Raw genomic sequence first — 57,671 nt, 5'->3', positions numbered from 1 at the left:
AGGCTCTAAATTTATAAATGACGCATTAAGGGCTGAAATTAATGAAATACTAGAATCTTATGATATTATTCATATATGTGGCAAAGATAATATAGATAAAACTTTAAAAAATAAAAAAGGATATAAACAGTTTGAATTTTTAAGTGAAGAACTACCTGATTTGCTAAAAATATCTGATGTAGTAGTTTCAAGGGCTGGTGCAAATGTTATATATGAACTTTTGGCCCTTAAAAAGCCTAATATATTAATACCTCTTTCAAAAAGATCTAGTAGAGGTGACCAAATTTTAAATGCAGGGTCATTTCTTAAAAGTGGATACAGTATGGTTATTGAAGAGGAAGAAATAAAAAAAGGAACAATATCGGAAAAAATTAATGAGGTATATAAAAATAAGGCAAAATACATTAAAGCAATGGAACAAAGTCCAGTAAAAGATGCAGTAGATAATATAATTAATGTTATAACTGAGAATACTAAAGGGTGGAAGAGCAAATAAACAAAGTCTCCTGGGATTTAATCTAGGAGACTTTGTTTATTTAGCGAATTATAAATTAAAGTAAATATAATTACATAATTACTTTTCTTTCTTATTGTATATATTTAAACTTGAAAAAAGTCATCTTTAGTATATAATGGAGATGTAGATAAATATTAATTGTTAAAATTAAAATCTACTAATTTTGCCTAAAATAATTATAAGAGGGTGAATTTATGAAAAAAGTATCAATAATATATTGGAGCAATGGGGGCAATGTGGAAGTATTAGCTGATCGTATATTTAAGGGAGCTAAAGAAGCAGGAGCAACTGTAGTTGTTAAACATGTACATGAAGCAACCCTAGAAGATGTAACTTCGGCAGATGCAGTAGCATTTGGAAGCCCTTCTATGGATAATAATAGAATTGAGCAAGAAGAAATGGAACCTTTTATAAAACAATTTGAATTGATATCTAACGAAAATAAAGACCTTGTGCTTTTTGGTTCTTTCGGCTGGGATAACGGTGAATTTATGAAAGAATGGTCAACTAGAATGCAAGGTTATGGATTCAATTTAATAGATACCATTTCAGTAAAAGAAGCACCAAGTCAAAAAGAATTAGAAGAGGCAATAAACTTAGGCAAAATTTTAGCAAAATAAATTATTGCTAGGTAAATATATAACGATTTCTATGCTTTTGTAAAATATAAATTTACTAAAAGAAAGATTTTGTTTATATTTATATTGATATTATGTATAAACATATTAAAGCTTGGTAAATCTATTATTTAGTAGAGTTAAGACATTGTTTGTTAGCTTTAAAAGTAACCTTTTAGAGCTAATTGTTCTGGAAAAACCCTATATTTTATTAAGTTTCCAAGGTATACCATATAAAAATCGAAAGAGAGGTCAGAAGCAATGAGAAAAATGAAAACAATGGATGGTAACACTGCAGCAGCTCATGTGGCATATGCATTTACTGATGTAACTGCAATTTACCCTATTACACCTTCTTCACCTATGGCAGAGAGTGTTGATGAATGGTCAGCACAAGGAAGAAAAAATATATTTGGTCAACCTGTAAAGGTTATGGAAATGCAATCTGAAGGAGGAGCAGCAGGTGCAGTTCATGGTTCACTTCAAGCGGGAGCCTTAACAACTACATTTACAGCATCCCAAGGGTTATTACTTATGATTCCTAATATGTACAAAATGGCCGGTGAATTATTGCCTGCAGTATTTCATGTATCAGCGAGAGCACTTGCAACTAGTTCACTAAGTATATTTGGTGATCATCAAGACGTTATGGCTGCTAGACAAACAGGATTTGCCATGCTGGCTGAAGGTTCAGTGCAAGAAATCATGGACTTATCTGCAATATCTCATTTAGTAGCAATTAAATCAAGAATACCTTTCTTAAACTTCTTTGATGGATTTAGAACATCACATGAAGTTCAAAAGATAGAAGTTTTAGAATATGATGAACTTGCAAAATTAGTAGATATGGATGCAGTGGATGCTTTTAGAAAAAGAGCGCTAAATCCAAATAATCCTGTTACTAGAGGAACAGCTCAAAATCCAGACATTTACTTCCAAGAAAGAGAAGCTGTAAACAAATTCTATGATTCAATTCCAGAACTTGTTGAAAGCCACATGGAAGAAATAACAAAACTTACAGGAAGAGAATATCATTGCTTCGATTATTATGGAGCACCAGATGCAGAGAGAGTAATAATTGCTATGGGTTCTGTAACAGAAGTTATTGAAGAAACTATAGACTATTTAAATGCAACTGGGGAAAAAGTTGGTTTGGTTAAAGTTAGATTATTTAGACCATTCTCAATGGAAAGATTAATTAAGGCTATGCCAAGCACAGTTAAGAAAATAGCAGTTTTAGATAGAACTAAAGAACCAGGTGCTCCAGGAGAACCTTTATTCTTAGATGTTAAAAATACATTCTACGGAAGAGCAAATTTCCCAGTTATAGTTGGTGGAAGATATGGTCTTGGATCAAAAGATACAACACCTACACATATAGCAAGTGTATATGAAAACTTAAATAAAGAAACACCAAAAGATGGATTTACTATAGGAATAATAGATGATGTAACAAATACATCACTTGAATCTTTAAAAGCAGATATAGATACAACACCAAAAGGAACAAAAGGTTGTAAGTTCTGGGGACTTGGATCAGATGGTACTGTTGGAGCTAATAAGAGTGCTATAAAAATTATTGGAGACCATACAGACATGTATGCTCAAGGATATTTTTCTTATGACTCTAAAAAATCAGGTGGAGTTACTGTATCACACTTAAGATTTGGTAAGACACCTATTAAATCTCCATACTTAATAAATAAAGCAGACTTTATTGCCTGTCACAACCAAGCTTATGTATATAAGTATTTTGTATTAGAAGGATTAAAAAAAGGTGGTACTTTCTTCTTAAATACAATTTGGACACCAGAAGAATTAGATACTCATCTTCCAGCTGAATATAAGAGATATATAGCAGAAAATGATATACATGTATATACATTAAATGCTGTTAAAATAGCACAAGAAATAGGTCTTGGTGGAAGAATAAACATGATAATGCAATCAGCATTCTTTAAGCTTGCTAACATAATTCCAGTAGAAGATGCAGTTAAATACTTAAAAGATGCAGTTATAAAGTCTTACGGTAAAAAAGGACAAAAAGTTATAGACATGAATAACGCTGCTATAGATAAAGGTATAGAATCAATAATTAAAATAGATGTACCGTCTTCATGGAAAAATGCTAAGAGCGAAGAAGCTAAGATACAAAAAGAAGTTCCAGCATTTATAGAAAAGATAGTTTACCCTATGAATAGATTAGAGGGAGATAGCCTTCCTGTTAGTACATTTGTTGGAATGGAAGATGGAACATTTGAAAGTGGAACATCAGCATTTGAAAAGAGAGGAATAGCTATAAATGTTCCTGAATGGCAAATAGATAAATGTATACAATGTAACCAATGTGCATACGTTTGTCCACATGCTGTAATAAGACCATTCTTATTAAATGAAGAAGAAACTAAAAATGCTCCAGAAGGTTTTGAAACTAAGAAAGCAGTTGGAGGAAAAACTTTTGAAGGATTAAACTTCAAAATACAAATAAGTCCTCTTGATTGTACTGGGTGTGGAAATTGTGCTCAAGTATGTCCAGCACCTGAAAAAGCTTTAATAATGAAACCAATTGACGAGCAGTTACATCAAACAGAAAATTGGGATTATGCAATGACACTTTCACCAAAAGATAACCCAATGACTAAGTCAACTGTTAAAGGAAGCCAATTTGAACAACCACTTCTAGAGTTCTCAGGAGCTTGTGCTGGTTGTGGAGAAACTCCTTATGCAAAACTTGTAACTCAATTATTTGGAGATAGAATGATGATAGCAAATGCTACAGGATGTTCATCTATATGGGCAGCTTCAGCACCAACTACAGCATATACTACTAATCATAATGGGCATGGTCCATCATGGGCTAATTCATTATTTGAGGATAACGCTGAATTTGGAATGGGAATGTTCCTTGGAGTTAAAGCTATGAGAGAAAAGTTAGCTTCAACTGTTAAGGCATTAATAGAAGAGAGTATTAGTGAAAACACAAAATCAATACTTAAAGATTGGTTAGAAAATATCGATAATGGTGAAGGAACAAGAGATAGGGCTGATAGAGTAATTGTAGCTGTATCAAATGAAAAACAAAATAATCTAACTAAAGATATTATATCTAATGAGGATTATTTGGTTAAGAGATCACATTGGATATTTGGAGGAGATGGCTGGGCTTATGATATAGGATTTGGCGGAGTTGACCACGTACTTGCATCAGGCGAGAATGTAAATATACTTGTATTTGATACAGAAGTATATTCAAATACAGGCGGACAATCTTCAAAGGCTACTCCAACAGCTGCTATAGCTAAGTTTGCTGCTTCAGGTAAGAGAACTAAGAAAAAAGATCTTGGAATGATAGCTATGACTTATGGATATGTATATGTAGCTCAAATATCCATGGGAGCAGATAAAAATCAAACATTAAAAGCTATTGCAGAAGCAGAAGCTTATGATGGACCATCCCTAATAATAGCATATGCACCATGTATAAATCATGGTATTAAAGCTGGAATGGGAAATAGTCAGTTAGAATCTAAATTAGCAGTAGATAGTGGATACTGGGCTTTATACAGATATAATCCAACTTTAAGAGGTGGAGAAAAGAATGCATTTAGCTTAGATTCAAAGGAACCAAAAATGCCATTTAGAGACTTCTTACTAGGAGAAGTTAGATATGCTTCATTACAAAAAGCATATCCAGACTTTGCAGAAGAATTATTTGCAAAGACTGAACAAGATGCTAAAGAAAGATTAGATGGTTACAAAAAACTTGCAAATCAACAATAGTTTATAAAAAAAGGCTGTCCTTAGGGCAGCCTTTTTAATTAATTAGCCATAATAATAAACTTTTAATAAGCAAAATAAATAATTTTTCAAAAAAACCTTTTATTATTTATAGTTTAAGGTTAAAATGGATACATAAGAGTTAAGGAGGTGAAAATCTGAAATTTTATTAGACTATAGGTTTAATTTAAAATCAGAGATTATATGAATAACGAAGAACAAGAAAAATGTGGTTGTGGCTGCGGAGAAAACAATGAAGAACAATCAGGTTGCGGTTGTGGCTGTGGAGATAATAACGAAAAACAAGAAGGTTGTGGATGCGGATCAGAAGGACACGGACATAATCATGATCACGAAGGATGCGATTGTGGAGAAAATGAATTTGAATCTTTCGTAGTTGATTTAGAAGATGAAGATGGAAATGTTACACCATGTGAAGTGGTAGATGGCTTTGAATACAAAGAAGGACAATATGTCCTAGTTCAAAATCCAACTGACGGATCCGTATACTTATTTAAATCAGTAGGTGAAGATGGAGAACTTGTTATACCAGAAGATACAGAATTTGAAGAGGTTTCAAGATATTATGAAACAATTTTAGAAGAAGAAGACCAAGAAGAAGAAGAATAATAAAATAGAATATTAAACTGCTGCTTTTGCAGCAGTTTTTTTCTATCAAGTTATTTCTAAAGGTAGGTGATATATTTAATTATGGTTAAGCTCGCGATATTTGATATAGATTATACATTAACTAAAAAAGAAACATTAATGGAATTTTTTAAATTTATGATAAAAAAAGATTTGAAAAATATTAGATATATTCCAAGAGCCTTGCTTTCAGGCATTATGTTTATTACTAGAGCCTTTGATGAAAAACAGACAAAGGAAACCTTCTTAAAATTTATTGAAGGTATGGAAGAAGAGCAGGTAGATGAACTTGTGAAAGAATTTTATAATAAAAGACTTAGTAGCATTCTATATAAAGATGCTATGGATATGATATATAAGATGAAATCTAAAGGCTATCTTATTTATTTAATATCTGCTTCACCAGAATTTTATTTAAATGAATTTTATAATATAAAAGAAGTAGATAAAATAATAGGAACTAAGTATATAACTAATGACGGGAGACATACTAGAAGGATGGATGGATTAAATTGCAAGGGTGAAGAAAAGGTAAAAAGATTAAAACAAGAGCTTAGTAAAGAAAATATAGAGGTAGATTATGAAGCTTCTTATATGTTTTCAGATTCTCTCTCAGATAAGCCTTTATTTGATTTAGTAGGAAACCCATATCTTATAAACTTTAAAAAAGACGGTAAAGGAATAAAGATATTAAATTGGAAGTAGATATAAAAAGAGCTTATTATAAAATTTTAAAAAGTTATAAAGCGGTAATGCATATTGTCTAGTGATAATTTTTGCATTCTTAAGAGTTATTTAAATATTTTTTAGACTAAAAAAATCATAATATAAAAAATAAGAAAGGAGAGGCTATGTTTTAATATGATTTTCATAACCTGTATATATTTTATGGTGGATTGTATAAATAAGTTTTTGATTAAAAATGGAAAAATTAAAAAGTGTGCTGATTTTAATAATGACTTTATATATAGTGGTATAAATGTATATGAAGTTATAAGAGTTGTAAATGGAGTGCCTTTATTTTTTGAAAAACATATAAAAAGAATGGAAAAGTCAATGAAATTAATTGATATGAAGCTACCTTATAGCTATGAAACATGTAAGGGCTATGTAAAGGAGCTTATAGAACTTAATGGTAAACTTGATGGTAATATAAAAATTGTTATTAATGCTGACAAACCTAAAAAGGATTTTATTATGTTTTATATAAATCATGCATATCCTACAGAATCAGACTATAAAGAAGGGGTAAGAACTATTCTTTATCACGGAGAAAGAGATAACCCTAATGCTAAGATTGTAAACGATGACTTTCGAGAAAAGATTAATGAAAAAATAAATGATAAACAGGTTTACGAAGCTATATTGGTAGATAAAAATGGAAAAGTAACAGAAGGTAGTAAGTCTAATATATTTTTTATAAAAGAAGACTGTGTGATAACATCTCCTATTTCAGAAGTTCTACCTGGAATAACAAGAGATGAGATTTTAGAAATATGCTTAGAAAATAAAATAAATGTCAAAGAAGAAGGATATAAGTATGAGGAATTAATGAATTTAGATGGCGCCTTTATATCAGGAACATCTCCAAGTGTTCTACCTATAAAATATATAGATGAAAACTTATTAAATTCTACACAAAATGGTATAATAAAAATAATAACTGATAAATATCGTGAAAAAGTGAAAGACTATATAAATTATTGGGTGTAACCTACGATAATTATATAGACATATTATATATTTAGGTATAAAAACTAAAAATATATATAACTTATCCAAGATACATTAAATAAATCATATATAATATTTTCAATGTGATAAAATTTAGAACATAAAAATAATATATTGGGGAGATTAAGATGAATGAAAAAATTTATTCCGCATCTACCATAGAAAAGTGTATTTTAAAAGCAACTAAAGATTTAGGTATAGCTAAGGAAGATTTAATTTACAAAATAATTGAAGAAAAAAAAGGTACCTTTATAAAAAAGGCTGTGATCAATGTTATTTTGCAAAAGGAAGATGAAGAATCAAATGCTATTAAACAAAAGCAAGGGACAATTAGCATAAATGATGGAAAAATTTACGTTTCAGATCCTGAAGATGGGGGATTACCTGCAAAAATAAATCCTTCTAAAAATTTAATTATTAAAGTTAATGGAGAAGAGATACAAGAGGAAGTTGAAGTATTTAGTAGCACTAATATTGAAACTAGTGTACGAGAAGATGATACTATACCTAAAAGGACTTTAGATATAAACGTATTTCCAGATAAGATGAAAGTTTATATAAGTACAAAGTTTACACCAAAAAAGATTTTTAAAATAAAGGACTGCAAAGACGCTCACAACTTGCATATTGAAATTGAAGAAAAACAGTTATACTCACCACTTTATAATGAAGAAGAGGTAATAGAAGCTTTAACGAAGGTTGGAGTTGTTTTTGGTATAATTGATGAGCAAATAAAGAAGTTAATAAAGATAAAAAATCAAAATCACATTCTTGTGGCTGAAGGACTACTTCCTATAGATAAAGAAGAAGATTACATAAGCTTTAAGTTTGGAAAAGATACAAATAAATTTAAAGAAGATAAAAGTGGAACCATAGATTATAAGAGTATAGGTTCTGTAGAGGCTATTAAAAAAGGTGATATTATTGCAGAAAAGAAAGCTGGAAAAGAAGGTAGAGTAGGTAAAAATGTTAGAGGCGTAGATTTGCCTTATAAACCAGCTAAAGCTATTATATTTAAAGCTGTAGAAGGCTGTTATATTTCAGAAGAAGGGGATAAAATAATATCTTCAATAGATGGAAAACCTTCTTTTAGAAATGGAGCATTTTTTGTAAAGCCTATACATGAAGTGCCCTCGGATGTAAACTTAAAGACTGGAAACATAAAATTTTCTGGAGAAATAGTTGTAAAGGGAAATGTCACTGAAGGCATGAAAGTTGAAGGCGGAAGTACTGTAGTTATTCAGGGGGCTGTAGAGTCTTCAGAGGTAGTAAGCAAAGGGGATATAAATATTAATGGTAATATTATTTTATCTAAGATATATGGTGGAGGTAAGGACGTATTGAAGATAGAATATATTCAAAATCTTACTGTACTTTTAACAACATTTGAAGCAATGGTAAAAAACATATTAGAAATTAAAAAATTTAACTTAGTAGGTAGAGCTACTGGTGATGGAGAACTAATTAAAGCTTTAATAGATAGTAAATTTAAAAACATACCGCGGCTATGTATGAATGTTATAAAAGATGCTAGATTAGATGAAGACTATGATACAGAGCTCATAGATATACTTAAAAAAAGCATCATGGGATTTGGACCTTTAAATATAAAACATTTTAGTGAAATAGATGATATAATTTCTATGATTAAAGATAAAATAGAAATATTAAATAATAATTTAAATTTACCATCAAATATTTCAATAAACTACTGCCAAGATTCTGATGTAAGTAGTTCGGGAAATATTGTTTTTAAGGGGAAAGGTGAGTATATATCTAATATTTCATCCAATAATAACATATATTTTGAGCAACCAGGAGCTATTGCAAGAGGAGGAAAGATAAAAGCTAAAAATGAGATAAGAGCTAGGGTGGTAGGAAGCCCTGGATCTGTTTTTACGACACTTTCAGTAGAACCTAGTGGTCATATATATGTAGATGTAGCTTATGAAAATACAATTTTTGCATTTGGAGAAAAAGAAAGTATATTAGAAATAGCAAGTAAAGATGTACATGCTTATATGGATTCCGAGGGAGAGATAATAATAGATAGATTAAAGTTATAGGAGGATTTAATTAGATGAATGAAAATGAGATTAAAGTTTTAATCTTTAACCTAAATGGCGAAAATTATGCCACAGATATAATAGAAGTAGAAAGAATATTAGGATATGAAGTGCCTACAGTACTTCCAGATACTCCAGACTTTGTGGAGGGAGTAATAAATTATGAGGGACATATATTACCTATAGTAAGCCTTGCTAAAAGATTCAACTTAATTCAAGGTGAAAAAGGCGCAGAAACTAAGATCATAGTAGTAAAACAAGATATGCAAAAAGTAGGTATGATAGTAGATGTAGTATCAGAAGTTAAAGATATTAAGTCTGAAGATATAGAAAGTCCTCCGGATATAGCAACACCTATTTCCAAAAGATATATTAAGGGACTTATAAAAGTAAATCAAAAGATTGTTATATTTTTAAATCTAGGAAATATTCTCACTGATAAAGAGAAAAAGAGCATAATATAAGGGTGAATTATGGAAAGTAATGAAGTAAGAATAGGAATTGCGGATCTTAATATAGTGAGTTCTCCAGGTAAAATAATTACAGTAGGGCTTGGGTCTTGTATAGGAATAGCATTATATGATAATAAAATATCATTAGGAGGACTTGCACATATAATGTTGCCAGATAGTACACAGTTTAATAACTTAAGTAAGCCTCTTAAATTTGCTGATTTAGCTATACCACTGTTATTAGAAAAGATGGAAAGGTCCGGAGCTAAGAAAAGAAATATAAAAGCTAAAATAGCTGGTGGGGCCTCTATGTTTAATTTTTCAGATAAAGGCATGATAAATGATATAGGTAATAGAAATGGGCTAGCAGTAAAGGCGAGCCTAGAAAAGTTATGTATACCCTTGATATCAATAGATATAGGTGGAAATAAAGGTAGGACCATGATATTAGATGCTGAAAGTGGAATTGTATACATAAGGACTGTTGGAATGGGTACAAAAGAATTATAGTGGAGTTGATGAAGCTTGAATAAAATCAAAGTTATTGTAGTAGATGATTCCGCTTTAATGAGAAAAATTATATCAGATATGTTAAATGCGGAAGAGGATATAGAAGTTATAGGTATAGCTAAAAATGGTGAAGAACTCCTATTAAAACTTGAAACACTTAATCCGGATATTATAACATTAGACGTTGAAATGCCTAAGATGAATGGAATCATAGCTTTGAAAGAACTTAAAAAAAGAGGAATAACTGTACCGGTTATAATGTTAAGTAGTATATCTATAAAAGGAACTGAACTAACCATTGAGTGTCTTGAGTCAGGAGCTTTTGATTTTATACCAAAACCTTCTGGTGAAATTTCTTTAGATATTAATAAGGTTAGGGAAGATTTGACAGAAAAGATAAGAGGAGCATATAATAAAATATCTCCAGACAATAATTCTAGAGAATTTAAAAGGATGAGGATAACTTTAAAAGAACAAAGAGAAATAAGAAGAGAGTCCCTAAAAAAGGGTAAAGAAGCAGAAGTTAATGCCATAGGTAGAATAAAAGCAGTAGCTATTGGAGCCTCCACAGGAGGACCTAAGGCACTTTATAGCGTAATTACAGCCCTCCCAAAAGATATTGGAGTACCGGTGCTTGTTGTACAGCATATGCCTGCAGGATTTACCAAAGCTTTTGCTGAAAGACTTAATGCTAATAGTGATATAAGGGTTAAGGAAGCAGCAGAAGGTGACGATATAGAAAAGGACACAGTATACATAGCACCAGGAGGATTCCATATGGAAGTGTGGGAAGACAAGAAGATACATCTTAACACAGAACCTTCAATTTGGGGGGTGAGACCTGCAGTTGATAAGTTATTTATATCGGCCTCAAAGGTCTACGGAACTAATCTTATGAGTGTTGTTTTGACTGGCATGGGTAAAGATGGTGCGGGAGGCACTGTTGAAGTTAAAAAAAGAGGTGGACTTACAATATCAGAAGATAAATCTACTTGTATAATATATGGTATGCCTAAAGCTACTTATGAAACAGGTATGGTTGATATAGTACTACCATTGCAAGATATACCAGTACATATTGTAAAGACTGTTATGGGGGTTAGAAGATAGTATGGATTTTATAGAATTCGAAAAGTGGGTTTTAAAGGATTTTGGTATTGATTTATCCGCCTATAAGTCAAATCAACTTCATAGAAGAATTAAAAGCTTAATGTCTAGGGTTGGTGCAAACAATCTTGATGAATACGTAATTTTATTAAAAAAGGATCAAGAACAAAGACAAAAGTTTCTTGATTTTATAACTATAAATGTTACGGAATTTTTTAGAAATCCAGAGATTTTTAATGAATTCAAATTAAAGCTTAAAGAAGAAATAACGAGAAGTAAAAGACCTCTTAAAATTTGGAGTGCTGCCTGCTCTATTGGAGCTGAGCCGTACTCTATAGCTATGATACTAGATGATATATCTAAGGGCGTAAAACACAATATTATAGCTACAGATATAGATAATACAATTTTAGAAAAGGCAAAGAAAGGTGAATATTCAGCTTCAGATATTAAAAATATGCCAAAAGACTATGCAAATAAGTATTTTAATATATCAGAAGGTAAATATATTTTAGATAGTAAGATAAAAAACATGGTAAGCTTTAAAAAACATGATCTTATTATGGATAGATATAGCAATGGTTTTGATGTAATAATATGTAGAAACGTAGTTATATATTTTAATCAAGATATAAAAGATAATATATATAAAAAATTTAGCAGCGCTTTAAACCCAGGTGGTATACTTTTTGTAGGTGCCACTGAAAGTATATATAATTATAAAGAATTTGGATTTGAAAAGGCTTCTACTTTTATATATAAGAAGCTATAAGGAGGTAAGTAGATGGATACACAACAATATTTATCCATGTTTTTAGAAGAGTCTATGGATAATCTTCAAACATTAAATGAGTCCTTATTAGAACTTGAACAAAGACCAGAGGATATAGATAAATTAAATGAAATATTCAGGGTAGCACATACAATAAAAGGAATGGCAGCCACCATGGGATATAATGATATGGCAGAACTTACTCATAAAATGGAAGATGTGTTATCTAGATTTAGAGAAGGAGAACTTAAAGTTACACAAAAGGTTGTAACAGTACTTTTTGAATGCCTTGATACTCTTGAGAAAATGGTGGATAATGTATCAGAGGGTGTGGAATCAGAAGAAAATATAGCAGGTATAATAAGTCAGTTAGAATCTATAGCTGAAGAGCATCATGAAGAAAAGGTAGAAATAAAAGAAATTGAAAAAGAACAATTAGTAGAAGATGGTATAGAACTTAATGAATATGATATTAACGTAATTAAGCAAGCTGTAGAAAAAGATTTTTATGTTAAAGAAATATACATAACATTAGATGAAAATACTTTATTAAAGTCAGCGAGAGCTTTTTTAATATTTAAATCATTAGAGGAAAGCGGAGAAATAATAAAATCTATTCCTAGTGCAGAAGATATAGAAAATGAAATATTTGATTTTCAAATTTCTTTAGTATATATAACAACTAAAAATGATGAAGAGGTATTTAACATTATATCCAATATTTCTGAGGTAAGAGATGTTAAAGTTAGCGAAATAGATTTAGAACAAAATAAATCAAAAGAAATAAAGGATGTTAATACTAAAGTTAATAAGGAAAAACAGATAAATGAAGTAAAGAAGGTAAAAATTCAACCAAAAGATGAACATAAAGAAAATGATAATACTAATCATAAAAAGACACACCAATCTGTAAGGGTTGACTTAGAAAGATTAGATAAGTTTATGAATATGGTGTCTGAGCTTGTTATTCATAGAACCAGACTAGAACAGATAAGTACAAGCTATAAATTATTAGAATTAAATGAGACTTTAGAACAAGTAGCTAGAACTACATCTGATCTTCAAGATTTAGTTATGAAAATAAGAATGCTTCCACTAGATATTGTCTTCAATAGATTTCCAAGAATGATAAGAGATCTTTCAGTAGAACTTGATAAGGAAATAGAATTTAAGATAGAGGGTCAAAATACAGAACTAGATAGGACAGTAATAGATGAAATAGGAGAACCTCTAATACATCTTATACGTAATGCTGCAGATCATGGAATAGAAAGCAAAGAAGAAAGACTTAAAAAAGGGAAAAGCGAAGCTGGAACAATTACATTAAGTGCCTATCAAGAAGGTACAAAGGCTGTTATAAAGGTGGAGGATGATGGTAAGGGAATAGAGGTAGAAAAAGTTAAAAACAAGGCAGAAAAAATGGGAATAAGCACAGAAGGCATGAATGATAATGACATAAGAAATTTAGTTTTTCTTCAAGGATTTAGTACTAATGAAAAGGTTACTGATATTTCAGGACGTGGAGTTGGTATGGATGTTGTCAAAACAAAGATAGGTGCTTTAGGTGGAACTGTAGATGTTATAAGTGAAATAGATAAAGGTTCTACATTTATAATTAAGCTTCCGTTAACTTTGCAAATAATACAAGCCCTTCTTGTAAAAGTAGGCAATGAAACTATGGCTATATCCTTAGGATATATAGATAGGGTAATAGATTACAGCGAAGACTTAATAAAAAGAACTGATGGTAAAGAAGTTATAATATATAGAGATACCATAATACCACTAGTTAGGGTAAATGAAAAAATAAATTTAGAAATAGATAAGGAAAATAAAAAAAGATTTATAGTAATAATAAATGTGGGTGAAAAGACGGTAGGCCTCTTAGTAGATGGTCTTTTAGGACAACAAGAAATAGTAATAAAACCCCTTGGTAAAACTCTTCAAGCATCAAAGGAATATATTGGAGCAACTATTCTTGGAGATGGGTTAGTTACATTAATTCTTGATGTTGGAGCCTTAATATGATAAAGATTATCTCTATAAGTTTAGGTGGAGGTATAATGAATAATGAGCTATTTAAAGTTTAGTGATATGCAACTTGATGCACTAAAGGAACTTGGAAACATTGGTGCAGGAAATGCTGCTACAGCTCTTTCGCAATTATTAAATAGAAAAATTGATATGACAGTGCCTTATGTAAATATAGTAAAGTTTGATGAGGTATTTTCACGAATAAGTGGAGAAGAGCCTGTAGTAGGTGTTATCGTTAGGGTACTTGGTAGTGCTCCTGGAAATATATTATTTATATTTGAAAGAATTGTAGCTTTAAATATAATAGAACTTATGACAGGGAAAAGGGAAGAAGAAGAGATAAGCGAAATGGGGTATTCAGTGCTTTGTGAAATAGGTAATATAATAGCAGGATCTTATATGAATGCTATTGCAAAATTCACAAATTTACTTATAACTCCATCTGTACCAGCGGTAACTTATGATATGCTAGGAGCAATACTTAGCACTACATTTATTGAATCAGGTCAATATGATGACTACGTATTAGATATTGAAACCATGTTTTTAAATAGTGATTTAAACCAGGATATTAGTGGACATTTTTATTATGTCCCAATGCCGGGATCTTTAGAGAAAATGTTAAATGCACTAGGAGTAATTTAATGTTGGAGGTAGAAAAAATGACAAGAGTATTAATAGTTGATGATGCTGCTTTTATGAGAATGATGATTAAAGACATTCTTGAGAAAAATGGATTTGAAGTAGTAGGTGAAGCAAGTAATGGTATAAAAGCTGTAGAAATGTATAAAAAAGAAAAGCCAGAGGTTGTAACAATGGATATTACAATGCCAGATATGGATGGTATTGAAGCTGTGAAACAAATAAAAGAATTTGATCCAGCAGCTAAGGTAATAATGTGTAGTGCCATGGGACAACAAAGCATGGTAATGGAAGCTATAAGAGCTGGGGCAAGAGATTTTATTGTAAAGCCATTTCAAGCAGATAGAGTTTTAGAAGCTATAAAAAAGACTATAGGTTAAAGGAGGCTTTTTAATATGCAAATAGTAATATTTAAATTAAATGACGAACAATTTGCTGTAGAGACCTCAAAAGTACAGGGTATAAGTGACATTATGGAAATAACTAAGGTGCCAAAGGCTCCCATATACATAAAAGGGCTTATAAATTTAAGGGGTACTATAATATCTTTATTAGATATTAATATGATTTTAGATATGGGAATATCTAAAGAAGATCAGAATAATATCATAATCTTAAATATGGAAGAAGAACAAGTGGCTATAACCGTAGATCAAGTAGACGAGGTTTTAGAAATAAAAGAAGAAATTATTGAAAGAGTTGAAGAACAAAGCATGAATTCATACGTTAAAGGGGTTATAAATTTTAGAGATAGAGTCGTAACTTTAATAGATATAAATAAACTCTTAGCAAATTAAGAAGGAAATGAGGGAATATAATGGCAGAGGTATTATCCCAAAGCGAAATTGATGCATTGCTGTCTGCCTTGTCTTCAGGAGAAATTGAGCCAGACGAGCTTCCAAAAGAAGAAGAAAAACAAAAGGTAAAGCCTTATGATTTTAGAAGTCCACAAAAGTTTTCAAAAGACCATATAAGGACTTTAGAACTCATTCATGATAATTATGCAAGAATTATATCAAATTATCTGTCAGCCCAAGTAAGAACTAATGTTAAGGTAAAAATAGAATCGGTAGAACAGATAACTTATGAAGAATTTATACATTCTATACCTAACCCTACAATACTAACTATATTTAAAATGCCACCTTTAAATGGATCCATATTATTTGAAACTAATCCTCAATTTGTGTTTCAAATAATAGACATTTTACTTGGAGGAAAAGGTGATAATAAATATAAGTTAAGAGAATTTACAGATATAGATAAAAATATAATAACCCAAGTGAATAAGGGACTTATAGGTAATTTAAAACTAGCTTGGGAAGATATTTTAAGTGTTCAAACAGAAATAGAGGGTATAGAAACAAACCCAGCATTAAATCAAACATTAGCACCTAATGAGCCAGTAGCACTAGTTACATTTTCTGTGGAGATGGGGAAAAATAATACCTTTATAAATATATGTATTCCTTATTTAAGTATAGAAAAGGTTCTAGATAAATTAGTAGTTCAATATTGGTTCCAACAAAATGATGAAGGAGTGCTAAAAGAGTCTAGAGAAAGATTAAGAACTAGGTTAGATATTGTAGATGTATCCCTAGGAGCTATATTAGGTAAGGCATCCTTAACTGTAGATGACTTTTTAAAGTTAACAGTTGGAGATGTAATTACACTAGATAGTAAGTGCAACAAGCCTATAAAACTTATAGTAGAAGATGAGGAATGCTTCTATATTAAGCCAGGTCTCATCGGTAAAAATAAGGGTGCACAAATTTTGGATATTATAGATAAGGATGTGGAAAACTATGAGTAATGGATTCCTTTCCCAAGAGGAAATAGATGCTTTATTAAAGGTAGACGGGGGGAATAGTGAGGATTCTAGTGAAAATACAAATATAGAGGAAGAAGTACTATCCGATATAGATAAAGATTTACTTGGAGAGATAGGTAATATATCCATGGGTTCTGCCTCTACTACTCTTTCTCAAATAATAAATCAACAGGTTAATATTACAACACCTGTAGTTACTTTGACTACATTAAGAGAACTTAAAAATTCTTTTGAGATACCTAACATAGCGCTACAGGTTAAATTCACTAGTGGAATAATAGGACAAAATCTTTTGGTAATGAAAACTCCAGATGCATCTGTCATATCTAGTCTTATGATGGGAGGAGATGGTCTAAACGCCACACCGGAACTCTCGGAAATAGAGATTAGCGCAGTATCAGAGGCAATGAATCAAATGATAGCTTCAGCAGCTACCTCCATGGCAACTATGTTTTCAAGGGAGGTCAACATATCTCCACCTGTATCAAAGATATGGACGGATAACACGGAACCTTTAGCAGATGATATAAGCGAAGATGAGCCTATAATAAAAGTTTCCTTTAGTATGACTATTGGGAATTTAATAGATAGCACTATAATGCAAATATTACCAGTTGCTACAGGCAAAAAAATCGTTAAAATAATGATGGGGGAAGAAGAAAAGTTTACACAAGAAGAACTGTCAGATAATAACAATAAGTATGTAACTGAAGAAGCAAAAGAGACTACAAAAGTTAATACAAATACTAATAGCGAAAGGAATGGATCTTATGATACACCTAGTAATAGTGAGATTTATGAGAAATCCATCGAAGAGTCAGCTATAACAATGAAACAAGAAGAGGTAGATGTACAAAAAGCTTCTTTCCAACCATTAGAAGAACAAAGAGTTCAAGGAAATGTGAAAAATATCGATCTTATTTTAGATGTTCCTTTAGAAATATCCGTAGTACTTGGAAGAACTAAAAAGTCTATAAAGGATATTTTAAGTTTAGGTACAGGATCTTTAGTGGAACTAGACAAACTTGCAGAAGAACCAGTAGAAATTTTAGTAAATGGAAAAAGAGTCGCTTATGGCGAAGTAGTTGTGGTAGATGAAAACTTTGGAGTTAGAATTACGAGTATAGTTAATAATACAGAACGAGTTAAAACTCTTGGAAGATAAATCATTAAAGTATATAAATAAAACACGTTAAAACCATAAAATAGTGCTATAAAGATTTTAAGTAAAATGAGGATCTTATTAGCACTATTTTATACTTTACACTTTAAATTTATAGGCTTTTACTAAACCTTTTAAAGAATCATACGATAATTAATATATGAAAAGAATGTATTAGGTGAACTTAAACCGGAGGTGGTTATATGAATATTAAGCCAATAAATCATAATGTAAGTTTTATAAAAGCTTATGGAGATAATAAGAAGGTAAATGAAAGTAATAAATCAATAAGTAAGAAGGACTCTATAGAGATATCATCTACAGCTAGAAGCTTAAGGGATATGTCCTTTGATAATATAGATATGATAAAGGACGAAAAAAAGGTTGAAAGCATAAAGCTTAGTGTGGAAAATGGAACCTATAAAGTTCACTCTAAAGATTTAGCAGATAAGATGCTAAAGATTATGAAAGGAAGAGAATTTTTATAAATGAGAGAAGAACTAAAGGATATAATGGATGAAGAAGCTAAGTGCTTAGGAAAATTATTAGAACTTTTAAATCTTCAACATGATTATATATTAAAAAAAGATGTGTTTAAATTAGAAGCTATAATAGAAGATATTGAAAAGTGCAATAAAACCATTGCAAAAGCAGAAGTGAAAAGGCGAGCAATTACAAAGGGAAGAGCTATGAGTGAAGTTATTAAAGAACTTCACAGTGATGATTTAGAGGATAGTTATATTAATGTTAAAAACATTCTTAGTAGCTTAACTATTCAAAAAGATACTAATGAAATGATACTAAAGCAAGGTATTGCCTATACAGGTAAGATATTAAATATAATAAACCCTAATAGACCAAATACAACCTATAATTCCTTGGGGAAGATAGGAAAATAATTGAGGTGGAAGTATGTCAGGATTATTCGGAACTTTTAATATAGCAAAAAGAGGAATGTTTACACAACAAAAGGCATTAGATGTAACAGCACACAACATAGCAAATGTAAATACTGATGGATACTCAAGGCAAAGAGCGAAAATCACTACTACAAGGCCCTTTGCAACACCAAGTATACACAACACAGCAGAACCAGGACAGCTTGGTACAGGATCACAGATTGCGGCAATAGAAAGGATCAGAGATTCCTTTATAGACTTTCAAGTTAGGGCAGAAACTAGTATATTAGGTCAATACAGTACAAGAGAAAAGTTTCTTTCGGAAGTAGAGGGAATATTAAATGAACCTACAGATACTGGAATATCTAATTTGATGGGAGAATTTTATAAAGCATGGCAGGATCTTTCAAAACATCCTGAAGGATCAAATACTAGGGTAGTAGCAGCGGAAAAGTCAGCATCCTTAGCAAATTCTATAAACCATACCTATGGACAGCTTGAAAAGTTAAAAGAAAACTCAAAAGAACTTACAAGATCAGCAGTAGCAGAGGTAAGTGCTCTTTTAAATCAAATCGACAAGCTAAACCAAGAGATAATGACAGTAAATGTATCTGGAAAAATGCCAAATGATCTTATGGATCAAAGGGATATGTTATTAGATGAAATAAGTTCAAAGTTCAATATAAAAATAGAAAAAAGCAATTATGAAGGCATAAACCTTAAAGCAGAAGACTCAAATCTAAATATGATAAAAGCAGTTAATAACAAGACAGAAGTTAATAGATTATCTTATGTAGATAGTATAGATGCTAAAAAGGATCCAGCAACAGGACAGTATACAGGAGATATTGAAGTAACTTATTATAAGCTTGGTAATAAGCTTAGTGCTGAAAATAAAGTTACGGTTACACTAAAAATGGATCCGGCAGATCAAAATGAAATTTCTAGGGTTAAAAAAGAATTAGAAGATTCAAGAGTGATTTGGACTAATGTTAATGGAGAGCCTGTAGATGATAACGGAGTATCCTTAGGCACTATAGATAGTGTTACAGGGGAACTTACACTAAAGCCCGGTAAATCCTTCAATGCAGCTTTGTTTAAACCTTCTAAAGGTGAACTAAAAGGTCTTATGTCTATAAATGATGATATTCAAAAGTACGAAAATGATTTAAATAGACTAGCAAAGTCCCTAGCTTGGTCAGTAAACGCTATACACACCAAAAATATTGATGAAAAGGATCAGACTTTATTTTTTGTAAATAAAGATGGTGGTAGCGAAGATGATATAAATGCAAGTAATATAGCTGTAAATCCAGAAATAATGAAAGATGTAATGAAGATACTTGTAGGAGCAAGTAAGGACTCAGGGGAATCTGATAATGAGAGAGCTCTTGCAATAGCAGGATTAAAAGATACAATTTTAATGATACAAGATATAGGAGACGATATAAAAGGTAGAAAAGATTTAATAGGGGCAAAAGGTTCTAACGGATTTGATACTTCACCTAATGAATTTTTTATAAAAAACAACGTTAAAGGTATGAAGATGGATGCTTATTTTAAAAATATGGTAAATAAATTAGGCGTAGATGCCCAAGAAGCTAATCAAACAGCAAAGAACCAAAGAAAGCTTTTAGCAAGCTTTGAAGAGTCAAGGCTTAGTATATCTGGAGTATCAGAGGATGAAGAAATGACTAATCTTATACAATTTCAACATGCATATCAGGCAAATGCTAAAGTTATAGCTACAATAGATGAGCTACTAGATGTAGTGATTAATGGACTTAAAAGATAAAATTATAAAAATGGTGGTGTAATTATGAGAGTTACAAATAAGATGCTTTCACATAACTTTTTAAGCGATATGAGAAATAATCTTAATAATATGAAAAGAATACAAGAACAAGGAACCTCAGGAAAACAAGTAAGAAGACCTTCAGATAATCCCTTTAAAGTTTCAAGAATAATGCAAATTAATTCAGATATAGTTGCAAATAAGCAATATAATGAAAATATAAAAGATACAATAAACTGGCTTGATTCAGCGGATACATCATTAGGACAATCTGGAGAAGTGTTTAAAAGAGTAAGAGATCTTTTGGTATCAGCTGGAAATGCAGCCTACGGATCTTCTGAAAGAAAGGCAATTAAAGATGAAGTAAACGAAAAGATAGAAGAGTTTTCGCAAATACTAAATACAAACTTTGATGGGAAGTATATATTCGGAGGAACAAGAGGAACATCAAAGCCTATGGACATAGTAAACACAGGGGGAAATAGTAAACTTATTTATAGAGGCCGCCAAGGACAAGAAATTGATATTGGTAATGACGAATATAATATGATAAATTCAAAGCTTAGTGTAGAGGTATCTCAAGGAGTTTATATTGAATATAATGTAACAGCAACTGAAATAACCAAGTTTCAAAACTCTAAAAAAGAGGATTTAGATATTAGAAAAATATTAAGTGATATAACAGAGCATTTAGATAGTGCTAAACCAGAGGATAGAGATAAACTAATAGCGGAAGACCTTCAAGGAGTAAGCGATATATTAGATAACATACTAAAACTAAGGTCTGGTGTTGGAGCAAAGCAAAATAGGATGGAGTCTGCAAAGGAAAGAAATATAGAAGAAAACTTTAATATGACAGAAATACTTTCAAAGGTAGAGGATATAGACTTTACAGAAAACAGTATGGAAGCTTATGAAATGCAGACAGTTTATATGGCATCACTTCAAGCAAGTGCAAGGATAATACAACCAACATTAATGGATTATATAAGATAAAATTAAGAAGGTGTTTATAAAATGAATTTTGAAACTAAATATCATGGGACTATAGGCTTTGAAGAAAAAGATATTATAAGGTTTAATAAAGGTATTCCAGGCTTTGAAGATTTAAGAGAATTTGTGATATTCTCAGTGGAGGGTAATGAAGTTTTTAAAATTTTACACTCTATAGAAGATAAAGACGTAGGCATTATAGTTATTAATCCTTTTGATTTTGCAGTGGATTATGAAGTAGCCTTACCAGAAAACACATTAAAAACATTAAAGATAGAAGAAGAAAGTGATGTATTAATGCTTAATACTGTTACTTTAAGTTCCAATATAAATAGTATAACAGTAAATCTTAGAGCACCTATAATTATAAATATAAAAAAAGATTTAGGGGAACAAATAATACTACAGGATGAAAAGTATCCTATAAAATACCCTTTGATTAAGGAGTGATAAGATGCTAGTTATAACCAGAAAAAAAGGTGAATCTTTGCTCATAGGGGATGATATTGAAATTACAGTAGTGAAGACAGAAGATGGTAGTGTAAAACTAGCCATTTCAGCACCAAAGGAAATAAAGATTTTAAGAAAAGAACTTTATGATGAGGTAAGAGAAGAAAACAAAAAGTCTACAAATTTTAGTATAGATATGTTAAAAAACTTTAAGAAATAATATGAAGTAGAAGGAGTATTAATATGGAAGTTACAAGGATAAGTCAAGGAAGACAAAACTCCACAGATTATAACTTAAATACAGTAGTGAAAGACACAAATGTAGATACACCTATGTTACCACCGATAGAGCCTATAAAGTCACAAAACAAAGACTTTTCTAAAGAAGATATAAAAGTTTCTGTAGAAAAGTTAAATAAATTTTTACAAGGTGAAAATGTGCATGCAGAATATGAGATGCATGAAAAATTGAATCAGATTATGATAAAGATAGTAAATACTGACACTAAAGAAGTGATAATGGAAATACCACCAAGGAAGATAATAGACATGGTAGCTAAAATGTGTGAAATGGTAGGACTTTTAGTAGACAAGAAAGCTTAATTTAAAAATACACCAAATATATACTATTATTGGGGTGATACCATGGAATTTAGGTTAAATAAAGTTGATAATGACCTAAGAGATAGGATTAATGCAGAAACAAGAGAAGGTAAGGTTCATTCTAAAAGAACACTGCTCATAAATAAAGAAGAAAATGAATCTGGAAGAAGAAACGGACGATGGAGTAATAAAAAAGATTCCAAAGAAAAGTTTAACTTATCTAAATATGCAAAAAACCATAAAGATATATCTATAAATGCTATAAAGACTGAAGACGTAGAGGTAGAGGCTACCATAGAACATAAAAATACTACGAAAGAAACTTACAAGGGAAGGTTCCTTGATATAAGGAAATAGGGGGAATAGATAAAATGCAAGGGAATAATGCTTATAATGTGTATAAAAATAATAGCGTTAACTTTGCCTCTAAAGAGCAACTTTTGCTTATGCTTTTAGATGGTGCTGTAAAATTTTCAAAAATAGGGAGACAAGCTATAGAAGATAAAGATATAAAAAAGGCTCATGAAAATATAGTTAAAACTCAAGATATATTTTATGAATTAATAAATAGTTTAGATGTACCAAAAGGTGGACAGTGGGCAGAAGGACTTTTAAAAGTATATGAATTTATAATAGATAGATTAGTTAATTCTAATATAAAAAAGGACATAAACATAATGGATGAAGTGATACCACTAATAGAAGATGTACGAAACACCTGGGAAGAGGCTTATAATATTTCTAAAACAAATAGCTAAAAAGATAAATTGTTTAATGAATAATTAGTGATTTTCAAAAGAATTAGGAGGGATTTTATGAATATAAGTCCAAATAGAATTACAGGTCTTGCCACTGGTATGGATACAGATACCATGGTTAAAAACATGATGAAACCTTATCAAATGAGAATGGATAAGATGAAGCAAGATAGGCAAATAACACAGTGGAGACAAGAAATTTATAGAGATACTCTATCAGATATAAATAGTTTTAATAAAAATTATTTTGATAAGCTTAAAACAGATACTTATCTTTTATCCCCTAGTACATTTACAGGATACAAGGCTACAGTATCAAACAAGATAACTGGTGAAAATCCCAGTGTGGATATAGAAGCTTTAGCTGGAGCAGAGGCAGGTAATTACGAAATAGAGGTAGTAAAACTTGCAAAGGGTGCAGGATTTGAAAGTCAAAAGGATGCATTCAAGTCCAAAGGAATATTAAAAAGAGATACAAAAATTTCAGAAATTGGGATTGGGAGTAGTGAGTTTAAAATATCCTATGGTAAAGAAGGTATTGCGTTAGATAGAACTACTATTAATAATCCAGCAAATTATGATATAAAAGTTAATGAAAATATGACCATAGAGCAACTTATGGACTTAGTAAAAAGCGAAACAAAAGGAAATATTAAGCTATCCTTTAGCGAGCTTAATCAAAGTTTTAAGTTCGAAACAGTAAAAACAGGAGAAAATTCAGTTTTAAAAATTGATGATGACTTAAAGAACTTACTTGGAATGGATAAAAAGTCTGATGGTACAGTCTATGATGATATAGTTAAGGGGGAAAATTCAGAGTCCAAGATTAAGGCTCCGGGTATGGAGGATTTTGTAGAAGTTAGTAAAGAAACGAATTTTTTTGTTATAGATAATATGGCATACTCATTAGTTTCAAAAGGCTCCAATAATATTTCTATAAAAAAAGATGTAGAGAAGCCCCTAGGACATATAAAAGACTTTGTAGAAAAGTATAATGAAGTTATAGAAAAAATAAATAATCAGATTTCAGAGAAAAAACAATATAAATTTTTACCGCTTACAGAAGAACAAAAAAGTGGAATGAAAGAAGAAGAAATTAAAAAGTGGGAAGATAAAGCAAAGCAAGGTCTTTTAAGAGGGGATAGTAATCTTGAAGACATGCTATCAAAGCTTAGAAGCTCATTTTATGATACTGTAAAAGATGCAGGTATATCCATAACTGACTTAGGTATATCCACAGTAAGTGATACTACCAAAAGAGGGAAGCTTGAAATAAATGAAAAAAAACTAAAAGAAGCATTAGAAAGTGACCCAGAAAAGATAATAAAACTTTTCACAAAACAATCAGATACCGTAAAATATTATGACCCAGATATTTCACCTAGTGATAAAGAAGCTAGATGGAAAGAAGAGGGGATATTTCAAAGAGTTAATGATATACTTTTAGACTATACAAGAACTACAAGAAATAGTAATGGTAAAAAAGGATTACTTATAGAAAAAGCAGGAATAAAGGGAGATTTTTCTGAAATAAATAATATTTTTAGTACAGATTTAAGAGATAGAGATAAACGTATAGGGGAGATGGAAAAAAAGCTTTTTGATAGAGAAAATGGATATTACAGAAAGTTTGCAGCCTTAGAAAAGGCAATGAACAAAATGAACTCACAAAGTGCGTGGATTATGCAACAATTTGGAGGGGGCCAAAGTTAATATATGAATATAAAAGAGGTCAAAATATTAAAGTCCCACCTTACAGAATATAAAGAGGTAACTTTAGATTTAATAAAAGCTTTAGAAGAAGATAATATTGATAAGTTAGACCCTTTACTAGAAAAAAGGCAGGATTTAATAAATCATATTGAATCTCAGGAGTACGATAATGAAATATTTAAAGACTTATGTACTAATCTAAAGATAATACCCCTTCAAAGTAAATTATCCACTATGTTAAATGAAAAAAAGAGTGAAGTTAAAGAAGAAATAGATAATATTGCAGAGTTAAAAAGCGCTTCTAAAAGCTATAATAAAAGATTTAGTGTAGATTCTATATATTTTAACAAAAAGATTTAAAATATTTTCAAAAAGACTATAAAGTATTATAAAAACATAACGAAGTATATATTAAGACTAAGTTATAAAAATAATTTAGCTTAAATAAGACAGGGATGTCTAAATCTCAAAATTCAAGGAGGAATATATTATGATAATTAATCACAACATGAACGCAATGAATGCTCACAGAAACATGAGCATGAACACAGTTAGTGCTGGAAAGTCAATGGAAAAATTAAGCTCAGGTTTAAGAATAAACAGAGCTGGAGATGACGCAGCAGGTCTTGCAATATCAGAAAAAATGAGAGGCCAAATCAGAGGACTTGATCAAGCATCAAGAAACTCACAAGATGCTATATCAATGATCCAAACAGCTGAAGGCGGACTTAATGAAACTCACTCAATACTACAAAGAATGAGAGAACTTTCAGTTCAATCAGCAAACGATACAAATGTAAAGGTTGATAGAGGCGCAATCCAAGACGAAATGAATCAATTAATTTCAGAAATAGATAGAATAGCTAATAACACTGAGTTCAATACTCAAAAGTTATTAGATGGTTCATTCGAAGGAAAGTTCCAAATAGGAGCTAACAGTGGACAAAATATGGATTTATCCGTAGAAAAAATGGATTCTTCAAGCTTAGGTTTAGTAGCATCAAACACAATGGAAACTATAGATCTTACTGCTGATAGTAATTTAAAAGATGGTGTTTATACAGTAAAAGGAAAAACTCTTTTAGATGTTAAAGGAAACACAGTGGGAACTACAGATGCAGCTGGTGCTGGAACTAAAATAACTGTAAATGGTGTAGATACAACATTTGTTAAATCTGTAGCTGGAGAAGGTGCTACATTAACAATAAAAGATGGCAAGATTTCTCTTGATAACACAATAACTGATAACGCTAAAAAGGCTCTAGCACCAGGAAATTATGAAGTTAGTGGAGCAAATGTTGTTAAGGATGGTAAAATAGTAGCAACACTTAGTGCTACTGATGAAATAACAATTGGAAAAACTAAGGTAACTGCTACTGACTTAGGATTTAAAGCTGGTGAGTTGAAAGATACAGCTAAGTTTACAATAAATGGATCAGATGTTTCAACTAGAGAAAAAGCAGATGGAACAATAACTTCTGTAAATAATGCTATTGAAACAGTATCAAAAGAAAGATCAAAGCTTGGAGCAGTTCAAAACAGATTAGAACACACAATAGCTAACTTGAACACTTCAGCTGAAAACTTACAAGCATCAGAATCAAGAGTTAGAGACGTAGACATGGCTAAAGAAATGATGGCATTCTCAAAGAATAACATCTTAGCACAAGCTGCACAAGCAATGTTGGCTCAAGCAAATAGTCAGCCACAAGGAGTTTTACAACTTCTAAGGTAATAAGGAATAACTTCCTTTAGAACTATTTGACGGGTCCCTTAAGGAGTAATCCTTAATGAAAATGGGGTGAATTGCTGGAACTTCCTTAGAGCTATTCTTCCTACAACATAACTGGAAACGGTAAGTGTGATAGGCAGAAAAAAGAATAGATTGGATAATCAGCAGCCAATATCCTGTACCGAAAGGTTGGAGAAGGTTCAACGACTAAGACGAACGGGCTAAACAATTAATAAATTGCAAGCCTATGAGGTCTGTAGGGAATGAGGTTTCCCGAAGTGCCCCACAACCAAAACATACAACATCTATATTTAAAATATTAAGTTGTATTGATTTGGCTGAAGATATAGTCTGGCATTTAGTGAAAGCTAATTGACGGTCCGCAAGCAAACCAACAACCTCAAGGAGTTTTACAATTATTAAGATAAGTGACACTCTAAATCTTCGATTTAGTTAGTGGAACTTACTTCACCGACATAGGAGGAGAAGTTTCATTGATTAGAGAACTAATTTTAGCGATAGCTAAAATTCAGTGAATCGCTTACTCCCTCGAAGAAATGAGAGGGAGTTACATTTAAATAAAAAATGAGTCAGGGCTTTTGCTCTGACTCATTTTCATAATAAGTAACTAAAAAATATCTATTGGTATAAAAGTTATTGCTGTTCTTTCATCCTCCTTATTTTATCAACTACCCCCCAATAAGGTCTATTAAGTTTTCTTGCAATCTCTGCATTTGATAAACCAGCTTTTTTGCACTCTAAAATAAACAATTCATCTTCTTTAGTATAAAAGGCATTAGTAAGGTCTTCATTCCAAAGATTAATATTGTTATAACCAAGCTTTTGAAGTTGAAGCCTTTTAATTTCAAACCTACCCTCTAAGTCAGCTTTATACTTCATGCAAGGTATCTCATTTACATAAGGTTTTACAATGTTAATAAAATTTAGTATATCGCTTTTCTTATTAATTTCTAGAATGACGTTTTTACCATCTTTTCGATATTTTAGCTTTGTATTCACGTCAAACTTACTTTTAAAGTAATCTTTTAAAATAACATTTTCTGCTTCTGAAAAACTTAATGTGTAGAATGATATTCTTGGAAATATATATATTGAACCGTTTTTTCGTTTCACAGAATCAATAACCAAAGTCCCATCATCCATATAAAAACAAGCTAGGCCTATGGGGTGACTTAGCAATCTTATGTTAGTTTCAGTTATAGTCTTTACATCGTTGATATAAAAAGCGTTGTATAAACTAGTGAAAAGTGGATGGCTGTGAGAGTATAATTTAGCATATTTATACTTTATATTAAATTGAAAATCTAACTTGCTTAAATTTTGTGATTTCCATAGTCTATAAGGAATTTGAGCATCACATCCATGTTCTCTATAATATGCATTTTTACTTCTTCCGTATAGAGCGAGGCTCCCATCGCCTAAAAGGCTACCTATAATAATGTTTAGTTCTATTTCCGTAGGATCATATTCTTTAGTACTGAAGATACTCATTATGTATACCTCGATTATGTTTATTATTTTGTTTGCTTTTATTATTACCAATATTTTATGATAAATGCAATAACAAATTGACTAATTCCTATTTATGACCTAAATCATTGAAATTACTTATGCACAGACATTATATCTAACTGTGCTTCAAACAACTCTTTTGGAACTTTTTATGAATGGATTCGCCTGTATCTTAAAGGTAAATCTCAATACAATTTCATTGTTTAATTTGAGTAGTACTACCACGTCGTAGTTCACTTAGAATAGTATTTGTAGGGCATTCAACTCCGTGGCTATCCTATAGCTAAAAACCCATCTTTACGACGAAGGCAGATAGTCATGCGCTCTTCAAAATTCAAAAGTTTATTTTGGATGGGTTTTGTGTTATTATTTGGGTAGTTCATAGTGATTATACTCCCCATATATGTTTTTGTTTTGCGATTAAATCATAACACAGAATAGTCCACTATGGATTTTTTTATTGGTTCAATTTCATTTGATAATAGGTCAATATATTATAATAATAAAATATAAAAAGAAAGAGATGTGACAATACATGAATGAAACATTAACAATGCTTACACCTTCTTACATGAAGGGTTTTAAATGCATAGGTCCTAAATGTGAAGAAAGTTGCTGTTATGCCTGGAATGTTGATTTGGATAAAAAAACTTATAAGAAATATAAAACTAATCAAAATGAAAAGTTAAGGCCACTATTTCAAACAATGATAAATAGAAGACACAACAATAAAAGTGATGTTAATTATGCTAAAATCAAAATGGATTCAAATAAAGGTTGTCCATTTTTGGATGAAAATAAACTTTGCAATATACATAAAGAATTAGGGGAAGGCTATCTATCTAATACCTGTAGCAGTTATCCTAGGTATACAAGACAGGTAGATGGTATGTTAGAACAAAGTGCTACTATATCTTGTCCTGAAGTTGCAAGGCTTGCTCTTTTGAATAAAGAGGGTATAATACTAGAACATATAGAAGTAGATAAAAATTCAAGAATATCCATAAACAATGGCTTAAATACAGAAGGATATTTACTAGCTAATAGATTAGAAAAGTATTTTTGGGATATCCGTATATTTAACATATCTTTGCTTCAAAATAGAAATTACTCCTTAGATGATAGGGTGATAATAATGGGTATAGTATATAAAAAGATTGAAAAGCTAAATCATGAGGGAAATAATAGAGATATACCAGCTATGTTAAATGCAATGAATGATTTAATGAAAGAGGATTCACTAAAAGAGCAACTAAAAGGTATTCCTAAAAACACTGCAATTCAGATGAAAATAACTAAAGAATTAACTGATAAAAAAGTGCTGTCTGGAGTCGGTAGTGAGAGATACTTAGAATGCGTTATAGAAACCTTAAATGGTCTAGGATTTATTGAGGGGGCAAAACTAGAGGATGTTGTAGAAAAGTATGATGATAATTATAACAAGTACTTTAAGACTTATATTGAAGAAAAACAATATATTTTAGAAAATTATTTAGTTAATGAATATTTTAGAGAATTAATGCCTTTTGGATCTTTTAACACCATATGGGATTCATATATATATATTGTATCTATTTATTCTATGATTAAGCTTCATCTTATAGGCATGTCAGGTTATCATCATGGGTTAGAGGATGAACTTACATTGAAACTTATACAATCCTTTTCTAGGGTTGTTGTGCATACTCCGAGCTACATTCAAAGTATTATTAAACTGATAAAAGATAGTGGATTTGATAGTTTAGCTCATATGTCTATATTAATTAAAAGCTAATAGTGCAAAATTCAATTTATATATAATATAAAATTTTATATGAAGTCTTAAGTCTAAAGATTAATTAAATAAATACGATAATTAAAATAGCATATCTTGAAGGTAATCCAAGATGTATAAATTTTTTAAAAATACCTAAAATATAATATAACAAAAATGGAGTTGATTATATGAGACTTAGTCATAATCTTATGTCTTTAAATGTTTATAGAAATTACACAAAAAATGTAGGGGCTCAAAGTAAATCTATGTCCAAGGTATCTAGCGGAGATAAAATTGGAAAGGCTATGGATAATCCTGCTGGCATGGGTCAAAGAGAACAGATAAGAATACAGCTTAGAGGACTTCAAATGTCTCAAAGAAATATGCAAGATGGTATAAGCATGCTTCAAACAGTAGAAGGTGGATTAGACAACATAACTACGGCCTTAAATAGAGTAAGAGAGCTTACTATAAGTTCAGGAGGGGCAACAACAGAAGATGATAGAGCTGTAATACAAAAAGAAATAGAACAAATGTTAAAATCTATAGATGATATAGCTAATAATACAGAATTTAACGGGGTCAAGCTTTTAGCTAAAACAGGCACAGAACCTGATCATATAAAAATGGCTTCTGGTGCAAATGTAGGTGATACATTAGTTATACCTGCAAATAATTTAACTTCTGGAAATTTAACTAATAAGGAAGGTACATTATCCCTTAAAGACATAAAGGTAAATGAAGGTAAAATAGATGAGGCCTTAGGTATAATTGACGGATCTATGGATAAAGTTTTATCTATAAGAAGTAAATATGGAGCTATTCAAAATAGAATGGAATCACTCTATGATATTCAAGGGCAAAACTCTTTAGTTATGGAAGGTGCTGATAGTGATATCGGTGATGTGGATATTGCCGAGGAAATGATGCACTTAGCAAAGCATAATCTTTTAGTGGAGGCTGGAAATGCCATGATGGTGCAAACTAATAGGATGCCTCAAGATGTGCTTGGGGTATTAGAAAGATTAAAATAAACCAAGTTCTTAATTTTAGATAAGATTTTAAATTATCAAGTGATTCTTAGACTCAGGTGGAGTTTGCTTATAAGGAATACATTTCTCCATCTGAGTCTTAGAAGAACTTATCCAGGGGCGTAGAAGCCGTCATCCCCCACCTTGAAGACGATAGGGGTGTTACGGATGGTAGCCATCGGATAAATGGAAACTACGCTGAAAATTATATATTTAGATGAATAAAAAAGTAAGATGTAAATAGGATAAAACCCATTACATCTTTTTTTTTGTTATAATTTAAAACTTATTTGACTATCTTGTAAGAATTTGCTATATTATGTATAGTGCTATTTTAAAAAACAATTATAATTACTATTTAGAGTGTAATAACTCACTATAGAATCAAATTATAATACAAACTTAATTTATATTATAATTTAAACAATAATATTGATAACAGAAACAAATAATATATTTTAAAATAAATATTAAGTAAGTTTGTGTTAAATACTATCCTTAAAATATAAATACAAGTTTAAATTTTATTTATATATTATTTAGTGTATAAGTTTGATATAATATGTTGTATATTGTAAATAATAATGTTGGCTAGGAGTTGGGGTTTATGAAAAGTTCTTTAATACCGGAAGAAAGATCTTATAATATGCTAAAAAAATCTTTAGACGCTTCTTCCATAAGGGGAAAGACCATAGCAAATAACATAGCAAATATAAATACTAAAGGTTATAAAAAATATCAAGTAAAATTTGAAGAAACATTAAATGAAAGCTTTAATGAGTTTAAACTTAAGACAACACATGAAAAACACATAAATAATGGACGAAATTATGGAGACATTGAAGTAGTTCAAGATCAAAGCTCTAGCATGAGGGAAGATGGAAATAATGTAGATATTGAAAACGAAAAGGTTAATCAAGCAGCTAATACTTTAATGTATAATACGTTAGTATCTCAAGCTAATAGTAAACTCTCTAACTTAAGATACGTTATAACAGGAGGGGGAAGATAATTATGAGTACTTTTGATTCCATGAGAATAAGTGCTAGTGGGCTTTCAGCTGAAAGACTTAGGATGGATACCATTGCATCTAATATTGCTAACGCTAAAACTACTAGAGGAGCAGATGGCAAACCTTACATAAGGAAGGTGGCTGTGTTTCAAAGTAATATTCAAAAAGAACTTCACAAAACAGATAATAAAGGTGAAAAGCTTATGGGCGTTAAAGCCGTAGGTATATTAGAAGACCAAAGCGATCTTAGAAAGGTTTATGAGCCCAGCCATCCTGACGCAGATGAGGAGGGTTATGTAACCATGCCAAATGTTAATGTATTAAATGAAATGGCTGATGTTATAGCGGCGTCACGTTCATATGAAGCTAATGTAGATACTTTAAATGCAATGAAGAGCATGTACTCTAAAGCATTAGAAATTGGTAGATAGGGGGATTAATATGAAAGTTAATGGATTTGTGCCAGATAGTAGCGTTTTTGATAATATGAAGATAAATAATAAGGAAAAGCAAGAAAAGCAAGAAAACTTTTTAGATGTTTTAAAACAAGGTATGAATAGTGTTAATGATAAACAGGTTTTAGCAGATTCAAATATGGAAAGCCTTATAAAGGGTGAACAAATGGATGTACATAAGGTAATGTTAGCAACAGAAGAAGCCAAGCTATCTTTGCAGATGGCAGTACAAGTTAGAAACAAACTTTTGGAAGCTTATCAAGAAATAAATAGAATGCAGTTATAAGCTAGTGAGGAGTGCGAGTAATGGAAAAGCTTAAGGAAGGCTTAAGGAATATGCGAGATAAGCTTAAAAGCATGAAGCTTGGTACAAAAATTGCTTTAGGGATATCTTTGGTAGCTTTTATTATTGCTATTATATTTTTAAGTACATATATGAAATCTAATAAATATGGAGTTTTATTTTCAAATTTAGATCCAGCTGATGCAAAAGTAGTAACTGAAAAGATTAAAGAGAAAAAAGTTAAGGTAGAAGTTAGGGGAAATTCTATTTATGTACCAAAAGAAATGGTGGATGAACTTAGACTAGAGCTTGCTACAGAAATTTCAAATGGTAGTAAAGGATATGAACTTCTAGATGAGGGAAATTCATTTGGGATGACAGATGAAGAGTTTTCAGTTAAAAAGCAAAGAATGTTACAAGGAGAAATAGAAAAAACCATAAAAAGTTTTCCACAGGTTAAAAATGCAAGGGTACATTTAACGCCTGCTAAAGACTCTGTTTTTGTAAAGGATGCAAAGCCTGGAAAATCTTCGGTTTATTTAGAACTTAACCAAGGAGAAAAGATTGACGAGGAACAGGTAAAGTCTATAGTAGCATTAATTTCAGGAGCAGCTCAAAACATTCCTAAAGAGAGCGTTGAAGTGATAGATGATAAAATGAATCTATTATCTAAGGATATATATGATGATAACGCTATGTCTATAGCAGCTTTAGATAAACATAAACAAGCAGAAATAGATTATGAAACAAAGCTTGAAAATTCAGTTTTAGATATGTTAGAAACAGTTATTGGAAGGGATAGGGTTAAAGTGAAAGTTAACTCAGATCTTGATTTTGATGCTGTAGAGGAAAACAAAATAGTAATAGATCCTGAAAAGGTTCCAGTAAGTGAATCTTCATTAAAGGAAACAAGTAATGGTGGCGAAGAGAGAGTAGCTCAAAGTCCACTTGATAATAATATGAATAATACTATTGCAAATAATAATGGTAATGTTTCAACTACCAAAGAAGAATTGAATACAAACTATGAACTAGGAAAAACAGAAAGGAAAGTTATAGCAGCACCAGGAGAGGTGAAAAGATTAACAGCTTCTGTTGTTGTTGATGGAAACTTGGATGAAAGAATGGAAGAAAGCATCAAATCTTTAGTTTCTAATGCTATTGGTTATAAGGCTGATAGAGGAGATGAGGTAAGTGTTGTAGGAATGACCTTTGATCCTACATTAAAAGATAATGCAAAAAAAGAAATAGAAGATATGCAAAAGCAAGCTGAAGCAGAAAACAAGAGAAAGCTTTATAGAAACATAGGTATTGCTTTAGTTTCACTTTTAGCAATTATAATAGTTTTAGTTATACTTAGAAAAAGAAAAGAAGAAGATATAGAAGACGAGTTAGAAGGGTTAGATATGATTATAGGGGATAATATAGAACCTAAAGAAAAAGTAGAATTTGCACCTATAGAATTTGAATCTAACAGTGAAAGTAATCATATAGAAAAAGAAATTAAAAAATATGCCAGTGAAAAACCAGATCAAGTTATTGATATAGTTAAGTCCTGGATTTCAGAGGATGAGAGGTGATATGAGTGCCAAAGGATAATGACAAACTTACAGGTGTACAAAAGGCGGCTATACTTTTTATTACCCTAGGGCCTGAGGCTTCAGCTGGTATAATAAAGAGACTTCCAGAGGCGGAAATACAAAAAATAACCTATGAAATAGCAAATATAACCACAGTAAAACAAACGCAAAGACAGGATATACTTCAAGAATTTATAGAGATGAATAAAGCAAGAGATTATCTCTTAGAAGGTGGTATGGAATATGCAAGAAACCTTTTAGGAAGAGCGCTTGGACCACAAAGAGCTAAGGAAATATTAGATAAGGTAACAGAAGCTACACAACAATATAGACCCTTTTCTATTGCAAGAAAGGCAGATGCTCACCAATTAATGAGTGTAATATCAAATGAGCATCCACAAACTATTGCTTTAATACTTTGTTACCTTCAATCAGATAAGGCAGGACAGCTTTTATCTTCATTACCAGAAGATATTCAAGCTGAGGTAGCCTATAGAGTTGCAACTATGAGTAATACTTCACCAATGGTCATAAAGGAGATAGAAAAGGTGCTTGATAGCAAGCTGTCTTCTGTAGTAAGGTCTGATATGACAATAATAGGAGGAGTACCAACACTTGTAGATATACTTAACCAGGTTGATAGAACTACAGAAAAGAATATTACAGAAAACTTAGAGAGAGAAGATCCAGAACTTGCAGAAAAGGTGAAGGAATCTATGTTTATATTCGAAGATATTATATCCCTTGGAGATGTATCTATACAAAGAATTTTAAGAGAAGTGGAAGTAAAAGATTTAGCTTTAGCTCTTAAGGGATGCTCTGAAGAGGTATCAGAAGCTATATTTAAGAATCAATCTAAAAGAGCAGCAGCTTCACTTAAAGAAGACATGGAATTCCTTGGACCTGTAAGACTTATGGATGTTGAAAAGTCTCAGCAAAAAATTGTTGCTGTAATAAGAAGACTAGATGAATCGGGTGAAATAGTTATAGCAAGAGGTGGAGAAGATGCCATCGTTTTATAAGGTTATTAAAGGGAAAGAAGTAAAAGATACAGGGGAAAAGTTAATAGATACGGTACACGATATAGTGAGTGATGAAAACCAAATATCTGAGGACTATGACAATGGAAGTGTAGATAGTTATGCACTTATTGGTAAATCTATTATGGAAAAAGCGAAGAGAAAAAAAGAAGAAATAATTGATAGTGCTTATGAAGATGCAATTATTATAGAAAAAGACGCCTATGAAAAAGCCTATAAAGAAGGTTATGAGAAGGGATATGCTGAATCTTATGAGGCGCATATTGAAAAAGCTTTAAAAGAAGCAGACTCCATATTAGAAGAAGGTAGAAATAGCGCAGGGGAAATAGTTAAAAGTGCTAGAGAAAACTTTGAGAGCTATCTTAATGAAAAAAGAGATGAAATTTTAAACTTATCTTATGAGATAGCTAAAACTATACTGAAAAGAGAGATAGTCAAAGAAGATGGTTTAGATGATATTATATTAAAGATTTTAAAAGAACATAGAGATAATAAATCTTTTATAATAAGGTGTGAAGAAGGATACGTAGATCATATAAGAGAAAATATAGTGAAGTGGAAAGATGAATCTGCTTTTAAAGGGGATATATTTGTAATAAAAGATGATTCACTAGGTGAGGGTAATGCAGTTATAGAAAAAGATAATGGTAGTATTACAGTAGGTATAGATATTGGTCTTGAAAATATCAAAAAAAGTCTTTATTAACTTTTAAAATAAGGGGATAATATGCTTGAAATAGATTTTGATAAAATAAAAAATAGAGTTAAAAATTGTGATACCTTTTATTCAGAAGGAAGAGTAAAAAAAGTTATAGGACTTACTATAGAAGTACAAGGTATAAAGGCTTTTGTTGGAGAACTTTGTACTATATATAATGAAAGAAATATAGCTATATCCTGCGAGGCTGTGGGATTTAAAGATAATAATGTTATCCTTATGCCTTTAGGAGAACTTATAGGTATTTCACCAGGTTGTAAGGTCGTTCCAGAAGGAAGACCTCTTAGTGTTAATTGTAGTAATGATTTATTTGGCAAAGTGTTAGATGGACTTGGAAGGCCTTTAGATGGTGAAGAAATAATAAGAGGTGAACAATACGAATTAGATAAAGAACCACCAGACCCTTTAAAGAGAAGAAGGATAAAAGATGTATTACCTACAGGGGTAAGAGCAATAGACGGTTTTTTGACCTGCGGTGAAGGACAAAGAATAGGCATATTTGCAGGATCAGGGGTTGGTAAAAGTACAACACTTGGAATGATAGCTAAGTATGCAAAGGCTGATGTAAATGTTATTGCACTTATAGGTGAAAGAGGTAGAGAAGTTTTAGACTTTATAGAAAAAGACTTAGGTGAAGAAGGAATGAAAAAGTCCATAATAATTTGTGCAACCTCTGATAAGCCAGCTCTTGTTAGAATTAAAGGAGCCTTTACAGCAACAGCTATTGCAGAATACTTTAGAGACCAAGGTAAAAAGGTTATTCTTATGATGGATTCTGTTACTAGATTTGCTATGGCTCAAAGAGAGGTAGGACTTGCTATTGGTGAGCCACCTGCAACAAAAGGATATACACCATCGGTATTTGCCATGTTACCAAGGCTTATGGAAAGGTCAGGAATGTCAGACAAAGGATCCATAACTGCCTTTTATACTGTTTTAGTTGATGGGGATGACTTTAATGAGCCTATAGCCGATGCTGTTAGAGGAATATTAGATGGACATATAGTTTTATCCAGATCTTTAGCCCACAAAAACCATTATCCAGCTATTGATATATTAAATAGTATAAGTAGACTTATGCCAGAAGTTGCATCAAAGGAGCATAAAGAACTAGCATCTTTTGCAAGAGATCTTTTAGCTACATATAAAGATTCAGAGGATCTTATAAGTATAGGAGCCTATGTTAAAGGTAGCAATAAAAAAGTTGATACTGCTATAAAATATAATGAAGCATTAAATGCATATCTTATGCAAGGAATAAATGAGCAGGTGGAATTTGATCATAGTATTGAAAGGTTACTTAGCATGTTTAATTAGATGAAAGCTTTAAAATGCAACAATAGAGAGGAGATTAAGCATTGGCATTATTTAACTTTAGACTTCAAAAACTTTTAGATATACGGACAGAAAAAGAAGAAGAAAGCAAACGGAATTTCAAAGAAGCACAGGGTCAAAAGGATAAGGTAGAAAATTCTCTAAATAATATGAAACAAAATTATAGTAGATATAATTCTGTAACTATTAAGGAAGATGTTGTGCAACAAAAGATAAGAAGAAATTATCTTTATGCATTAAATACATCTATAGATGAGAAAACTATTGAGCTTAATAAAAAGATAATTGTACTAGATAAAAAACGAGAAGAACTAAAAGAAAAACAGATAGATAGAAAGACTGTAGAAATATTAAAAGATAAAAAGAAAACAGAGTTTTTAGATATAGAAAAACATGTAGAACAAGTACAAAATGATGAGTTTGCCTTATATGGGTATATGAGAAATCGTGAAGGGAGGTGAGATATTTGATGCAAGGAATAAAACCTAGTAATACTTATGATTATGCTAAAACTAATGCTCCTAAGCCTAAAGATTTAAAAGACAAATCTTTTATAGAAAATCTTGCTTTATTATCTAAAGATAATTCTAATAAAGAAGATAAATATAATTTTAACAATGGAAAAGATGAAGTTAAAGATAATCCAAAAGAATCTACAAATGCTTTAAAAGATAAAGTAGGTAGTGATTCCACAAATGTAATAAAAAAGGATAATTATCCCCTAAAAGAAGACATATGTGATTTAGAAGAAGCTGAAACTTATGAAGAAATTAAAGGTTCAATGGATAAATCACTATTCTTTATGGGGCTTTTTGCATTGCTAAAAGATAATGATTTAGATTTAACTAAAATTGTTGAGGAGAATCCGGAAATTAAGGAGAGCCTAGATAAAATAATATTTAATTTTAATGAAGGTGACTCAAAAGATATAAATCCCTCATTAAATGATATTGAAAGCTTATTAAATGAAATGTTACAAGAAGAATTAGAACCTTTAAAGGGGCACGAATTAGAGGCTTTGAAGAGTGAGGTAAATAACTTAAAAGTTAATGATGAGGTCAATATTATTAATATTGAAAAGGAACCTAAGGAAAATAGCAATATTAAGGATATAATAAATAAAATATATGATCTTTCATTAAATAGAAAGTCTGAGCAGACAGAAGGTTTAGAATCAAACCTAGAGGGAGAATCTGAAAATAAACAAACTACTTTATCCTTAAAAACAAATAAAGTAGAAACGTCACTAGATTCAGATAATAAAAGTCCTTTTTTAACTAGTGGCAATGAAGAAGATAAAGAGTTAAACCTGTTAAAGAGTTTAATAGGAGAAAAGAAGGTTGAAAAAGACTTTACTAAAACCTTTATGATAAATAAAAGTCTTATGAATAATGGAGAAATATTAGAAGCTAATGGAACTGAAAATATAGTAGCTACAAAGGAAACCATGGTTTCTGATGTGATTAAATCTGTAAGATTTATGGAGATAAACAATGTAAAAGAACTTACAGTTAAAATTAATCCAAAGGAACTTGGACAAGTTATTATAACATTAGTACAAGAATCAGATGGTATGAAGGCTAAAATAATGGCTAGTAGCAAAGAAACTTATAGCTTATTAAATTCTAATTTAAAGGATCTTAAAAACGGGATGATTGAAATGAATTTAAAAGTAAATGAAATTCAAGTAGGTATTTCTACAGAAGATTTTATGTCTTATTCAAATTTACCACAGGGCTTTTTTGAGAGTGAATTTGAGAAACGACAATCTAATAATGGTGGAAAGCCTAAAAATATAACTGAGGCTGAAGACACAATGATAAAAGAAAATGATAAAGAAATTATAGAGAATGGTAAGATTAATATGTTAGCTTAAATGATTTTAAAGGAGGAATAAGATGTCAGGAATAAATAGGCCTACTGAATTTAATTTAAAAGATGGTGTAGTTACTGATAATTATACGGATAGAAGGACAAAGATAGTTAAAAATGGGGGAGGACTTGATAAAAATTCATTTTTAAAGATATTAGCGGCACAGCTATCAAATCAAGATCCATCTAATACAGGCGATACCACAGCATACATAGCTCAAATGGCTCAATTTGCATCATTAGAACAAATGGCCAACTTGAATAACACTACATCCAGTATGGCAGCAAGTTCGCTTATTGGTAAGGGTGTAACCTTAAATTATGCTGATGATGGTGGAAAGCCTTATACAGGAATAGTAAGAGGCACAGAAAACAGGCGTGGAGAAACAATTTTAGGTGTAGAAGTTAGAAAAGGTGAAAAAACAGAAATTTTAGAGTTTGCAATGGCAGATGTTATTTCTATATTAGATGTGCCAAATCTTGATGTGGAAAATATAAATTCAAATACATCATTATTATATGCTTCTTCCCTTATTGGAAAAAAGGTAGAGCTTACAGGAGAAAAGGAAGATGAAATAATAAAGGGTGTAGTTACTTCAGTATTTAGGGAAAAAGGACTTATTAATGTTACTGTAAGGCTTGAAGATGGCGAAATAAAAAAATATTCTTATACTAAGATAAACAAGATATCGGAGTAAAATGAGTTATAGAATAATCAATGGAAAGCCTTATTTAATAGATGATTTGCAGAGCTGTAAGTCCAAGGAAGTAGTTAAAAAGGTTAGCAATAATAAAGAATTATCTAATTCTAAAAGTTTTAAGGAAGTTTTAGAATTAAACATACAAAAGGACATAAAAATTTCTAATCATGCATCTGAAAGAATGAAGGATTTAAATTTAAATCACATAGATATGGAAAATATTAAAGAAGGAATAAATAAAGCTGAAAAAAAGGGATCTAAAAGTTCTTTAATATTATATAAAGACATGGCTTTTGTAACTAGTGTACAAAATAGGACAATAATAACAGTAATTGATAAGGAAAGAGCAAAAGAAAATGTATTTACTAATATAGATAGCGTAGTTATGTTATAGGCTGGACCTGATTTCAGGGGGCCTTTCCTTGTGGAAATATAGAAACAAGGATATTAAATAAAAGTGAGGTATATTAAATGATAAGATCCATGTATTCAGGAATTAGTGGTATGAGGGTAAATCAAGTAAAGTTAGACGTTATAGGAAATAATATAGCAAACTCTGGAACCACGGGATTTAAGACTCAAAGAGTTAGATTTCAAGATATGATAAGTCAAAATATGGGGAGTGCTTCAGGACCAAGTAGGAATCTAGGAGGAGTTAACCCAAGGCAGGTAGGACTTGGAGTGCAACTTGCAGGAATAGATACAGTGGTATCTCAAGGAAATATGCAGCCTACAGCAAGAAATTTGGATGTAGCAGTAGATGGAGATGGATATTTCATGGTAGCTAGAGGTGAAACAACATTTGTAGATGGAATTAAAATTTATGATGCTGCTGATCCTAAAGACTTTCAGTTACCAACGGATACTAAGGGATTAGATATTATGTTTACAAGGGATGGATCATTTACCACAGATCACCAAGGTAATCTTCTTAATTCAGATGGACTTAGAGTGCTTGGATATTCTTTAATTGGTAGTACAGATGCCAAAGATAAGCCAGAAGATGTTGATGCTGAAAGTATGCCAGTTGGTGGCACGGGTGATTTAAATTTTGTAGACGCAGATTCTAAAAAGCTACATGCTAGTGGAGATTTAAGGACACTTAAAATACCTGAAACAATAAAAGTAACAACTGCTGGAGGCACTGAAGATAAAAGAATTACATCCTTTTCTATTGAGAAAAATGGTGTAATAAAGGCTACCTTAGAAGGTGGGGCAAAGGCTGTTATAGGTCAAATAGCTATGGCTTCATTTAAAAATCCTGCGGGACTTGAGAAAATAGGAGGAAACTTATTAAAGAGTTCTCCTAACTCAGGTAATGCAATAATTAGAACAGGAGTAATGCCTAAACCAGAAAATCCAGGGGATGTTGATCCAAGCAATGAAGCAGGATATGGTCAGATGCTTCAAGGTGTGCTTGAAATGTCCAATGTAGATCTTGCAGAGCAATTTACAGAAATGATAGTAGCAACAAGATCCTTTCAAGCTAATGGTAAAGCAATATCTACCGGAGATGAAATACTTCAAGATATAATAAATCTTAAAAGATAGATAGTTAAGGGTTAGAAGTAAACATTAATCTTATAGAGTTATTAATGAAACACTGTAAAAGAAATTTTGCTTTTAACCCCTAATTTTTAACTTTTAATTATAGGGAGGGGTATAATATGGTGAAACTTGTAGGCCTCAATCAAAAAGAATTTATACTAAATGCCGAACAGATTGAAAAAATAGAAGAAGTTCCGGAAACTTTGATTACTTTGGTAAATGGAAAAAAGTATATAGTTCTAGAAACCCCGGAAGAAGTTATAAACAAAGTTATAAAGTATAAAAATAAGATATTTAATTTAAATTTGTAGGAGGCAACTAAAGATGAAAAAACAGGATGTGCTCACTCTTATAGGTGTTGTGGTAGGGGCCGCAATGCTTGTATGGGGGATGGCTTTAGGAGGCGCAAATCTTAAAATATTTTGGGACTTTTCATCCCTTGTAATTACTGTATTTGGGTCCTTTTGCGCTTTACTTATAAACTATCCTATATCAGAATTTAAGAAGCTAGGAAAGGTTTTGTTAGAATCATTTAAGGAACCTATCCTTTCACAACAGGAAATGGTAAGTCAATTTGGAAGTTTATCAAGAAAGGCTAGAAAAGAGGGATTATTATCTTTAGAAGATGATATTTCTAAATTAGAAGATGCGTTCTTAAAAAAGGGTCTACAAATGGTGGTAGATGGAATTGAACCTGAAACTATAAAAGATATAATGGAACTTGAAATTGATGAAATGGAAAGAAGACATATAACAGGAGCAAACATATTAAAAGCTTGGGGAGGATATGCACCTGCTTTTGGTATGATAGGTACACTTATAGGTCTTATACAAATGCTTTCAAATTTAACCGACTCTAATGCTATAGCATCAGGTATGGCAAAGGCTCTTATAACTACATATTACGGAGCTGTAATGGCTAATTTATTCTTTAATCCAATGTCAGCAAACCTAAGTTTAAAAAGTGGGAAGGAAGTTGCCACAAGAGAGATGATGTTAGAGGGCATTTTATCTATACAATCTGGAGTTAATCCTAGAATTGTAGAGGAAAAGCTTATAACATATCTATCACCAAAGGAAAGAATGGAATATGCTAAAATTAGCTCTACAGGTCAGGGAGGGACAATAGATGGCTAGAAAAAAGGATGGCCCAAAAGTTGAAGAGTTAACTGGAGATGAGTGGATTGCTACATATTCTGATACTATAACTCTTTTACTTACATTTTTTATATTGCTATATTCTTTTTCTTCAGTGGATCAAGAAAAGTTAAAACAAATTTCTACAGCTCTACAAAGTGTTTTAAATGGAAGCGGAGGAGTTGGAATCTTAGAATTTAATATGAATAATGGAGATGTTCCTATTGTAGGAGAATCTATTCAAAAGGATAATCTTCCTCAAGCAGAGGCTGATATGTATAGTAAAGTTAAAGAGTTTGTAGATGAAAATAATCTTTCGTCTACAGTGGATATACAGCAAGATGAAAGAGGAGTAATAATACAACTTAGGGATAATATCCTTTTTGAATCAGCAAAGGCTGATATAAGAGAGGAAAGTAAGTCTATACTCGATAAAATAAATAATCTTATGGATACATTTCCAAATCATATTGTAGTAGAAGGTCATACAGATAATCTTGCTATAAATACATTTAAATATGAAAGTAACTGGGAACTTTCTACAGCTAGGGCAGTAAATGTGGTTAGATATTTTGTAGAAACAAAGGGACAAAAGCCCGCAAGATTTGCTGCTGCTGGATATGGCGAATATAAACCTATGGTAGCAAATGATAGCAATGATAACAGGTCAAAAAATAGAAGAGTTAATATTTTAATTCTAGCTACAGATAAGGAGAAGAAGCAATGAGTGAAAAAGATTTAAAAGAAAAAAAAGGCGGAAATACTCTAAAGATAATCTTAATAATATTACTAACCTTAGTACTTTTAGGTGGGGTTGTTTTTGGAGGAATGTTTTTTGTGACAAAAAACAAGCAAACTGCAAGTGCAGAGGTAGCTGTGGTGAAGGGTGAAGAGATAACTAACTCTCTTGATGAATTTTTAGTTAATTTATCCGATGAAGGTGGTAAGAAATATTTAAAGGTTAATGTATCTGTAGGATATGGACCTAAAAATAAGAAACTAGAAAAAGAACTATTGGAAAAAAAGGCTATTATGAGAGATACTGTTATAAGCGTTTTAAGAAATAAAAAAGCTGCAGATATGACAGTCAAGGGAACAGAAGACCTTAAAAAAGAAATTTTAGATAGATTAAACCCTCTTTTAAACAATGGTAAATTAACAAATGTATATTTTAGTGATTTATTAGTTCAATAAGGATTAATATGAGTTTTAGTAATTTGGAATAAGGAAGATGAATAAATGGACTATGAATTTATAAAGATGATGATTCAAATCGTGATATTCCTTCCCTTTATTTTATTTCTTGTTTACGTATCTTTAAGGTTTGGGGGAGGAAAAGTTCAATCTATTCAAAATGGAAAGTACATAAAAATTTTAGAAAAGGTAAATGTAAGTAAAGAAGGCAATATAATTTTAGTTAAAATAGGAGAAGAATATCATATAATGACTTCAACAAATAAAGAAATAAAAGAAATTGGTGTGTTAAGCAAAGAGGAAGCTTTAAAATATGAAGTAGACAAAAAACTTTCAGATGATCAATTTAAAGAATATAGAAAGAAGTTTAAAAGACGAATAAAAAAAGGAAGATTTAAGGATGAATAGAAAAAAGACCTGTATGACAGTTTTAGCTATGATTATAGTAATGATTGCAATAGGTTCAGTGTCAGCAAACGCGGCTCCAACGGTACCTATTCCAAAGATGAATTTTAATATAGATGGGGCAACTTCAAATGGTGATTATGTAAGCAGTATAAAAATGCTGATAATGCTTACTATACTCACAATGCTTCCAGGATTTATTATAATGATGACCAGTTTTACTAGAATAATAGTAAGTTTTTCATTTTTAAAAGGAGCTCTTGGAGCTCAACAATCAATACCTAATCAGGTTTTAATTGGACTTGCTTTATTCCTAACTATATTTATAATGGCACCTGTATATAATGATATAAATGAGGCTGCATTTAAGCCATTGATGGAGGAAAAGATAACAACAGAAAAGGCCTTTGAAGAAGGCGCAAAACCTTTAAGAGAGTTTATGCTTAAGCAAACGAGACAAAAGGATTTAAGCTTATTTATGGAAATAGGGAAAATGGGAGAAGAGGTAACAAAAGAAGATGTTCCTCTATATGTAGTAGTTCCTGCATTTGCTATAAGCGAACTTAAAACTGCATTTCAAATAGGATTTTTGATATACATTCCATTTATTGTTATAGATATGGTAGTAGCAAGTGTTTTAATGTCTATGGGAATGTTTATGCTTCCACCAGTACTTATATCTATGCCTTTTAAATTGTTATTATTTGTTATGGTAGATGGATGGTATTTAGTTGTGCGTTCTTTAATACTAAGTTTTTCGTGAGGTGGTATAGATGACTGAAAATATGTTGATGGGGATTTTGAAAGAAGCTATAAGTACAGGACTTATGATAGCGGCGCCTATATTAGCAGTATCTATAATAGTTGGGCTTCTTATAAGTATATTTCAAGCAACAACACAAATACAAGAGCAGACACTTACCTTTGTTCCAAAACTTATAGCTATAGCTTTGGTAGGGCTTACTACAGGGAGTTGGATGTTGCATAAAATGATGGGATTTACTGAAAGAATATTTCAAATTATTTCTACCATAGTACAATAGGGGGAATTGGATTGTTAGATTTAGCATATTTTACGGCACTTATGTTAGTATTCATAAGACTTGGTAGTTTTTTTATAGTAACACCAATCTTTTTCCCCAATGGAACACCTAATAGATTAAAGCTTTTTCTATCCATTATTATTGCATACGCTGTATTGCCCGGCATTGATTATACAAATTCAGTTATGGCTATAAATAATAATTATGCACTTATACTTGCCATAATAAATGAGGCTATGTCTGGAATTGTACTTGGAATTGTTACAGGTATGTGTTTTTATTTTATACGAATGGCTGGAAACTTAATGGATGTCCAAATAGGTCTTGCTATGGTAAGTATGTTTGACCCTAATACAAAAAGTAATTCAACCCTTTTTGAAAGATTAATGTACTGGATGAGTTTAATTATTTTTTTCATATTAGATGGTCATCACATGATTATTTGGAGCTTTTTAGAAAGTTTTGATGCGGTAGCTTTAGGGAAGTCCCTTATAACACAAGAATCAGCAATGCAAGTTATACATTCATTTATACAATATTTTTGGATTGGAATAAAGATAGCATTACCTATTATTATGATAATAATTATTACAGATCTTACTTTAGGACTGGTTGCAAGGACAGTACCACAGCTAAATATAATGATTTTAGGTCTCCCAATGAAAATAGTTGTGGGATTACTTACATTTTCATTAGCATTACCAATGTTTTTTAAAGGCGTGGTATCAGCTATGGATCATATACCTGAAATAATGAGAGAAATGTATAAGTTCATACCAATAGTATTTATTTTTGCAACAGAAGAAAAAACTGAAGAGGCTACATCTCGTAAGAAATCGGATGCGAGAAAGAAAGGGCAAATAGCTAAGAGTAAAGAAGTAGGACTTGCAATGACACTTTTGGCTACTACTTTAGTTATAGCAACTTTAAGTAGTTTTTCTTCTAAAGTACTTAAGGAAAATGTAGTATATATTTTAGGTGATAAATTAAATATGGCTATAAATGACTTAAACTTAAGAAACCTTGCAATAACAACTCTTTTAGAGTTTGCTAAAAGTTTCTTACCCATAGTGTTACCTATAATGCTTATGGGCATCCTTGCTAATTATGCTCAAAGCGGATTTTTATTTAGCACTGAACCTATAAAGCCTAAGCTTTCAAAAATTAATCCTATAAGTGGATTTAAAAGAATGTTTTCTTCACGAACTCTAGTTGAGCTTTTTAAGTCTATGGGAATAGTTATAGTAGTTGGTTATGTAGGATATAATTTTATGGTGGATAACTATAAAGAGATACTTACAGTAGGAAATTTACATATAAGCTCTATGGGACCCTTTTTCAAACAACTTATTTTGATTATATTTAAAAAGGTAACTTTAATAATGATTGTATTAGCAGTTTCTGACTACATATATCAACGATATATGTACAATAAGGATCTTAAAATGACAAAACAAGAAATAAAAGAAGAATACAAGCAAGATGAAGGAGATCCCGAAATTAAGGGAAAGATAAAACAAAAACAAAGAGAAATGGCTACAAGAAGGATGATGCAATCAGTTCCAGATGCTACGGTAGTTGTAACAAACCCAACTCATATAGCTGTAGCGCTTAAATACGAAGAAGGTAAAAGCGAAGCACCAATGGTTGTAGCAAAGGGAAGTGAAGGTATTGCTCTTAAGATAAAAGAAATAGCAAAAGAAAATAACATACCTATAATTGAAAATAAACCTCTTGCAAGACTTATCTATGAAGAGGTTGAAATAGATTCTGACATACCAGCTAACATGTATCAAGCAGTGGCAGAAATACTTGTTATAGTTTTTAAGTTAAGTAAAAAAAGAATAAAATAGCTTTAAAGGGTGATTAATTTTGGCTGAAAAGAAAAAATATAGTTTTGATATAAGAACTAAATATGATGTAATAGTTGCAATTGGTGTAATTAGCATTGTAATGATGATAATAATACCATTGCCAGCTTGGATTTTAGATATATTATTAGCACTTAATATAACTATATCTGTGGTTATAATGTTACTTACTTTATTTACAACAGAGGTTTTAGAATTTTCTGCTTTTCCAACAATGCTACTAATAACTACACTTTTTAGATTAGGACTTAATATATCATCTACAAGGCTTATACTTTCAGATGCTTATGCAGGTGAAATAATTAATGCTTTTGGAAACTTTGTTGTTAGGGGAAACTATGTAGTAGGAATAATTATATTTTTAATAATAATAATAATACAATTTGTGGTAATTACAAACGGTGCTGGTAGAGTATCAGAGGTTTCAGCAAGATTTACTTTAGATGCTATGCCAGGTAAACAAATGAGCATAGATGCAGATCTTAATGCAGGACTTATAGATGAAATGCAAGCTAAGGATCGAAGAAAAAAGTTGCAACAAGAAGCAGACTTTTATGGAGCTATGGATGGAGCATCTAAATTTGTAAAAGGAGATGCTATTGCAGGTATTATAGTAACTATTATAAATATATTAGGTGGAATAATCATAGGTGTGGTTATGCTTAAAATGGATGCATCAACTGCAGCTAAGACCTTTGTAAGTCTTACAGTGGGAGATGGACTTGTAAGCCAGATACCAGCTCTATTAATATCTACAGCTTCAGGTATTTTAGTTACAAGATCAGGAAGTGAAGAAAATTTTGGTAATGTAATAATCAAGCAGTTAACAGCATTTCCAAAAGTTTTAGCCCTTGCTTCTGCTACTTTGTTTTTCTTTGCAATAATACCAGGACTCCCTACATTTACATTCCTGTTTTTAGCTGTGGCAGTAGGTGCCCTAGCTTATGCTCTTTATAAAGAAGCAAATGAAAAGGTAGTTATGGCAATGGAAACAGAACAAGCAGAAATAACGGAAACAGAGAGAAGAGAACCAGAAGATGTAATGAATTTAATAAATGTTGAACCTATTGAAGTAGAAATGGGTTATGGGTTAATACCCTTAGCAGATGAGTCTACAGGAGGAGATTTATTACAAAGAATATCTTCTGTTAGAAGGCAGTGTGCAATTGAGATGGGCATAGTTGTTCAACCTATAAGGATAAGGGATAACCTCCAATTGAAGACTAACGAGTACGTATTTAAAATAAGAGGTACCATAATACAATCAGGGGAGCTTATGCCAAATATGATTTTATGTATGGATCCAAGTAATGAAAATTTAGATATTGCAGGAATAAAAACAGTAGAGCCTACCTTCGGTCTGCCAGCTAATTGGATAAATAAAGACCAAAGGGAAGATGCCGAAATCAAAGGATATACTGTAGTAGATCCTACAACAGTTATGGTAACTCACCTAACTGAAACCATAAAAGCTCATGCACATGAACTTTTAGGAAGACAAGAAGTTAAGATGATTATAGATTCTGTAAAGGAAAAGTACAACACTGTAGTAGAGGAGTTAATTCCAGATCTTATGACTATCGGAGAAGTACAAAAGGTACTTCAAAATTTACTAAGAGAAAAGGTACCTATAAAAGATATGGTAACTATTTTAGAGTCTTTAGCAGATAACTCTAAAAATACAAAGGATATAGAACTTTTAACAGAATACGTAAGATTTTCCCTTGGAAGAACCATTTGCAATGCTTTTATTGATGAAAATAGAACAATTACTGTGGCAACACTTGATCCTAGTATTGAGGATATAGTATCAAACAATATTCAAAAGACTATGAGTGGAAGCTTTCCAGCAGTAGATCCAGACACTACAGGTAGAATACTTACAGCTATAAGGAATGTTCTAGATACTGTTTACTTTTATGATAATCAACCAGTTATACTAGTATCTCCTAAAATAAGGCCAGCTTTTAGAAAACTAATTGAGATGGTTTATTCTAATATTGCAATTATATCATTAAATGAGATACCAAATGATGTAGAAATTAAGGCTGAAGGAGTTGTAAGTATATAGATGATTATTAAGAAATATATCGTAAACAACATGAATGAAGCAATGACAAGAATAAGATATGAACTTGGGAAAGATGCAGTAATTATAAGTCAAAGAAAGATAAGAAAGCCAGGTATAAAAGGATTTTTTGCTAAAAAGGTTATAGAAGTAACCGCTGCAGCTGAAAATCCTTCTTCTAAAAAAGAAGAAGAATCCATGGAGGACAGCTTAAAAACCATAAGTAATATAATTAAAAATGAAGGTGAATATAAGATTGAAAACAATATGAGCAATAACCAACCTTCAATAAAAGATGATATTATAATTCCTAAAACAAATATTCATATAAAAGATGAGAATAATAAAGATTTAGAAAAGGATAACGAAAATAGCTCATTACATAAAGAAGACAATTATGAACTTACTCAGCAAATAAAAGAAATGAAAGATATTTTAAATAAACTTTCGATAAAAAAAGATGATTCAATTATAGAGGATAGTCATAAAAAAATTGGAGATTTAAATGACTCCAAAGAATATATAGAAATAGAGAAAATGAAAAAGTTTCTTAGAGGACTAGATATAGATGGCTTTTTAGTTGATAATATAATAGAAGATGCAAAAAATATAAAAGATCCTTTAGATATGAAAGAAAAAGTAAAGAAGGTAATATTAAATAGTATAAATATATCTACAGAGGATAATTTTATTGGAAAGGTTATATTTGTGGGACCAACAGGCGTAGGGAAGACCACTACTATTGCAAAGCTTGCAGGGAAGCTTTCTCTTATAGAGAAGAAGAAGGTTGGACTTATAACCTTAGATACCTATAGAATAGGTGCTGTAGATCAGCTAAGAACTTATGCAGATATTATGGGTATAGACTTTAAAGTAGTAATGAATCAAAAAGAAATGAAGGAAGCCTTAAAATCCATGGAAAATATGGACACAATACTTATTGATACAACAGGTAGAAGTAGCAAAAATATAATGCAAATATCTGAACTTAGGTCCTATATAAATAAGATTGATGAGGCAAGAATATATCTAGTATTAAGCTGTACAACTAAGGATAAAGATATAGATTTTATAACAGAGGCCTATAAAATACTTAAATATAATAATGTTATTATTACGAAATTAGATGAAACATCTTCTTATGGGTCAATATTACAGATATTAAATAGATCAAGTAAGCCTTTAAGTCTTGTAAGCACAGGACAAAATGTGCCTGATGATATTAAAGTTTTAAGCAAAGAAGAACTTCTTAAGTTAATCTTTCAGGAGGATACTATATGTTAGATCAGGCAGAAAGACTAAGAGAAATAGCCTATGATCATAAGACTAATAAAAGCCCAAAGATAATAACCATAACCTCTGGAAAAGGAGGGGTTGGAAAAAGTAACATTGTGGTTAACCTAGCTATTGCTCTCCAAAGATTAGGTAATAAAGTTATGGTTTTTGATGCGGACATAGGTATGGGAAATGATGATGTACTTTTAGGAATTATATCTAAATACAATGTTTTTGATATAATAGATAAAGATAAAGAAATAGAAGAGGTGCTTATAGAAGGACCTTTTGGAATAAAGCTGTTACCAGGTGGGTCTGGCGTAAATAAGATAGAGGAGCTTACTGATGATGAAAGAAGAAAATTTCTTAGTAAATTAACATCTTTAGAAGATTTGGACTTTATTCTTATGGACACTGGAGCTGGAATAAGCAGAACTGTACTTGCTTTTGTATCTACAGCAGAAGAACTTATTGTAGTAACAACTCCAGAGCCACCATCAATTACAGATGCTTATAGCCTTTTAAAAGCTGTAAGTCATTTTAAATTAAAAAGTAAAGTTAATATAATAATTAATAGAGCATCAGATTACAAAGAAGGTGAAATAACCTACAATAAATTAAAAAATGCAATGAATTCTTTTTTAAAAATGGAAGCTGTATATTTAGGAACAATTTTAGATGATAAAAAAGTTACAAAAGCAGTTAGGAGTCAAAAGCCTTTTGTGCTTGCGTATCCTTTATCTGTAGCATCAAATGACATTTTATCTATAGCAGAAAAGATAAATGGAAGTAAAGAAGAAGAAACTATGGGGATTGGAATTCAAGGTTTGTTTAAAAAAATATTTAGTATATTTTCATAGGGAGTTGGGTTGATTTGAAGGATTTAGTCATAAATATAAATAATAAAATTGAAGTAGAATGGGATAAAAAGTATTATAAGAGCAATATAATGGATGTGAACGATAAGTTTATTACTATAAATATTCCAATGCTTGAAGGAGGATATCTTACCTTATCAAAGGGAGATTATATAGAGGTTACATATTATAACTCTAAAGATATATATAAGTTTCATAGTAAGGTTATAGGAAGAGATATTAAGGACAATTTGCATGAGATATATATAGAACACCCGAAAGATGTAAAAAAGGTTCAAAGAAGAAATTATGTAAGGGTATTTTATGGCCACAATATAAAATATTATATCTTAAAAGATAAGTTAAATTCAAATATAAATTTAGGTCAGGGTATCTTTGAAGATGCTATAATTATAGATATAAGTGGCGGCGGTATGAAGATAAAAACATCTAAAGAATTATCTTTAGGAGATATTATCATATCAAAGCTTACAATAGATGATACAGAACTTTTTGTTAAAGGCAGAGTGTTAAGAAGCATAAAAGATGAAAATAAGCAAAATATTTGTGGAATATCTTTTATAGATATGGATGGGAAAACCATAGAAAAGGTTATACAATTTGTCTTTCTTCTTATGAGAAAGCAGAGAAATGCTGCACTTAAGGAGGGATAAAGGTGGGGAATTTAGAGAATTTAGAGATAAAAGAAGAAATGGTAAAGGAATACACTCCACTAGTTAAATATCTAGCATCTAGGGTTATAATTGGAAAGTCTAAATACATAGATTACGAAGATTTATTAAGCTGTGGTATGATAGGACTTATGGATGCTTTTAATAAATTTGATGAGAGTAAGGGTATGAAATTTTCAAGTTATGCATCTATAAGAATAAAAGGCTCCATGATAGATGAGATAAGAAAAAATGCACCTATATCTAAAACTGCTATGGACAAGCTTAACAGATATAATAGGGCAGTAGATATGCTTCAAAATAAACTTATGAGAGAACCAGATGTAAATGAAATATCAAAAGAATTAGGTATCTCTATTCATGATATAGTTGAAATTGAAAATAGCATAAATTATATATCTATGGTATCACTTGAAAACTTAGTTTTTTATGAAGAGGATGAGATGAATCTCATGGGGTCTATAGAAGATAAATTAAGCCCATCACCATCAGATATGTTAGAAGAAAAGGAAAAGCTTGAGTATCTTGTGAAAGGGTTAGATTTATTAAAAGAAAAAGATAAGTTAGTATTGTCATTATACTATTATGAGGGACTTACACTAAAAGAAATAGGAAAAGTGTTAGAAGTTTCAGAGTCTAGAGTATGTCAACTTCATACTAGAGCTATAGTAAATTTAAAAATAGCTATGAAAAAATTAAAATATAGTCAAATGGAGTGAATTCTATGCCAATAGTTCTTATAATTATAGCGGTATTACTTATAACTTTTAATATTAAGGCTATAAAAAATGAAGATAAAAAATTTAAAGATGTTTTAGATGAAAAAGAAAGGTCTATGACGCCATCTGATATTGCTATAGGTGAAATAAGGAAAGATGTAGCAGAAAGCCTTTTAGAAATACAACAAGATATAGAATTACTAAAGCATAGTGTGATTAAGTACGATAAAGAACAAGACAAAGAAAATGATAAAGAAGAAGAAAATAAAGAAGATCAAAATAAAGAAGATCAAAATAAAGAAAAAACAGATGAAAATAATAAAGTTACAGCAGTAATAAAGCTTCTATCTATAGGTAAGGATGTAGATGAGATTTCAACAGAGCTTAATCTAGGCAAGGGGGAAGTACTATTAATAAAAGAATTATACAAAAAATAAAAGATGTATTTATTTTTTTTAGCGATAGAAAGATTTTATTTGGTATAGGCGTAGGTATACTTATTGGAGTTGTTTTTATGTTTAGTTATAAGGTTGAAAACTCTATGACTAGGGAAAAGATAGAAGAAAAGGCTAGAATTTATGGAATGGATTATCCAGAAGAATTTAAAGTTATAAACAAAAAGGAAGTGGAGTAATGATAAGAGGTATATATACTGCAGTATCGGGACTAATAGCTGAAGAAGCAAATCAAAATGTCATATCTTCTAATATGGCCAATGCAAATACTGTAGGATACAAATCAGATAGCCTTATAATTAAGAATTTCGGAGATGTTTTAATAGAAAACTATGATAAGGTTTCAGGTGGAAAGAATGTAAGAAACACTATAGGAGGATTGTCACTTGGGAGTAAAATAGATGAGACAGTAGTTGATTTTACTGGAGGATCTATTGAATCTACAGATAAGGAAACTGATTTTGCAATAGAGGGCAGAGGCTTTTTTACAGTGAGGAAAAACCCACCAAATGGTAATGGTACGTTTTATACAAGGGATGGTCATTTTCATACTAATTCTAGAGGCTATTTGGTTACAGATAGTGGTGATGATGTTATGGGAATAAACAGTAGAACTGGTGCTACAGAACCTATATTTGTAGGCAATGCAAAGTTAACTATGGATTATAACGGGAACCTAAAATTAAATGATGTAGAAGGTTATAGATTAAGTACTGTAGACTTTCAAGATTATAAAGGACTTAAAAAAATAGGTGATAATTTATATCAAGGTGAAAACCCTATTAACACAGAAGATATTTTAATAAAACATAAGGCTTTAGAAAGATCAAATGTGAATGTTATAGAAGAGATGGTTAACATGATGACTGTAATGAGAAACTTCGAGACAAATCAAAAGATTGTACAAACTCTTGATGAAACATTAAATAAGGCAGCAAATGAAATAGGTGCTGTAAGGTAGGGGAGATTACATATGTTAAGAACACTTTGGAATAGTAAAACTGCTATGATGGCAAATCAAAATAAAATAGATTCTATATCAAATAATATATCCAATTCCAATACTGATGGATATAAAAAGATAGATGTAAGATTTAAAGATCTTATGTATGAAACTTTAAATAGACAAGGGTATCCTCTAACTGAAAATAATAATAGACAAGTGGATCCATATAATGGTGGAGGTTCAAGAAGTACAGAGGGTATAAGGGTATTTACTCAAGGAAACCTAAAACAAACAGGTATAAACACTGATCTTGCTATAGATGGTGATGGACTTTTTAGACTTACAAGGCCAGATGGCAATATTGTATATAAAAGAGCTGGATCCTTTAATATAGATATAGCTAGAGGCACTTTAGTAGATGATATGGGAAGTTACCTAAATATAGAATATAAGGATGGAGTAGATTTAAACAATGCAGGTCTTGAAAGTAGCAAATTAACCGTAAATAAAGATGGTACTATTTATAGTGGGAGTGCTAACTCAAGGGTAGAGATAGGAAGAATACCACTATATAAACCTGTAGGAGATGAGGCTTTAATTTCTGTTGGAGAAAGCTATTTTGCCTTAGTAGAAGGCGCTGAAGTAGTTGAAACATCAGATTATGATTTAAGACAAGGTTTTGTAGAAATGTCTAACGTAGATATGTCAGAAGAATTCACTCAGCTTATATTAACTCAAAGAGCTTTTGAATTAAATTCAAAAAGTCTTAAAACAGCAGATGAAATGTGGGGATTAATAAATAACCTTAGAGGAAGATAGTGATTTAATGAATCGGGAAAGTTTAGGATGTGACCTAAAGACTTTCCTGTTTTTTTATGTCTAATTATAATATTTTATAAGAATGTTAAGAGTTTAGAATATATCCTTCTATATTAAAATATACATTAGTATAGTATTTATTTAAGGAGAAGATTTATGGGAATTGGATATATATTGGGGTGCTTAATAAGTATAATTTTTTGGAAAGCAGAAAGACAAGTTGTTTTTAGAAACTGTGACAATATACTTAAGAAAAGGTTTAGATATAAAATGTTAGTGAATATATTTTATATAATATTTATATTTCTTGTATATAATTTAATGAAAATAGCTCCCAAAAATGAAATAACAAATTTTATAATAGCCTTTATAGTTATAGATATTAGTAATAGTGAAAAGAAAAATTTAGAGCATGAAGGACCTATAAAATTTTATGGGTCAATAACTTTAGCTTGCAAGTCAATTTTATGTGGATTTGTAGCTCCACTATTTTATATAGCTCTATTTTCTAATACTGTAGGTATCATATACTTTTTAATATATAATATTAGCGAACTTAAAGATTATGATATATTTAAAATATTACACAATGTTTTAAACATATTACCAGCTCTAATTATTCAGCTATTTTTTTACTTTATATATATCTTTAGAAATAAAAAGTTTGAAATAGACTTTAAAGGAGATTATATTAAAAACTCTCTTACAAAGCCTCTCCTTAATATAGAGATAATGGCAGCTTATATAGAATCTGTAAACTTTTATCATCACTTTGAGAAAGATTCTATAAATTATATTAAAGAATATGGAGTATATAATAGTAAAATAGATGAATATTGTATAAAGGATTATTTAAGTGTCACCTACGCCCTATCATTTATATTTTTTGCAATGTTTATGGGAGTAGTATTTTTATATAAATAGATTAACTAAATATGATTACTTTTAATATGTATTTTATTAGCATACTTAAGACTTATTAATATTTAAATAAAAAAAAGAAGAAATAATATAATTTATTTCTTCTTTTTTTATGTCCTATAGGTACTATTACTTAATTTTATTTAACCATAGTTATAGCAGTACTTAAAGGAGGAATTACTTGTTTCTTCCTAGATAAGATTCCTGGTAGGAATACAGATTCCTTATTATTAAGTTTTATATTAAAAGCTTTTGATACCATATCTTTACTTGGTCCACTAGCCATAATCTCTGATCCTACATTTAATATATCTGTTAACATAAATATTAAAATGTTAAAGTTTTCTTTAACAGCTTTAGCTTCCATAAGGTTTATCATATCTGCCTTTATAGGCAAGAAACTTTCTATGTCCATAGTATTTATTTGAGACACACCAATTTTCATATTACCAAGGTTAAATATTTTAAAGTCTTGATGGAATACATCTTCGGCAGTTCTATCTATTAATGAAGTACCAGCTTTAAACATTTCCTTTGCAAAAGTTTCTACATCTAAGTCAGCTATTTGAGCTAATCTTTTAAGTATCATTTTATCTACATTAGTAGCAGTAGGGGACTTAAATAAAAGTGTGTCTGAAATTATAGCAGCACATAATATACCAGCTACCTTTTTTGAAGGCCTAATGCCATTTTCAAAGAAAATAGATCCTATTATTGTGGAGGTACTTCCAACAGGTTCATTTCTAAAGTAAATTGGAGTACCTGTTTGTACGTCAGCAATTCTGTGGTGATCAATTATTTCTAAAACTTCAGCATCTTCAAGACCATCTACAGATTGACCTCTTTCATTATGATCTACGAGTATAACCTTTTTTTTGTTCCTTGATATTAGATGGTATCTTGAAATACTTCCTATTATTCGATTTTCAATGTTAACAACAGGATAACTTCTATATCTAGTTTCAATCATAACATCTCTTATATCATCTACAAAATCTTCTGTAGAAAAGTTAATTATATTATCTTTCGCCATAACATATTCCACAGGAATGCTCTGAGTTATAAGCCTTGCTGTGGTAAAGGAATCATATGAGGTTGAAATTAGAGTGCAACCATTTTCTTCTGCTTTTTTTATTACAGCATCACTTACTTCTTGAGTTCCTGTAACTATGACTAGAGAGGATTTAGCATTTATAGAAATAAGTTGATTATCTTCTCTATCACCTACAATTGCAATATCTCCTTCTTCAATTAAACATTGTATGCTTTCGGGTTTCATAGCAGTTACTATGATTTTACCTTTAAAGCTAGTTGACCCTTTATAAATAAAAATTGGTTTTGCAGATAAGGTTTCTAAAATATTTTCTAGTTTAGTATTACTTTTAGAAAGTATATTAGTATCCCAAACATCCATAAATGTTGAGGTAAGATTAGATACTGAAACTATACCTTTTAAGTATTCATTTTCATCTGTTACTGGCAAGGTCTTAAGGTTATGTTTTTTCATTATGTTCCAAGCCATTTTAAGGGATATGTCTGGTGATATAGGAGCTATCTTATCTATATTTAAATCAGAAACTTGAAGTTTTACAG

General features: G+C 30.8%; 62 protein-coding genes and 1 pseudogene (2 of these 63 running past the window's edge). 60 read left to right on the top strand and 3 right to left on the bottom strand.

What is annotated here, in order from left to right:
- From BV55_RS0114390 to BV55_RS0114250, 29 genes are all read left to right on the top strand, one after another.
- Window positions 1-496 carry the end of an undecaprenyldiphospho-muramoylpentapeptide beta-N-acetylglucosaminyltransferase gene (locus tag BV55_RS0114390; protein WP_029453511.1) on the top strand. Its footprint begins 569 nt before the window's first position, so the window shows 496 of its 1,065 coding nt (coding positions 570-1,065); its start codon lies beyond the left edge, outside the window; its stop codon occupies window positions 494-496.
- A 215-nt stretch (window positions 497-711) separates the two neighbouring features.
- Window positions 712-1,137, top strand: a complete 426-nt coding sequence (locus tag BV55_RS0114385; protein WP_029453510.1) for a flavodoxin — start codon at window positions 712-714, stop codon at window positions 1,135-1,137.
- Window positions 1,138-1,395: 258 nt separating this feature from the next.
- The gene (gene nifJ, locus BV55_RS0114380; RefSeq protein WP_029453509.1) at window positions 1,396-4,914 is read left to right on the top strand and encodes a pyruvate:ferredoxin (flavodoxin) oxidoreductase; all 3,519 of its coding nucleotides are present in this window, start codon (window positions 1,396-1,398) and stop codon (window positions 4,912-4,914) included.
- A gap of 201 nt (window positions 4,915-5,115) precedes the next feature.
- Window positions 5,116-5,541: a DUF1292 domain-containing protein gene (locus BV55_RS0114375; protein ID WP_029453508.1), complete on the top strand. Its 426-nt coding sequence runs from the start codon at window positions 5,116-5,118 to the stop codon at window positions 5,539-5,541.
- An 81-nt stretch (window positions 5,542-5,622) separates the two neighbouring features.
- Entirely contained in the window at window positions 5,623-6,264 is a 642-nt protein-coding gene (locus BV55_RS0114370) for an HAD-IB family hydrolase (RefSeq protein ID WP_029453507.1), read from the top strand.
- Window positions 6,265-6,420: 156 nt separating this feature from the next.
- The gene (locus BV55_RS0114365) at window positions 6,421-7,272 is read left to right on the top strand and encodes an aminotransferase class IV (protein ID WP_242850881.1); all 852 of its coding nucleotides are present in this window, start codon (window positions 6,421-6,423) and stop codon (window positions 7,270-7,272) included.
- Window positions 7,273-7,421: 149 nt separating this feature from the next.
- Complete coding sequence (locus BV55_RS0114360) at window positions 7,422-9,359, top strand: flagellar assembly protein A (RefSeq protein ID WP_029453505.1); 1,938 nt, start codon at window positions 7,422-7,424, stop codon at window positions 9,357-9,359.
- A gap of 14 nt (window positions 9,360-9,373) precedes the next feature.
- The gene (locus BV55_RS0114355) at window positions 9,374-9,823 is read left to right on the top strand and encodes a chemotaxis protein CheW (protein ID WP_029453504.1); all 450 of its coding nucleotides are present in this window, start codon (window positions 9,374-9,376) and stop codon (window positions 9,821-9,823) included.
- Between the two features lie 9 nt (window positions 9,824-9,832).
- Window positions 9,833-10,321, top strand: coding sequence for a chemotaxis protein CheD (locus BV55_RS0114350; RefSeq protein ID WP_029453503.1), 489 nt, complete (start codon window positions 9,833-9,835; stop codon window positions 10,319-10,321).
- Between the two features lie 15 nt (window positions 10,322-10,336).
- The gene (locus BV55_RS0114345) at window positions 10,337-11,431 is read left to right on the top strand and encodes a protein-glutamate methylesterase/protein-glutamine glutaminase (protein WP_029453502.1); all 1,095 of its coding nucleotides are present in this window, start codon (window positions 10,337-10,339) and stop codon (window positions 11,429-11,431) included.
- Window position 11,432: 1 nt separating this feature from the next.
- The gene (locus BV55_RS0114340; RefSeq protein WP_029453501.1) at window positions 11,433-12,200 is read left to right on the top strand and encodes a CheR family methyltransferase; all 768 of its coding nucleotides are present in this window, start codon (window positions 11,433-11,435) and stop codon (window positions 12,198-12,200) included.
- Window positions 12,201-12,212: 12 nt separating this feature from the next.
- Complete coding sequence (locus BV55_RS0114335; RefSeq protein WP_029453500.1) at window positions 12,213-14,228, top strand: chemotaxis protein CheA; 2,016 nt, start codon at window positions 12,213-12,215, stop codon at window positions 14,226-14,228.
- A gap of 42 nt (window positions 14,229-14,270) precedes the next feature.
- On the top strand, window positions 14,271-14,879 hold the full coding sequence (locus BV55_RS0114330) for a chemotaxis protein CheC (RefSeq protein ID WP_029453499.1): 609 nt from the start codon (window positions 14,271-14,273) through the stop codon (window positions 14,877-14,879).
- Window positions 14,880-14,896: 17 nt separating this feature from the next.
- Window positions 14,897-15,256, top strand: a complete 360-nt coding sequence (locus BV55_RS0114325; protein ID WP_029453498.1) for a response regulator — start codon at window positions 14,897-14,899, stop codon at window positions 15,254-15,256.
- 15 nt (window positions 15,257-15,271) lie between these two features.
- Window positions 15,272-15,673, top strand: a complete 402-nt coding sequence (locus BV55_RS0114320; RefSeq protein WP_029453497.1) for a chemotaxis protein CheW — start codon at window positions 15,272-15,274, stop codon at window positions 15,671-15,673.
- A 20-nt stretch (window positions 15,674-15,693) separates the two neighbouring features.
- Window positions 15,694-16,689 (top strand): flagellar motor switch protein FliM, encoded by a 996-nt coding sequence (gene fliM, locus BV55_RS0114315; protein ID WP_029453496.1) that lies wholly within the window; start codon window positions 15,694-15,696, stop codon window positions 16,687-16,689.
- The gene (gene fliY / locus BV55_RS0114310) at window positions 16,682-17,872 is read left to right on the top strand and encodes a flagellar motor switch phosphatase FliY (RefSeq protein WP_029453495.1); all 1,191 of its coding nucleotides are present in this window, start codon (window positions 16,682-16,684) and stop codon (window positions 17,870-17,872) included. The genes fliM and fliY overlap by 8 nt, the downstream gene beginning before the upstream one ends.
- A gap of 200 nt (window positions 17,873-18,072) precedes the next feature.
- Window positions 18,073-18,357, top strand: a complete 285-nt coding sequence (gene flgM / locus BV55_RS0114305) for a flagellar biosynthesis anti-sigma factor FlgM (protein WP_029453494.1) — start codon at window positions 18,073-18,075, stop codon at window positions 18,355-18,357.
- Complete coding sequence (locus BV55_RS0114300; RefSeq protein ID WP_029453493.1) at window positions 18,358-18,768, top strand: flagellar protein FlgN; 411 nt, start codon at window positions 18,358-18,360, stop codon at window positions 18,766-18,768. It abuts the gene before it with no gap.
- A 13-nt stretch (window positions 18,769-18,781) separates the two neighbouring features.
- Window positions 18,782-20,563: a flagellar hook-associated protein FlgK gene (flgK, locus tag BV55_RS0114295; protein WP_029453492.1), complete on the top strand. Its 1,782-nt coding sequence runs from the start codon at window positions 18,782-18,784 to the stop codon at window positions 20,561-20,563.
- A 24-nt stretch (window positions 20,564-20,587) separates the two neighbouring features.
- Entirely contained in the window at window positions 20,588-21,559 is a 972-nt protein-coding gene (gene flgL / locus BV55_RS0114290; RefSeq protein WP_029453491.1) for a flagellar hook-associated protein FlgL, read from the top strand.
- 21 nt (window positions 21,560-21,580) lie between these two features.
- Window positions 21,581-22,006 (top strand): flagellar assembly protein FliW, encoded by a 426-nt coding sequence (fliW, locus tag BV55_RS0114285; RefSeq protein ID WP_029453490.1) that lies wholly within the window; start codon window positions 21,581-21,583, stop codon window positions 22,004-22,006.
- A gap of 4 nt (window positions 22,007-22,010) precedes the next feature.
- A complete protein-coding gene (gene csrA, locus BV55_RS0114280; protein WP_029453489.1) occupies window positions 22,011-22,226 on the top strand; it encodes a carbon storage regulator CsrA in 216 nt (71 codons plus the stop codon).
- Window positions 22,227-22,249: 23 nt separating this feature from the next.
- Complete coding sequence (locus BV55_RS0114275) at window positions 22,250-22,609, top strand: flagellar protein FlaG (RefSeq protein ID WP_029453488.1); 360 nt, start codon at window positions 22,250-22,252, stop codon at window positions 22,607-22,609.
- 42 nt (window positions 22,610-22,651) lie between these two features.
- Window positions 22,652-22,966 carry a hypothetical protein gene (locus BV55_RS0114270; protein ID WP_029453487.1) on the top strand — a complete coding sequence of 105 codons (315 nt, stop codon included), beginning with the start codon at window positions 22,652-22,654 and terminating at the stop codon, window positions 22,964-22,966.
- 14 nt (window positions 22,967-22,980) lie between these two features.
- Complete coding sequence (gene fliS / locus BV55_RS0114265) at window positions 22,981-23,367, top strand: flagellar export chaperone FliS (RefSeq protein WP_029453486.1); 387 nt, start codon at window positions 22,981-22,983, stop codon at window positions 23,365-23,367.
- Between the two features lie 57 nt (window positions 23,368-23,424).
- A complete protein-coding gene (fliD, locus tag BV55_RS0114260; RefSeq protein ID WP_029453485.1) occupies window positions 23,425-25,080 on the top strand; it encodes a flagellar filament capping protein FliD in 1,656 nt (551 codons plus the stop codon).
- A gap of 3 nt (window positions 25,081-25,083) precedes the next feature.
- Entirely contained in the window at window positions 25,084-25,440 is a 357-nt protein-coding gene (gene fliT, locus BV55_RS0114255; RefSeq protein WP_029453484.1) for a flagellar protein FliT, read from the top strand.
- Window positions 25,441-25,570: 130 nt separating this feature from the next.
- Window positions 25,571-26,815 carry a flagellin N-terminal helical domain-containing protein gene (locus BV55_RS0114250; RefSeq protein ID WP_029453483.1) on the top strand — a complete coding sequence of 415 codons (1,245 nt, stop codon included), beginning with the start codon at window positions 25,571-25,573 and terminating at the stop codon, window positions 26,813-26,815.
- Window positions 26,816-27,466: 651 nt separating this feature from the next.
- Here the strand turns inward: BV55_RS0114250 and BV55_RS0114245 are convergent.
- Together BV55_RS0114245 and BV55_RS15975 are read right to left on the bottom strand one after the other, a co-directional pair.
- Window positions 27,467-28,324: a hypothetical protein gene (locus BV55_RS0114245; protein WP_051652517.1), complete on the bottom strand. Its 858-nt coding sequence runs from the start codon at window positions 28,322-28,324 to the stop codon at window positions 27,467-27,469.
- Window positions 28,325-28,520: 196 nt separating this feature from the next.
- Window positions 28,521-28,728: pseudogene (locus tag BV55_RS15975) on the bottom strand (IS30 family transposase); the annotation flags it as partial.
- Between the two features lie 152 nt (window positions 28,729-28,880).
- Between BV55_RS15975 and fliB the strand changes: the two are divergent.
- The 31 genes from fliB to BV55_RS0114085 all read left to right on the top strand — a co-directional run bounded on the left by fliB (window position 28,881) and on the right by BV55_RS0114085 (window position 56,081).
- Window positions 28,881-30,119, top strand: a complete 1,239-nt coding sequence (gene fliB, locus BV55_RS0114240) for a flagellin lysine-N-methylase (protein WP_029453481.1) — start codon at window positions 28,881-28,883, stop codon at window positions 30,117-30,119.
- Window positions 30,120-30,289: 170 nt separating this feature from the next.
- Complete coding sequence (locus tag BV55_RS0114235) at window positions 30,290-31,135, top strand: flagellin N-terminal helical domain-containing protein (RefSeq protein WP_029453480.1); 846 nt, start codon at window positions 30,290-30,292, stop codon at window positions 31,133-31,135.
- Window positions 31,136-31,739: 604 nt separating this feature from the next.
- Window positions 31,740-32,144 carry a flagellar basal body rod protein FlgB gene (gene flgB / locus BV55_RS0114230; RefSeq protein WP_035794453.1) on the top strand — a complete coding sequence of 135 codons (405 nt, stop codon included), beginning with the start codon at window positions 31,740-31,742 and terminating at the stop codon, window positions 32,142-32,144.
- A gap of 2 nt (window positions 32,145-32,146) precedes the next feature.
- Entirely contained in the window at window positions 32,147-32,575 is a 429-nt protein-coding gene (gene flgC, locus BV55_RS0114225; protein WP_029453478.1) for a flagellar basal body rod protein FlgC, read from the top strand.
- Between the two features lie 10 nt (window positions 32,576-32,585).
- Window positions 32,586-32,885 (top strand): flagellar hook-basal body complex protein FliE, encoded by a 300-nt coding sequence (gene fliE / locus BV55_RS0114220; RefSeq protein WP_029453477.1) that lies wholly within the window; start codon window positions 32,586-32,588, stop codon window positions 32,883-32,885.
- 20 nt (window positions 32,886-32,905) lie between these two features.
- Window positions 32,906-34,462, top strand: coding sequence for a flagellar basal-body MS-ring/collar protein FliF (gene fliF, locus BV55_RS0114215; RefSeq protein ID WP_029453476.1), 1,557 nt, complete (start codon window positions 32,906-32,908; stop codon window positions 34,460-34,462).
- 5 nt (window positions 34,463-34,467) lie between these two features.
- Window positions 34,468-35,484: a flagellar motor switch protein FliG gene (gene fliG / locus BV55_RS0114210; protein ID WP_029453475.1), complete on the top strand. Its 1,017-nt coding sequence runs from the start codon at window positions 34,468-34,470 to the stop codon at window positions 35,482-35,484.
- Window positions 35,468-36,208: a FliH/SctL family protein gene (locus tag BV55_RS0114205; protein ID WP_029453474.1), complete on the top strand. Its 741-nt coding sequence runs from the start codon at window positions 35,468-35,470 to the stop codon at window positions 36,206-36,208. Before fliG ends, BV55_RS0114205 begins: the two co-directional genes overlap by 17 nt.
- 21 nt (window positions 36,209-36,229) lie before the next feature.
- Window positions 36,230-37,537: a flagellar protein export ATPase FliI gene (fliI, locus tag BV55_RS0114200; RefSeq protein ID WP_029453473.1), complete on the top strand. Its 1,308-nt coding sequence runs from the start codon at window positions 36,230-36,232 to the stop codon at window positions 37,535-37,537.
- A 41-nt stretch (window positions 37,538-37,578) separates the two neighbouring features.
- Complete coding sequence (gene fliJ, locus BV55_RS0114195) at window positions 37,579-38,016, top strand: flagellar export protein FliJ (protein ID WP_029453472.1); 438 nt, start codon at window positions 37,579-37,581, stop codon at window positions 38,014-38,016.
- A gap of 8 nt (window positions 38,017-38,024) precedes the next feature.
- A complete protein-coding gene (locus BV55_RS0114190) occupies window positions 38,025-39,431 on the top strand; it encodes a flagellar hook-length control protein FliK (RefSeq protein ID WP_242850901.1) in 1,407 nt (468 codons plus the stop codon).
- A 22-nt stretch (window positions 39,432-39,453) separates the two neighbouring features.
- Entirely contained in the window at window positions 39,454-40,125 is a 672-nt protein-coding gene (locus tag BV55_RS0114185) for a flagellar hook assembly protein FlgD (RefSeq protein WP_029453470.1), read from the top strand.
- Between the two features lies 1 nt (window position 40,126).
- Window positions 40,127-40,522: a TIGR02530 family flagellar biosynthesis protein gene (locus BV55_RS0114180; protein ID WP_029453469.1), complete on the top strand. Its 396-nt coding sequence runs from the start codon at window positions 40,127-40,129 to the stop codon at window positions 40,520-40,522.
- A 77-nt stretch (window positions 40,523-40,599) separates the two neighbouring features.
- A complete protein-coding gene (locus BV55_RS0114175) occupies window positions 40,600-41,679 on the top strand; it encodes a flagellar hook-basal body complex protein (protein WP_029453468.1) in 1,080 nt (359 codons plus the stop codon).
- Window positions 41,680-41,795: 116 nt separating this feature from the next.
- The gene (locus tag BV55_RS0114170) at window positions 41,796-41,987 is read left to right on the top strand and encodes a flagellar FlbD family protein (protein ID WP_029453467.1); all 192 of its coding nucleotides are present in this window, start codon (window positions 41,796-41,798) and stop codon (window positions 41,985-41,987) included.
- A 13-nt stretch (window positions 41,988-42,000) separates the two neighbouring features.
- Window positions 42,001-42,813 (top strand): motility protein A, encoded by an 813-nt coding sequence (locus BV55_RS0114165; RefSeq protein ID WP_029453466.1) that lies wholly within the window; start codon window positions 42,001-42,003, stop codon window positions 42,811-42,813.
- Window positions 42,806-43,540, top strand: coding sequence for an OmpA family protein (locus tag BV55_RS0114160; protein WP_029453465.1), 735 nt, complete (start codon window positions 42,806-42,808; stop codon window positions 43,538-43,540). The genes BV55_RS0114165 and BV55_RS0114160 overlap by 8 nt, the downstream gene beginning before the upstream one ends.
- Window positions 43,537-44,007, top strand: coding sequence for a flagellar basal body-associated FliL family protein (locus tag BV55_RS0114155; protein WP_029453464.1), 471 nt, complete (start codon window positions 43,537-43,539; stop codon window positions 44,005-44,007). Before BV55_RS0114160 ends, BV55_RS0114155 begins: the two co-directional genes overlap by 4 nt.
- Window positions 44,008-44,052: 45 nt before the next feature.
- Window positions 44,053-44,415 carry a flagellar biosynthetic protein FliO gene (locus BV55_RS0114150; RefSeq protein WP_029453463.1) on the top strand — a complete coding sequence of 121 codons (363 nt, stop codon included), beginning with the start codon at window positions 44,053-44,055 and terminating at the stop codon, window positions 44,413-44,415.
- Window positions 44,408-45,175 (top strand): flagellar type III secretion system pore protein FliP, encoded by a 768-nt coding sequence (gene fliP / locus BV55_RS0114145; RefSeq protein ID WP_029453462.1) that lies wholly within the window; start codon window positions 44,408-44,410, stop codon window positions 45,173-45,175. The genes BV55_RS0114150 and fliP overlap by 8 nt, the downstream gene beginning before the upstream one ends.
- Before the next feature lie 10 nt (window positions 45,176-45,185).
- A complete protein-coding gene (gene fliQ / locus BV55_RS0114140; RefSeq protein WP_029453461.1) occupies window positions 45,186-45,455 on the top strand; it encodes a flagellar biosynthesis protein FliQ in 270 nt (89 codons plus the stop codon).
- 11 nt (window positions 45,456-45,466) lie between these two features.
- Entirely contained in the window at window positions 45,467-47,308 is a 1,842-nt protein-coding gene (locus BV55_RS0114135) for a fused FliR family export protein/FlhB family type III secretion system protein (protein WP_029453460.1), read from the top strand.
- 16 nt (window positions 47,309-47,324) lie between these two features.
- Complete coding sequence (gene flhA / locus BV55_RS0114130) at window positions 47,325-49,397, top strand: flagellar biosynthesis protein FlhA (protein WP_029453459.1); 2,073 nt, start codon at window positions 47,325-47,327, stop codon at window positions 49,395-49,397.
- Complete coding sequence (gene flhF / locus BV55_RS0114125; RefSeq protein WP_029453458.1) at window positions 49,398-50,678, top strand: flagellar biosynthesis GTPase FlhF; 1,281 nt, start codon at window positions 49,398-49,400, stop codon at window positions 50,676-50,678.
- Window positions 50,672-51,529 carry a MinD/ParA family protein gene (locus tag BV55_RS0114120; protein WP_029453457.1) on the top strand — a complete coding sequence of 286 codons (858 nt, stop codon included), beginning with the start codon at window positions 50,672-50,674 and terminating at the stop codon, window positions 51,527-51,529. Before flhF ends, BV55_RS0114120 begins: the two co-directional genes overlap by 7 nt.
- 14 nt (window positions 51,530-51,543) lie before the next feature.
- Window positions 51,544-52,200 carry a flagellar brake protein gene (locus BV55_RS0114115; protein ID WP_029453456.1) on the top strand — a complete coding sequence of 219 codons (657 nt, stop codon included), beginning with the start codon at window positions 51,544-51,546 and terminating at the stop codon, window positions 52,198-52,200.
- Between the two features lie 38 nt (window positions 52,201-52,238).
- Entirely contained in the window at window positions 52,239-52,937 is a 699-nt protein-coding gene (locus BV55_RS0114110; protein ID WP_051652564.1) for a FliA/WhiG family RNA polymerase sigma factor, read from the top strand.
- A 5-nt stretch (window positions 52,938-52,942) separates the two neighbouring features.
- Window positions 52,943-53,374, top strand: coding sequence for a DUF6115 domain-containing protein (locus tag BV55_RS0114105; protein ID WP_029453454.1), 432 nt, complete (start codon window positions 52,943-52,945; stop codon window positions 53,372-53,374).
- 196 nt (window positions 53,375-53,570) lie between these two features.
- A complete protein-coding gene (locus BV55_RS0114095) occupies window positions 53,571-54,353 on the top strand; it encodes a flagellar hook-basal body complex protein (RefSeq protein ID WP_029453453.1) in 783 nt (260 codons plus the stop codon).
- A gap of 12 nt (window positions 54,354-54,365) precedes the next feature.
- Window positions 54,366-55,157, top strand: coding sequence for a flagellar hook-basal body complex protein (locus tag BV55_RS0114090; RefSeq protein ID WP_029453452.1), 792 nt, complete (start codon window positions 54,366-54,368; stop codon window positions 55,155-55,157).
- 156 nt (window positions 55,158-55,313) lie between these two features.
- Entirely contained in the window at window positions 55,314-56,081 is a 768-nt protein-coding gene (locus BV55_RS0114085; RefSeq protein WP_029453451.1) for a hypothetical protein, read from the top strand.
- A gap of 136 nt (window positions 56,082-56,217) precedes the next feature.
- Here BV55_RS0114085 and BV55_RS0114080 read toward each other — a convergent pair whose 3' ends face one another.
- Window positions 56,218-57,671: the 3' portion of a putative manganese-dependent inorganic diphosphatase gene (locus tag BV55_RS0114080; protein ID WP_029453450.1), read on the bottom strand. 193 nt of this gene lie beyond the right edge of the window; the window shows 1,454 of its 1,647 coding nt (coding positions 194-1,647); its start codon lies beyond the right edge, outside the window; it ends in the stop codon at window positions 56,218-56,220.

Source organism: Clostridium algidicarnis (assembly GCF_000703125.1).
Classification (GTDB): Bacteria; Bacillota; Clostridia; order Clostridiales; family Clostridiaceae; genus Clostridium_L; species Clostridium_L algidicarnis.
The sequence above is the reverse complement of the archived record's forward strand: the minus strand, read 5'-3'. Positions and strand labels throughout refer to the sequence as shown.

What these genes read in the sequence shown, in the direction of transcription:
- BV55_RS0114385 (WP_029453510.1), top strand. Translation starts at nt 712, where the DNA reads ATGAAAAAAGTATCAATAATATATTGGAGCAATGGGGGCAATGTGGAA.
- nifJ (WP_029453509.1), top strand. Translation starts at nt 1,396, where the DNA reads ATGAGAAAAATGAAAACAATGGATGGTAACACTGCAGCAGCTCATGTG.
- BV55_RS0114375 (WP_029453508.1), top strand. Translation starts at nt 5,116, where the DNA reads ATGAATAACGAAGAACAAGAAAAATGTGGTTGTGGCTGCGGAGAAAAC.
- BV55_RS0114370 (WP_029453507.1), top strand. Translation starts at nt 5,623, where the DNA reads ATGGTTAAGCTCGCGATATTTGATATAGATTATACATTAACTAAAAAA.
- BV55_RS0114365 (WP_242850881.1), top strand. Translation starts at nt 6,421, where the DNA reads ATGATTTTCATAACCTGTATATATTTTATGGTGGATTGTATAAATAAG.
- BV55_RS0114360 (WP_029453505.1), top strand. Translation starts at nt 7,422, where the DNA reads ATGAATGAAAAAATTTATTCCGCATCTACCATAGAAAAGTGTATTTTA.
- BV55_RS0114355 (WP_029453504.1), top strand. Translation starts at nt 9,374, where the DNA reads ATGAATGAAAATGAGATTAAAGTTTTAATCTTTAACCTAAATGGCGAA.
- BV55_RS0114350 (WP_029453503.1), top strand. Translation starts at nt 9,833, where the DNA reads ATGGAAAGTAATGAAGTAAGAATAGGAATTGCGGATCTTAATATAGTG.
- BV55_RS0114340 (WP_029453501.1), top strand. Translation starts at nt 11,433, where the DNA reads ATGGATTTTATAGAATTCGAAAAGTGGGTTTTAAAGGATTTTGGTATT.
- BV55_RS0114335 (WP_029453500.1), top strand. Translation starts at nt 12,213, where the DNA reads ATGGATACACAACAATATTTATCCATGTTTTTAGAAGAGTCTATGGAT.
- BV55_RS0114330 (WP_029453499.1), top strand. Translation starts at nt 14,271, where the DNA reads ATGAGCTATTTAAAGTTTAGTGATATGCAACTTGATGCACTAAAGGAA.
- BV55_RS0114325 (WP_029453498.1), top strand. Translation starts at nt 14,897, where the DNA reads ATGACAAGAGTATTAATAGTTGATGATGCTGCTTTTATGAGAATGATG.
- BV55_RS0114320 (WP_029453497.1), top strand. Translation starts at nt 15,272, where the DNA reads ATGCAAATAGTAATATTTAAATTAAATGACGAACAATTTGCTGTAGAG.
- fliM (WP_029453496.1), top strand. Translation starts at nt 15,694, where the DNA reads ATGGCAGAGGTATTATCCCAAAGCGAAATTGATGCATTGCTGTCTGCC.
- fliY (WP_029453495.1), top strand. Translation starts at nt 16,682, where the DNA reads ATGAGTAATGGATTCCTTTCCCAAGAGGAAATAGATGCTTTATTAAAG.
- flgM (WP_029453494.1), top strand. Translation starts at nt 18,073, where the DNA reads ATGAATATTAAGCCAATAAATCATAATGTAAGTTTTATAAAAGCTTAT.
- BV55_RS0114300 (WP_029453493.1), top strand. Translation starts at nt 18,358, where the DNA reads ATGAGAGAAGAACTAAAGGATATAATGGATGAAGAAGCTAAGTGCTTA.
- flgK (WP_029453492.1), top strand. Translation starts at nt 18,782, where the DNA reads ATGTCAGGATTATTCGGAACTTTTAATATAGCAAAAAGAGGAATGTTT.
- flgL (WP_029453491.1), top strand. Translation starts at nt 20,588, where the DNA reads ATGAGAGTTACAAATAAGATGCTTTCACATAACTTTTTAAGCGATATG.
- fliW (WP_029453490.1), top strand. Translation starts at nt 21,581, where the DNA reads ATGAATTTTGAAACTAAATATCATGGGACTATAGGCTTTGAAGAAAAA.
- csrA (WP_029453489.1), top strand. Translation starts at nt 22,011, where the DNA reads ATGCTAGTTATAACCAGAAAAAAAGGTGAATCTTTGCTCATAGGGGAT.
- BV55_RS0114275 (WP_029453488.1), top strand. Translation starts at nt 22,250, where the DNA reads ATGGAAGTTACAAGGATAAGTCAAGGAAGACAAAACTCCACAGATTAT.
- BV55_RS0114270 (WP_029453487.1), top strand. Translation starts at nt 22,652, where the DNA reads ATGGAATTTAGGTTAAATAAAGTTGATAATGACCTAAGAGATAGGATT.
- fliS (WP_029453486.1), top strand. Translation starts at nt 22,981, where the DNA reads ATGCAAGGGAATAATGCTTATAATGTGTATAAAAATAATAGCGTTAAC.
- fliD (WP_029453485.1), top strand. Translation starts at nt 23,425, where the DNA reads ATGAATATAAGTCCAAATAGAATTACAGGTCTTGCCACTGGTATGGAT.
- fliT (WP_029453484.1), top strand. Translation starts at nt 25,084, where the DNA reads ATGAATATAAAAGAGGTCAAAATATTAAAGTCCCACCTTACAGAATAT.
- BV55_RS0114250 (WP_029453483.1), top strand. Translation starts at nt 25,571, where the DNA reads ATGATAATTAATCACAACATGAACGCAATGAATGCTCACAGAAACATG.
- BV55_RS0114245 (WP_051652517.1), bottom strand. Translation starts at nt 28,324, where the DNA reads ATGAGTATCTTCAGTACTAAAGAATATGATCCTACGGAAATAGAACTA.
- fliB (WP_029453481.1), top strand. Translation starts at nt 28,881, where the DNA reads ATGAATGAAACATTAACAATGCTTACACCTTCTTACATGAAGGGTTTT.
- BV55_RS0114235 (WP_029453480.1), top strand. Translation starts at nt 30,290, where the DNA reads ATGAGACTTAGTCATAATCTTATGTCTTTAAATGTTTATAGAAATTAC.
- flgB (WP_035794453.1), top strand. Translation starts at nt 31,740, where the DNA reads ATGAAAAGTTCTTTAATACCGGAAGAAAGATCTTATAATATGCTAAAA.
- flgC (WP_029453478.1), top strand. Translation starts at nt 32,147, where the DNA reads ATGAGTACTTTTGATTCCATGAGAATAAGTGCTAGTGGGCTTTCAGCT.
- fliE (WP_029453477.1), top strand. Translation starts at nt 32,586, where the DNA reads ATGAAAGTTAATGGATTTGTGCCAGATAGTAGCGTTTTTGATAATATG.
- fliF (WP_029453476.1), top strand. Translation starts at nt 32,906, where the DNA reads ATGGAAAAGCTTAAGGAAGGCTTAAGGAATATGCGAGATAAGCTTAAA.
- BV55_RS0114205 (WP_029453474.1), top strand. Translation starts at nt 35,468, where the DNA reads ATGCCATCGTTTTATAAGGTTATTAAAGGGAAAGAAGTAAAAGATACA.
- fliI (WP_029453473.1), top strand. Translation starts at nt 36,230, where the DNA reads ATGCTTGAAATAGATTTTGATAAAATAAAAAATAGAGTTAAAAATTGT.
- BV55_RS0114190 (WP_242850901.1), top strand. Translation starts at nt 38,025, where the DNA reads ATGCAAGGAATAAAACCTAGTAATACTTATGATTATGCTAAAACTAAT.
- BV55_RS0114185 (WP_029453470.1), top strand. Translation starts at nt 39,454, where the DNA reads ATGTCAGGAATAAATAGGCCTACTGAATTTAATTTAAAAGATGGTGTA.
- BV55_RS0114180 (WP_029453469.1), top strand. Translation starts at nt 40,127, where the DNA reads ATGAGTTATAGAATAATCAATGGAAAGCCTTATTTAATAGATGATTTG.
- BV55_RS0114175 (WP_029453468.1), top strand. Translation starts at nt 40,600, where the DNA reads ATGATAAGATCCATGTATTCAGGAATTAGTGGTATGAGGGTAAATCAA.
- BV55_RS0114170 (WP_029453467.1), top strand. Translation starts at nt 41,796, where the DNA reads ATGGTGAAACTTGTAGGCCTCAATCAAAAAGAATTTATACTAAATGCC.
- BV55_RS0114165 (WP_029453466.1), top strand. Translation starts at nt 42,001, where the DNA reads ATGAAAAAACAGGATGTGCTCACTCTTATAGGTGTTGTGGTAGGGGCC.
- BV55_RS0114160 (WP_029453465.1), top strand. Translation starts at nt 42,806, where the DNA reads ATGGCTAGAAAAAAGGATGGCCCAAAAGTTGAAGAGTTAACTGGAGAT.
- BV55_RS0114155 (WP_029453464.1), top strand. Translation starts at nt 43,537, where the DNA reads ATGAGTGAAAAAGATTTAAAAGAAAAAAAAGGCGGAAATACTCTAAAG.
- BV55_RS0114150 (WP_029453463.1), top strand. Translation starts at nt 44,053, where the DNA reads ATGGACTATGAATTTATAAAGATGATGATTCAAATCGTGATATTCCTT.
- fliP (WP_029453462.1), top strand. Translation starts at nt 44,408, where the DNA reads ATGAATAGAAAAAAGACCTGTATGACAGTTTTAGCTATGATTATAGTA.
- fliQ (WP_029453461.1), top strand. Translation starts at nt 45,186, where the DNA reads ATGACTGAAAATATGTTGATGGGGATTTTGAAAGAAGCTATAAGTACA.
- flhF (WP_029453458.1), top strand. Translation starts at nt 49,398, where the DNA reads ATGATTATTAAGAAATATATCGTAAACAACATGAATGAAGCAATGACA.
- BV55_RS0114120 (WP_029453457.1), top strand. Translation starts at nt 50,672, where the DNA reads ATGTTAGATCAGGCAGAAAGACTAAGAGAAATAGCCTATGATCATAAG.
- BV55_RS0114110 (WP_051652564.1), top strand. Translation starts at nt 52,239, where the DNA reads ATGGTAAAGGAATACACTCCACTAGTTAAATATCTAGCATCTAGGGTT.
- BV55_RS0114105 (WP_029453454.1), top strand. Translation starts at nt 52,943, where the DNA reads ATGCCAATAGTTCTTATAATTATAGCGGTATTACTTATAACTTTTAAT.
- BV55_RS0114095 (WP_029453453.1), top strand. Translation starts at nt 53,571, where the DNA reads ATGATAAGAGGTATATATACTGCAGTATCGGGACTAATAGCTGAAGAA.
- BV55_RS0114090 (WP_029453452.1), top strand. Translation starts at nt 54,366, where the DNA reads ATGTTAAGAACACTTTGGAATAGTAAAACTGCTATGATGGCAAATCAA.
- BV55_RS0114085 (WP_029453451.1), top strand. Translation starts at nt 55,314, where the DNA reads ATGGGAATTGGATATATATTGGGGTGCTTAATAAGTATAATTTTTTGG.